This window comes from Janthinobacterium kochi, assembly GCF_051380715.1.
Taxonomy (GTDB): Bacteria; Pseudomonadota; Gammaproteobacteria; order Burkholderiales; family Burkholderiaceae_D; genus Janthinobacterium.
Window position 1 is genome coordinate 1 of the sequence record NZ_JBNYXO010000019.1, and the last position, 55,343, is coordinate 55,343.

General features: G+C 61.4%; 55 protein-coding genes and 2 pseudogenes. 28 read left to right on the plus strand and 29 right to left on the minus strand.

What is annotated here, in order from left to right; all coding sequences use genetic code 11:
* Positions 1-358 precede the first annotated feature (358 nt).
* From ACQ4WL_RS25650 to alkB, 5 genes are all read right to left on the minus strand, one after another.
* Positions 359-757: a hypothetical protein gene (locus ACQ4WL_RS25650; RefSeq protein WP_436512307.1), complete on the minus strand. Its 399-nt coding sequence runs from the start codon at positions 755-757 to the stop codon at positions 359-361.
* Complete coding sequence (gene blaOXA / locus ACQ4WL_RS25655; RefSeq protein ID WP_436512309.1) at positions 754-1,572, minus strand: class D beta-lactamase; 819 nt, start codon at positions 1,570-1,572, stop codon at positions 754-756. The genes ACQ4WL_RS25650 and blaOXA overlap by 4 nt, the downstream gene beginning before the upstream one ends.
* Positions 1,573-1,818: 246 nt before the next feature.
* Complete coding sequence (locus ACQ4WL_RS25660; RefSeq protein ID WP_436512311.1) at positions 1,819-1,986, minus strand: hypothetical protein; 168 nt, start codon at positions 1,984-1,986, stop codon at positions 1,819-1,821.
* A 33-nt stretch (positions 1,987-2,019) separates the two neighbouring features.
* A complete protein-coding gene (folE2, locus tag ACQ4WL_RS25665; protein WP_436512313.1) occupies positions 2,020-2,940 on the minus strand; it encodes a GTP cyclohydrolase FolE2 in 921 nt (306 codons plus the stop codon).
* A gap of 92 nt (positions 2,941-3,032) precedes the next feature.
* Positions 3,033-3,695, minus strand: coding sequence for a DNA oxidative demethylase AlkB (gene alkB / locus ACQ4WL_RS25670; RefSeq protein WP_436512315.1), 663 nt, complete (start codon positions 3,693-3,695; stop codon positions 3,033-3,035).
* Positions 3,696-3,789: 94 nt separating this feature from the next.
* Between alkB and ACQ4WL_RS25675 the strand changes: the two genes are divergently transcribed.
* Positions 3,790-4,272, plus strand: coding sequence for a heme-degrading domain-containing protein (locus ACQ4WL_RS25675; protein ID WP_436512317.1), 483 nt, complete (start codon positions 3,790-3,792; stop codon positions 4,270-4,272).
* Here the strand turns inward: ACQ4WL_RS25675 and ACQ4WL_RS25680 are convergent, their stop codons facing one another.
* The 3 genes from ACQ4WL_RS25680 to ACQ4WL_RS25690 are packed head-to-tail and all read right to left on the minus strand — an operon-like array spanning position 4,273 to position 6,438.
* A complete protein-coding gene (locus ACQ4WL_RS25680; protein ID WP_436512319.1) occupies positions 4,273-4,965 on the minus strand; it encodes an aspartate/glutamate racemase family protein in 693 nt (230 codons plus the stop codon).
* Positions 4,966-4,982: 17 nt separating this feature from the next.
* Positions 4,983-5,720: an SDR family NAD(P)-dependent oxidoreductase gene (locus ACQ4WL_RS25685; protein ID WP_436512321.1), complete on the minus strand. Its 738-nt coding sequence runs from the start codon at positions 5,718-5,720 to the stop codon at positions 4,983-4,985.
* Positions 5,713-6,438, minus strand: a complete 726-nt coding sequence (locus tag ACQ4WL_RS25690; RefSeq protein ID WP_436512323.1) for a GntR family transcriptional regulator — start codon at positions 6,436-6,438, stop codon at positions 5,713-5,715. Before ACQ4WL_RS25690 ends, ACQ4WL_RS25685 begins: the two co-directional genes overlap by 8 nt.
* Positions 6,439-6,599: 161 nt before the next feature.
* Here ACQ4WL_RS25690 and ACQ4WL_RS25695 point away from each other — a divergent pair, with 161 nt between their 5' ends.
* On the plus strand, positions 6,600-7,139 hold the full coding sequence (locus tag ACQ4WL_RS25695) for an acyl-CoA thioesterase (RefSeq protein WP_436512325.1): 540 nt from the start codon (positions 6,600-6,602) through the stop codon (positions 7,137-7,139).
* Here the strand turns inward: ACQ4WL_RS25695 and ACQ4WL_RS25700 are convergent.
* Positions 7,049-7,732, minus strand: coding sequence for a YoaK family protein (locus ACQ4WL_RS25700; RefSeq protein WP_436512326.1), 684 nt, complete (start codon positions 7,730-7,732; stop codon positions 7,049-7,051). The genes ACQ4WL_RS25695 and ACQ4WL_RS25700 overlap by 91 nt on opposite strands.
* 190 nt (positions 7,733-7,922) lie before the next feature.
* Between ACQ4WL_RS25700 and ACQ4WL_RS25705 the strand changes: the two genes are divergently transcribed.
* The gene (locus ACQ4WL_RS25705) at positions 7,923-9,287 is read left to right on the plus strand and encodes an amino acid permease (RefSeq protein ID WP_436512328.1); all 1,365 of its coding nucleotides are present in this window, start codon (positions 7,923-7,925) and stop codon (positions 9,285-9,287) included.
* Positions 9,288-9,369: 82 nt separating this feature from the next.
* Here the strand turns inward: ACQ4WL_RS25705 and ACQ4WL_RS25710 are convergent, their stop codons facing one another.
* Complete coding sequence (locus tag ACQ4WL_RS25710; protein ID WP_436512329.1) at positions 9,370-10,980, minus strand: hypothetical protein; 1,611 nt, start codon at positions 10,978-10,980, stop codon at positions 9,370-9,372.
* Between the two features lie 422 nt (positions 10,981-11,402).
* On the opposite strand from ACQ4WL_RS25710, the gene ACQ4WL_RS25715 reads away from it, so the two are divergent.
* Genes ACQ4WL_RS25715 through ACQ4WL_RS25725 form a run of 3 tightly spaced genes read left to right on the plus strand, consistent with a single transcriptional unit; the run spans position 11,403 to position 14,917 of the window.
* A complete protein-coding gene (locus tag ACQ4WL_RS25715; RefSeq protein WP_436512330.1) occupies positions 11,403-13,106 on the plus strand; it encodes a methyl-accepting chemotaxis protein in 1,704 nt (567 codons plus the stop codon).
* A 28-nt stretch (positions 13,107-13,134) separates the two neighbouring features.
* The gene (gene cysC, locus ACQ4WL_RS25720; RefSeq protein ID WP_436512332.1) at positions 13,135-13,764 is read left to right on the plus strand and encodes an adenylyl-sulfate kinase; all 630 of its coding nucleotides are present in this window, start codon (positions 13,135-13,137) and stop codon (positions 13,762-13,764) included.
* 34 nt (positions 13,765-13,798) lie between these two features.
* Positions 13,799-14,917: a sulfotransferase family protein gene (locus tag ACQ4WL_RS25725; protein ID WP_436512334.1), complete on the plus strand. Its 1,119-nt coding sequence runs from the start codon at positions 13,799-13,801 to the stop codon at positions 14,915-14,917.
* 10 nt (positions 14,918-14,927) lie between these two features.
* On the opposite strand, the gene ACQ4WL_RS25730 is transcribed toward ACQ4WL_RS25725, so the two are convergent.
* A complete protein-coding gene (locus ACQ4WL_RS25730) occupies positions 14,928-16,517 on the minus strand; it encodes a methyl-accepting chemotaxis protein (protein ID WP_436512336.1) in 1,590 nt (529 codons plus the stop codon).
* A 317-nt stretch (positions 16,518-16,834) separates the two neighbouring features.
* On the opposite strand from ACQ4WL_RS25730, the gene ACQ4WL_RS25735 reads away from it, so the two are divergent.
* The 4 genes from ACQ4WL_RS25735 to ACQ4WL_RS25750 all read left to right on the plus strand — a co-directional run bounded on the left by ACQ4WL_RS25735 (position 16,835) and on the right by ACQ4WL_RS25750 (position 19,594).
* Positions 16,835-18,193 carry a sensor domain-containing protein gene (locus tag ACQ4WL_RS25735; RefSeq protein WP_436512338.1) on the plus strand — a complete coding sequence of 453 codons (1,359 nt, stop codon included), beginning with the start codon at positions 16,835-16,837 and terminating at the stop codon, positions 18,191-18,193.
* 205 nt (positions 18,194-18,398) lie between these two features.
* On the plus strand, positions 18,399-18,629 hold the full coding sequence (locus ACQ4WL_RS25740) for a hypothetical protein (RefSeq protein WP_436512340.1): 231 nt from the start codon (positions 18,399-18,401) through the stop codon (positions 18,627-18,629).
* A gap of 128 nt (positions 18,630-18,757) precedes the next feature.
* Complete coding sequence (locus ACQ4WL_RS25745; protein ID WP_436512342.1) at positions 18,758-19,054, plus strand: hypothetical protein; 297 nt, start codon at positions 18,758-18,760, stop codon at positions 19,052-19,054.
* A 99-nt stretch (positions 19,055-19,153) separates the two neighbouring features.
* Entirely contained in the window at positions 19,154-19,594 is a 441-nt protein-coding gene (locus ACQ4WL_RS25750) for a DUF411 domain-containing protein (protein ID WP_436512343.1), read from the plus strand.
* A gap of 90 nt (positions 19,595-19,684) precedes the next feature.
* Here ACQ4WL_RS25750 and ACQ4WL_RS25755 read toward each other — a convergent pair whose 3' ends face one another.
* Positions 19,685-21,916, minus strand: a complete 2,232-nt coding sequence (locus ACQ4WL_RS25755; RefSeq protein WP_436512345.1) for an NADP-dependent isocitrate dehydrogenase — start codon at positions 21,914-21,916, stop codon at positions 19,685-19,687.
* A gap of 708 nt (positions 21,917-22,624) precedes the next feature.
* On the opposite strand from ACQ4WL_RS25755, the gene ACQ4WL_RS25760 reads away from it, so the two are divergent.
* Complete coding sequence (locus ACQ4WL_RS25760; RefSeq protein ID WP_436512346.1) at positions 22,625-23,944, plus strand: dockerin type I repeat-containing protein; 1,320 nt, start codon at positions 22,625-22,627, stop codon at positions 23,942-23,944.
* Between the two features lie 59 nt (positions 23,945-24,003).
* Entirely contained in the window at positions 24,004-24,702 is a 699-nt protein-coding gene (locus ACQ4WL_RS25765; RefSeq protein ID WP_436512348.1) for a hypothetical protein, read from the plus strand.
* Here ACQ4WL_RS25765 and ACQ4WL_RS25770 read toward each other — a convergent pair.
* On the minus strand, positions 24,621-25,142 hold the full coding sequence (locus ACQ4WL_RS25770; protein ID WP_436512350.1) for a hypothetical protein: 522 nt from the start codon (positions 25,140-25,142) through the stop codon (positions 24,621-24,623). The two genes, ACQ4WL_RS25765 and ACQ4WL_RS25770, sit on opposite strands and share 82 nt — an antisense overlap.
* Positions 25,121-27,403, minus strand: a complete 2,283-nt coding sequence (locus ACQ4WL_RS25775; protein WP_436512352.1) for an AAA family ATPase — start codon at positions 27,401-27,403, stop codon at positions 25,121-25,123. The genes ACQ4WL_RS25770 and ACQ4WL_RS25775 overlap by 22 nt, the downstream gene beginning before the upstream one ends.
* Before the next feature lie 231 nt (positions 27,404-27,634).
* Here ACQ4WL_RS25775 and ACQ4WL_RS25780 point away from each other — a divergent pair, with 231 nt between their 5' ends.
* The 4 genes from ACQ4WL_RS25780 to ACQ4WL_RS25795 all read left to right on the plus strand — a co-directional run bounded on the left by ACQ4WL_RS25780 (position 27,635) and on the right by ACQ4WL_RS25795 (position 30,415).
* Positions 27,635-28,474, plus strand: coding sequence for a universal stress protein (locus tag ACQ4WL_RS25780; protein WP_436512354.1), 840 nt, complete (start codon positions 27,635-27,637; stop codon positions 28,472-28,474).
* Between the two features lie 81 nt (positions 28,475-28,555).
* A complete protein-coding gene (locus ACQ4WL_RS25785) occupies positions 28,556-29,200 on the plus strand; it encodes a BON domain-containing protein (protein ID WP_436512355.1) in 645 nt (214 codons plus the stop codon).
* A 217-nt stretch (positions 29,201-29,417) separates the two neighbouring features.
* Complete coding sequence (locus tag ACQ4WL_RS25790; RefSeq protein ID WP_436512357.1) at positions 29,418-29,888, plus strand: pyridoxamine 5'-phosphate oxidase family protein; 471 nt, start codon at positions 29,418-29,420, stop codon at positions 29,886-29,888.
* 158 nt (positions 29,889-30,046) lie between these two features.
* Complete coding sequence (locus ACQ4WL_RS25795; RefSeq protein ID WP_436512358.1) at positions 30,047-30,415, plus strand: hypothetical protein; 369 nt, start codon at positions 30,047-30,049, stop codon at positions 30,413-30,415.
* 36 nt (positions 30,416-30,451) lie between these two features.
* Here ACQ4WL_RS25795 and ACQ4WL_RS25800 read toward each other — a convergent pair whose 3' ends face one another.
* Positions 30,452-31,096: a SagB/ThcOx family dehydrogenase gene (locus tag ACQ4WL_RS25800; RefSeq protein WP_436512360.1), complete on the minus strand. Its 645-nt coding sequence runs from the start codon at positions 31,094-31,096 to the stop codon at positions 30,452-30,454.
* Positions 31,097-31,136: 40 nt separating this feature from the next.
* Positions 31,137-31,574 carry an Hsp20/alpha crystallin family protein gene (locus tag ACQ4WL_RS25805; RefSeq protein WP_436512362.1) on the minus strand — a complete coding sequence of 146 codons (438 nt, stop codon included), beginning with the start codon at positions 31,572-31,574 and terminating at the stop codon, positions 31,137-31,139.
* 369 nt (positions 31,575-31,943) lie between these two features.
* On the opposite strand from ACQ4WL_RS25805, the gene ACQ4WL_RS25810 reads away from it, so the two are divergent.
* The 3 genes from ACQ4WL_RS25810 to ACQ4WL_RS25820 all read left to right on the plus strand — a co-directional run bounded on the left by ACQ4WL_RS25810 (position 31,944) and on the right by ACQ4WL_RS25820 (position 34,010).
* A complete protein-coding gene (locus ACQ4WL_RS25810; RefSeq protein WP_436512363.1) occupies positions 31,944-32,660 on the plus strand; it encodes a Crp/Fnr family transcriptional regulator in 717 nt (238 codons plus the stop codon).
* Positions 32,661-32,662: 2 nt separating this feature from the next.
* The gene (locus ACQ4WL_RS25815; protein ID WP_436512365.1) at positions 32,663-33,496 is read left to right on the plus strand and encodes a Crp/Fnr family transcriptional regulator; all 834 of its coding nucleotides are present in this window, start codon (positions 32,663-32,665) and stop codon (positions 33,494-33,496) included.
* Between the two features lie 70 nt (positions 33,497-33,566).
* A complete protein-coding gene (locus tag ACQ4WL_RS25820) occupies positions 33,567-34,010 on the plus strand; it encodes a universal stress protein (protein ID WP_436512367.1) in 444 nt (147 codons plus the stop codon).
* Positions 34,011-34,499: 489 nt separating this feature from the next.
* Here the strand turns inward: ACQ4WL_RS25820 and ACQ4WL_RS25825 are convergent, their stop codons facing one another.
* The 3 genes from ACQ4WL_RS25825 to ACQ4WL_RS25835 all read right to left on the minus strand — a co-directional run bounded on the left by ACQ4WL_RS25825 (position 34,500) and on the right by ACQ4WL_RS25835 (position 36,961).
* Positions 34,500-34,712, minus strand: a complete 213-nt coding sequence (locus ACQ4WL_RS25825) for a hypothetical protein (RefSeq protein ID WP_436512369.1) — start codon at positions 34,710-34,712, stop codon at positions 34,500-34,502.
* A gap of 148 nt (positions 34,713-34,860) precedes the next feature.
* Positions 34,861-36,219: an MBL fold metallo-hydrolase RNA specificity domain-containing protein gene (locus ACQ4WL_RS25830; protein ID WP_436512414.1), complete on the minus strand. Its 1,359-nt coding sequence runs from the start codon at positions 36,217-36,219 to the stop codon at positions 34,861-34,863.
* A 103-nt stretch (positions 36,220-36,322) separates the two neighbouring features.
* On the minus strand, positions 36,323-36,961 hold the full coding sequence (locus ACQ4WL_RS25835; RefSeq protein WP_436512371.1) for a response regulator: 639 nt from the start codon (positions 36,959-36,961) through the stop codon (positions 36,323-36,325).
* Between the two features lie 305 nt (positions 36,962-37,266).
* Between ACQ4WL_RS25835 and ACQ4WL_RS25840 the strand changes: the two genes are divergently transcribed.
* Positions 37,267-38,097: a helix-turn-helix domain-containing protein gene (locus tag ACQ4WL_RS25840; protein ID WP_436512373.1), complete on the plus strand. Its 831-nt coding sequence runs from the start codon at positions 37,267-37,269 to the stop codon at positions 38,095-38,097.
* A 60-nt stretch (positions 38,098-38,157) separates the two neighbouring features.
* On the opposite strand, the gene ACQ4WL_RS25845 is transcribed toward ACQ4WL_RS25840, so the two are convergent.
* The 5 genes from ACQ4WL_RS25845 to ACQ4WL_RS25865 all read right to left on the minus strand — a co-directional run bounded on the left by ACQ4WL_RS25845 (position 38,158) and on the right by ACQ4WL_RS25865 (position 43,476).
* Positions 38,158-38,793, minus strand: coding sequence for a response regulator (locus ACQ4WL_RS25845; RefSeq protein WP_436512374.1), 636 nt, complete (start codon positions 38,791-38,793; stop codon positions 38,158-38,160).
* A gap of 17 nt (positions 38,794-38,810) precedes the next feature.
* Positions 38,811-40,469: a PAS domain-containing sensor histidine kinase gene (locus tag ACQ4WL_RS25850; RefSeq protein ID WP_436512375.1), complete on the minus strand. Its 1,659-nt coding sequence runs from the start codon at positions 40,467-40,469 to the stop codon at positions 38,811-38,813.
* Between the two features lie 233 nt (positions 40,470-40,702).
* Complete coding sequence (locus ACQ4WL_RS25855; protein ID WP_436512377.1) at positions 40,703-40,948, minus strand: hypothetical protein; 246 nt, start codon at positions 40,946-40,948, stop codon at positions 40,703-40,705.
* A 252-nt stretch (positions 40,949-41,200) separates the two neighbouring features.
* Positions 41,201-42,856, minus strand: coding sequence for a sensor domain-containing diguanylate cyclase (locus ACQ4WL_RS25860; protein WP_436512379.1), 1,656 nt, complete (start codon positions 42,854-42,856; stop codon positions 41,201-41,203).
* 173 nt (positions 42,857-43,029) lie between these two features.
* Positions 43,030-43,476 (minus strand): Hsp20/alpha crystallin family protein, encoded by a 447-nt coding sequence (locus ACQ4WL_RS25865; protein WP_436512380.1) that lies wholly within the window; start codon positions 43,474-43,476, stop codon positions 43,030-43,032.
* Between the two features lie 241 nt (positions 43,477-43,717).
* Here ACQ4WL_RS25865 and ACQ4WL_RS25870 point away from each other — a divergent pair.
* Positions 43,718-44,317, plus strand: a pseudogene (locus ACQ4WL_RS25870) (putative glycoside hydrolase).
* Positions 44,318-44,332: 15 nt separating this feature from the next.
* Here ACQ4WL_RS25870 and ACQ4WL_RS25875 read toward each other — a convergent pair.
* A complete protein-coding gene (locus tag ACQ4WL_RS25875; RefSeq protein WP_436512382.1) occupies positions 44,333-46,405 on the minus strand; it encodes a [FeFe] hydrogenase, group A in 2,073 nt (690 codons plus the stop codon).
* Between the two features lie 72 nt (positions 46,406-46,477).
* Positions 46,478-47,200 (minus strand): acetoacetyl-CoA reductase, encoded by a 723-nt coding sequence (phbB, locus tag ACQ4WL_RS25880; RefSeq protein ID WP_436512384.1) that lies wholly within the window; start codon positions 47,198-47,200, stop codon positions 46,478-46,480.
* A gap of 523 nt (positions 47,201-47,723) precedes the next feature.
* Here phbB and ACQ4WL_RS25885 point away from each other — a divergent pair.
* From ACQ4WL_RS25885 to ACQ4WL_RS25900, 4 genes and pseudogenes are all read left to right on the plus strand, one after another.
* Positions 47,724-48,452 carry a lipid-binding SYLF domain-containing protein gene (locus ACQ4WL_RS25885; RefSeq protein ID WP_436512385.1) on the plus strand — a complete coding sequence of 243 codons (729 nt, stop codon included), beginning with the start codon at positions 47,724-47,726 and terminating at the stop codon, positions 48,450-48,452.
* Between the two features lie 35 nt (positions 48,453-48,487).
* Positions 48,488-49,489 (plus strand): zinc-dependent alcohol dehydrogenase family protein, encoded by a 1,002-nt coding sequence (locus ACQ4WL_RS25890; protein WP_436512386.1) that lies wholly within the window; start codon positions 48,488-48,490, stop codon positions 49,487-49,489.
* A 153-nt stretch (positions 49,490-49,642) separates the two neighbouring features.
* Complete coding sequence (locus tag ACQ4WL_RS25895; RefSeq protein WP_436512388.1) at positions 49,643-50,080, plus strand: helix-turn-helix domain-containing protein; 438 nt, start codon at positions 49,643-49,645, stop codon at positions 50,078-50,080.
* Positions 50,081-50,121: 41 nt separating this feature from the next.
* Positions 50,122-50,425: pseudogene (locus ACQ4WL_RS25900) on the plus strand (hypothetical protein); the annotation flags it as partial.
* 36 nt (positions 50,426-50,461) lie between these two features.
* Here ACQ4WL_RS25900 and ACQ4WL_RS25905 read toward each other — a convergent pair.
* Entirely contained in the window at positions 50,462-51,757 is a 1,296-nt protein-coding gene (locus ACQ4WL_RS25905; RefSeq protein ID WP_436512390.1) for a hypothetical protein, read from the minus strand.
* A gap of 30 nt (positions 51,758-51,787) precedes the next feature.
* Here ACQ4WL_RS25905 and ACQ4WL_RS25910 point away from each other — a divergent pair, with 30 nt between their 5' ends.
* A complete protein-coding gene (locus ACQ4WL_RS25910) occupies positions 51,788-52,249 on the plus strand; it encodes a helix-turn-helix domain-containing protein (RefSeq protein WP_436512392.1) in 462 nt (153 codons plus the stop codon).
* 549 nt (positions 52,250-52,798) lie between these two features.
* Here ACQ4WL_RS25910 and ACQ4WL_RS25915 read toward each other — a convergent pair.
* Entirely contained in the window at positions 52,799-53,677 is an 879-nt protein-coding gene (locus ACQ4WL_RS25915; RefSeq protein WP_436512394.1) for a helix-turn-helix domain-containing protein, read from the minus strand.
* 51 nt (positions 53,678-53,728) lie between these two features.
* Here ACQ4WL_RS25915 and ACQ4WL_RS25920 point away from each other — a divergent pair, with 51 nt between their 5' ends.
* Complete coding sequence (locus ACQ4WL_RS25920; protein WP_436512395.1) at positions 53,729-53,956, plus strand: hypothetical protein; 228 nt, start codon at positions 53,729-53,731, stop codon at positions 53,954-53,956.
* Positions 53,957-54,103: 147 nt separating this feature from the next.
* On the opposite strand, the gene ACQ4WL_RS25925 is transcribed toward ACQ4WL_RS25920, so the two are convergent.
* Complete coding sequence (locus ACQ4WL_RS25925; RefSeq protein ID WP_436512396.1) at positions 54,104-54,370, minus strand: hypothetical protein; 267 nt, start codon at positions 54,368-54,370, stop codon at positions 54,104-54,106.
* Between ACQ4WL_RS25925 and ACQ4WL_RS25930 the strand changes: the two genes are divergently transcribed.
* On the plus strand, positions 54,369-54,704 hold the full coding sequence (locus ACQ4WL_RS25930; RefSeq protein ID WP_436512398.1) for a hypothetical protein: 336 nt from the start codon (positions 54,369-54,371) through the stop codon (positions 54,702-54,704). The two genes, ACQ4WL_RS25925 and ACQ4WL_RS25930, sit on opposite strands and share 2 nt — an antisense overlap.
* Positions 54,705-55,343 lie beyond the last annotated feature (639 nt).

The following is a 55,343-nucleotide window of genomic DNA, read 5'->3' on the forward strand; positions in this document are numbered from 1 at the left end:
TCGAAAAAAGAGAGGTCAGCAAGGCGGCGGCCGCGCAAAGCCAGTGCCACGTCAAGCACTATTTCATTGATTTGCCAGCAATTGCGCGGGCTTGCTCCTTAACTTGGGTGGATTGGGGGGGAAGCCGAGCCTGCCATATCCCTACACGGCGACGGCCCGTCCATACGATGAATAATTGGCCTGGTTCCTCTCAGGCAATCTCATGACTGGCGCAACTTCGCGCCAGTCATCCACAAGTAACGTGGATGCCGCCGGCGGCAGTTTGTCACTGCCTGGCGACCTGCGGCAGGGACACTCAAAGCGTAGACTGCCGCACATCGGTCCGCGCTGCCCGCACGCCCAAGCCGCCTACGACCATCTATCTGCTTCGGCACGCATCCAGGCGGGCCAATGTCACGCCGACATACGCGCCCACGCAGCGCGCATCGCGCGTGTGAAACGCGTCTTCCACTTGCAGCAAGCCGCAGTCGCAGATGACGGGGTCCACCTGGGTCACGACACCCAGCGCCAGGTAGCGCCAGCCGTCAAGCCGGCGCAGCCCCTGCTCCCGGCCCGGATTGGCGTGGAAGATGACGTCCCAGTCGTCACGCTCGCTGGGCATGGGCGACAGTTCCGCCTTGAAAAGCGTGCCGGCAGCCATCTGCGCGCCACCGAACTCGTCCATCACGTGCAGGCGCTGGCCATCGACCTCGATGACGGCTTCCAGATACTCTCCCTCGGAAGCGATGAAGGTAGCGGCAACGATGCTGGCCGTCACTTCTGCGCCTGCTCCAGCAGGGCCGGCAATTCTTTCAGCAAGGCGTCGCGCGTGCGCAGGCCCGCCGATGGCAGGCCTTTCTGCTCGTCCTGCACCAGGCGCGCGAAGACGATGCTGCGCTCGCCCTTGCTGGCCCAGCCCACGAACCAGCCATAGCCATGCGCTTCGTCAAAGCTGCCGTCGGCCTTGCGCGGGAAGGCCGCGCCCGTCTTGCCATGCACTTGCCAGCCATCCACGTCCGCCAGGCGTGTCAGGCGACGCGTTTCCTGCATCGCCTGCTTGCTCACGGGCAGCTGATAATTGACCAGTTTGCGCAAGAAGCCAAGTTGTTCCAGCGGAGAGATCTTCAGCGAAGAACTGATCCACGAGCGCTCCAGGCTGTTGTCCTTGCCCGGGTCGCCCGACACATCCGCATTGCCATAGCGCAAAGCCTTGGCGTACTTCTGGAAGCGCTCGGCGCCCAGCGCCTGCGTGATCTGTTGCGAATACCAGACCACGGAATACTGCATCCAGCGCGACGGGTCCGTATCCTGGCGCCAGGCGTCGCCGCCCCAGTCCGCATAGCCCTGGCGGTATGGCAGGGTCGGCTTGTGCTCATCGTTGAGGAAACCGGCGTCGTAGCCCATCAGACTGAGCGCGATCTTGAAGGTGGATGCAGGGGTGACGCGGTCGATGCAATTACCCTCTTGCAACAAGACGGCGCCCGTTCTGGCGTCGGCCATGGCGGTGCAGATAGTGGCGGCCTGGACTTGCGAGGCGGCCAGCGTGGCGCCTGTCAAGCCGAGGATGAACTGGAAGAATGCGCAATATTTCATGGGCCTCCGGGGCTGGGGGAGAGTAGGAAAGCGAAATTGTACCGGGCAGCGCGGCGCGATGCCAGCGCTGATGCAGTACATGCGTGCTAAGTAACCCCCAATAAATTATTGTGTTTTCTGACTTCCATAACCGGCGCTCTGCGGCGTTGCCCGCTACTAGCAGTGCTCGCACTGCGTCGCAGCGGGCGCCTTGCATAGCATCCGGTTCTGTTCGTCATAAATTTACAATAATTTCCTGACGATTACTTAACGCCCCGCCGGTGCGCCCGGCTGGCGTTGCCGCTTCAAATGCTCTTCTTCCAGCTCGTCCATGCCCAGCTTTTCCTCGTCGATCAGCGCACGTTCGCGCCGTTCGCGTTCCAGTTCCTGTTCCAGGGCGCCTTCGCCAGGCTCCTGCGCGATGTTCTCCGGCATGCTGTCTTCCTCCACGGTGGTTGAGTGAAAAGCTCAGGCACGCTGGCCCGCCTGCGCCACGGCATCGTGCGGATGCAGGCTTTCCATATGCCGTACGGTAACACGCGCCTGCGCATAATGTGACGCCGGTGACGCCAGCGCCGCCTGCACGCGGCGGGCCGCGTCTTCCACATACATCAGATTAGCACCATTCAAGCGCGCGAACGCCTGCTCGTCGGCCCGTTTCACGGCCGTTTGCAGCGGCGTCGCCAGCGCCGCTTCGACCAGGTCGATCAGGGGAAACAGGTCCAGCTCCGCCTGTTCCGTCAATGACACGCTGACCGTCGCCGTACTGCGCTGGCTGTGCGGCGTGGCCAGGCTCGCATGCTCCTGCAGCCAGTCGCGGGCGGCGGCGGCATCAAAGCCTCCGTTGCCGAATTTCGCCGCAAAGGCGTCGGCGAGCACTTGCCGCGCCAGCGCCGCCGAGCACGGACAGGTCGAGGAATAGCCGATTTCTACCGTCAGGGACAGGGCAAAGCCCTGCGGAGAAACGTTCGCCTGCAGGCGCACGGGATACGACTTCCAGCCAGACAGCCCCGCCGTCAGCAGCGCCGGCTGGCGCCGCAGCACGGGGAACGCCAGCGTCAGGCGCGCCTGCGTACTGCCGCAATCGGCGTGGCTGGCCACCATGCGCCGCAGCACGGCGGCCAGCGGGCCCGCATCGAGCGGCTGCGCGATGGCAAACGCATCGAGCAGCAGATACAAACGCGACATATGGATGCCCTTGACGTGCGGCGCGGGCAAATCGACCTGCACGTCGGCCCAGGCATGGACCTGCTGCGCCTGCCCGCCCTCTTCCAGCCACAAGGGCAAGGCGACGCCCTGCATGCCGACCCACTTCAGCGGCAAGGGGTAGCCCAGATGGGGTCCGGCCGCCACGTCGGGCAGGGGCGAAGAAAGGGAATCGCGCTTCATGGTGATGGTTCCATATGCAAACAAGTTGCATATGATGGAGAAAAACCATCGCATTTGCAAGTTTCTTGCATTATTGGTGGCATATTGACAGATCAGCTGGCCTTGCGAAACGTCAGATTGATGCGCTGCGCGCCCAGCACCGCGTGTTCGCCCTCTTTCAGGGGCGCCACGCCGTGGAAGCGCAGGCGGTCGGCGCCGCCCCACACCACCACGTCGCCATGCAGCAGGGCGATGCGCGCCGCCTTGTCGGCCCGCTCGGCGCCGCCGAACAGGAAAGTGGCGGGCAGCCCCAGCGAGACGGAGACGATGGGCGCGGTGAAATCGCATTCATCGCGGTCCTGGTGCAGGGCCATGCGCGCTCCAGGCGCATAGCGGTTGACAAGGCAGGCGTCGGGCGTGAAGCCCGGATAGCCGGCCGCCAGCGCCGCTTGCTGCGCCAGGCGCAGGAACACGGGCGGCATGGGCGGCCACGGAAGGCCGCTGGCCGGATCGTGGCGCGCGTAGCGGTAGCCGCGTCCATCCGTGATCCAGCCCAGGGGGCCGCAATTGCTCATGGCAACGGACATGCGCAAGCCGCCCGGCGTGGCCATGTGGCGCAGGGGCGCCGCCAGCACGATGGCGTCCAGCGCCGGCAGCACCTCGCCCAGATATGGCAGCGCAAAGCCGCGCAGCAGGACCGACGCGCACGAGCCGGGCACCAGCGGCGCCGGGCCGGCCGGAGCCTGGTCTTCATCGGCAAACAGGGACAGGTTCATGCCGCCTATTTTAGCCGCGCCACGGAAAAAGCGCGCGCGACAGCCCCATGCTGCGCTACAGTGGCGTTTCCAGCCACTACTTGACTCCCTGACGATGGATCATTACGCCGATTTGCTGCACACCCTAGCGCAACAGGAAGAATCCCTGCAATTCGAACGCTTCGACAACGACGCCGCGCTGGCCGTGGGCCTGTGGATCGTCGAAGAAGTGCGCAAGCGGGGCAAGGCCGTCACCGTCAACATCACGCGCAACGGTCAAATCCTGTTCCACCACGCCATGACGGGCGCCACGGCGGACCAGGCGGACTGGATACGTCGCAAGAACAATACGGTGCAGCGCTTTTGCCGCAGCTCCTACTACATGGGCATCTCGTATAAAAGCCGCGGCAGCACCTTCGAAGACGTGAAATACCTCGATGACATCGAGTATGCGGGCCATGGCGGCGCGTTCCCTCTGCTGATACGCGGCGTGGGACTGGTCGGCACGGTGAGCGTTTCCGGCCTGGCGCAGGCCGACGACCACGCGCTGGTGGTGGCCGCGCTGCAGGCGCAGCTGGACACCCAGCGGGACAAATAATCAGGCGGCCAGCGCCCGGCGCAAGGCGGCGCGCGCCAGCAGGCGCGTGGAATCGAGCGTCGGCAGCGGCGAATTGGCGTCGCTGATGATCAGCGGGATTTCCGTGCAGCCGAGAATCACGGCGTCGCAGCCCTGCTCTTGCAAGCCGCCGATGATGGCCTGGAAGCGCGCCACGCTGTCCGCTTTGACCACGCCTGGCACCAGCTCCTCCATGATGATGCGGTTGATCTCGCTGCGCGCGTCCTCGCCGGGCCGCACGCAATCGATGCCGCGCGCGGCCAGCATGTCCGGATACACGGCACTGTCGACCAGCCAGCGCGTGCCCGTCAGGCCGACTCGTTGGTAACCCTGCTCGGCCGCTTCGCCGGCGACGACGTCGGCGATATGCAGCCAGGGCAGCGGCGAACGGGGCGCCATCAGGGCAAACGCCTGGTGGATGGTGTTGTCGGGGCAGATCAGGAAATCGGCGCCGGCAGCGGCCAGCTTGTGCGCCGACGCCAGCATCAGTTCGGCCACGCCGGCCAGGTCGCCCGCCTTCAGACAGTCCACATAGCGCGCCAGCGACGGCGTGTGCAGCGTGATTTCCGGGTGCGCATACGGCCCCAGTGCGTGCGCGCCCTCTTCGCAGATGGTGCGGTAGCACAGGGCCGCGCCTTCGGCCGAACAGCCGACGATGCCGATATGTTGTGTCATGTGATCTTCCCTTTCAATTAAATGCGCTGGCCGCCGTCGATGGGAATTTCCGCGCCCGTGATGTACGAGGCGCGCTCGCTGCATAAAAACTCCACCAGGTCGGCCACTTCGGCCGTCGTGCCCAGGCGGCGCAGCGGGATTTGCGTGTCGACGATATGCGAGGTGCCGGGCGACAAAATCGCCGTATCGATCTCGCCCGGCGCGATGGCGTTGACGCGCACGTTCAGCGGCGCCATGTCGTTGGCCATTTCGCGCGTCAGCGACGCCAGCGCCGCCTTCGAACTGGCGTAGGCCGAGCCGGCGAACGGGTGCACGCGGTAGCCGGCGATCGAGCACAGGTTCACGACGGAGCCGTGCGCATTCGACAATTCCTGCGCAAAGCCGCGCGTCAGCGCCAGCGGCGCAAAGAAATTCGTGTTGTACATTTCTTGCCAGGTCTGCATGTCGGTGGTCAGCGAATTGACGCGCGAACCGCCCGGCCCCTTCGGCGACACGCCCGCATTGTTCACCAGCGCATGCAGCTTCGAGTCGCCCAGCATGGGGCGCAGGGTCTCGACCATCTGCCCGATCTGGCTTAAATCCGACAGATCCATGCACACATGCGTATTGTGCTCCTGGCTGCGCGGACAGCCGCCGGGAATCGGGCTGCGCGAGACGGTGATGACGCGCCAGCCCAGGCTGCGGAAGCGTTCCGCCACGGCGTGGCCGATGCCGCGGCTGGCGCCCGTGACGATGGCGGTTTTTTGTTCAGTCATGTTCTTCCTTGTCCTGTTCTGCGTTTTTTTCTGCAATACCTGCAGCGTGACTGCGCTCCTGGCGCATGACATAGGCCAGCATCTGCGTGCCGCCGTCGAGAATGTCCTGTTCGATGGCGCGTCGCGCGGCCGCGCTGTCGCGCTGGCGCAGCGCGCTGATGATGGCGTGGTGGTGGCCCACCCGCATGTCGGGCGAAAAGCTGGCGTAGCCGGCGGCGATCAGGGGCGCCGTCTGCATCCACAAGTGGTCGACGAAGCGTTTCAATGTCGGCATGCCGGCAGCCTGCGCCAGCCCCAGGTGAAACGCCTGGTTGCATTGCAGGGCCGCCGCCAGGTCGTGCCGTGCAATGGCCTCTTCATTCGCTTGCAGCAGGCGTTCCAGGTCGGCCAGGGTGGCGTCGTCGATGCGCTGCGCCGCCTCGAACGCGCCCAGCCCTTCCAGTTCCAGGCGCAGCGCGCGGATTTCCAGGTAGCGCGCCACGCTCAGCACGGGCACGCGGAAGTCGCGCGGCGAGCGCAGCACCAGCGCCTCTTCCTGCACCAGTTGCAGCATGGCGTCGCGCACGGGCGTGACGCTGGTGCCCAGCTGCAGCGCCAGCTCGCGGATGCGCAGCCGGTCATTCGGCTGGAAGCGCCCCGCCGCCAGCGCTTCGCGCAGCATCGCATACACGGATTTGCCCAGGTTGACGTGTACCAGGCTGTCCAGGGGATGGTTCATCGGCGGTTTGAGAAGTTGGTTTGAAAAGTTGGTTTGAAAGTCGGCAAATTATGATGCATCATACATCAACATGAAAAACAAGGTTTTTCCCCGTGTGCGCCGCAGACAAAAAACACGGCAAGAACGTACAATCAGCCGCCACCGCATTGAAAGGATCGCACTTGAACTGGGACTATCCGCACGCCTGCACCCTGCCCGTCACGCCAGAAGCGGGCGACATCGACGGCTTGCAGCATACGAACAACGCCGTGTATGTGCGCTGGTGCGAGCATGTCGCCTGGCACCACTCGGCCACCCTGGGGCTGGACCTGGACGATTACCGGCGCCTGGACCGGGCCATGGCGATCCGCCGCAGCGAATATGATTATTTGCTGCCCACGCGCGAAAACGAGGCCTTGACCCTGGCCACCTGGCTGTGCGCCAGCGATGGCCGCTCCAGCATGGAACGGCGCTTCCAGCTGATCCGCGACAGCGACGGCGCCACCGTTGTGCGCGGACGCTGGGACTTGATCTGCATCGAATTGAGCAGCGGTCGCGCGCGCCGCCTGCCGCCCGAGTTTTTGGCCGTGTACGAACCGGCCATCGTCACGGCGCGCCAGAGCGCGCAGGATCAAGCGGCCAGGCGCGCCGGTTCCAGCGCAATCAGCACCAGCAAAATGGCCAGCGGCACGGCCACCGCGGCAAAGCCCACGGCCAGGTAGGCAAAGGCGGCCAGGATGGCGCCCACGGCAAAGCCCAGCAGCGGCCAGAAGCATTTGACGCAGCGCTCGCGCGTGGCGCCGTCGGCCGCGCCGCGCAGCACGTCGACCGTGTCGATCACCAATTGTGTCACATTGCCCGTCATCATGGACGTGGGCGCCAGGTGCGCCAGCAGCAGGCGGCTGATGCCGCTATGCGTGCCCATGGCCGCCGCGCCGAACAGGCCGGCCGTCATGGCCAGCGCACCCGGCTCTGGCCCCAGCGGTTCGGCCAGCACGCCAGACACCATGAAACCGAGCAGCAAAGCCAGCTCCAGCAGCAGCGCCAGGCGCAGTGCCGGTCCGCCGCGGCGTTCGACCGCCACGCTCAAGAGCCGCGCCGCCGCCACGCCCAGGATAAACGCGGGAAACGCCAGCAGCTTGAGGGCGATCGAGGCATGTGTGGCGTTGGCCAGCGCCGCGCCGATCAGCACGAAGTTGCCCGTCACATGGGCCGTGAACAGGCCAAACAGGGCGACAAAGCCCAGGGTATCGACATAGCCGGCCAAAAAGCCCAGGCTGATGCCCTGCAAACGGCTGCGCTGCGCAAGATTCATACACGCTCCTCAAAAATTTGCCATCATGATACCGTGCGCCCGTCGCCGGGGGCAGCGGTTTTGCGCGCCGTTCGGCGAAGATGCGCGGCTTTTCTTGCGCCCCCGCAGTGCAACATGCATTTCGCTCCTGCTTTGCGCGCCCATGCTTTAGAATCAGCGACCTCAGCCCCGTAAAAACAGGATAAAACATATGACGGCAGTCGGGAATACCGAACCACAAGAGCTCAAGCGCGGCCTGAAAAGCCGCCACATCCAGCTCATTGCCCTGGGCGGCGCCATCGGCACCGGCCTGTTTCTGGGCATCGCGCAAACCATCAAGATGGCCGGCCCTTCCGTGCTGCTGGGCTATGGCATCGCCGGCGTGATCGCCTTCCTGATCATGCGCCAGCTGGGCGAGATGGTGGTCGACGAACCCGTCGCCGGCTCCTTCAGCTATTTCGCCGACAAATACTGCGGCCACCTGCCCGGCTTCCTGTCGGGCTGGAATTACTGGGTACTGTACGTGCTGGTCAGCATGGCCGAGCTGACGGCCGTCGGCATCTATGTACAGTACTGGTGGCCGGGCGTGCCTACCTGGGTCTCGGCGCTCATCTTCTTTTGCGCCATCAACGCCATCAGTTTGTTGAATGTCAAAGCGTTTGGCGAAATGGAATTCTGGTTCGCCCTCATCAAGGTGGTTGCCATCATCGGCATGATCGTCTTCGGCGCCTACCTGCTCGCTTCCGGCGAGGCGGGCCCGCAGGCGTCGGTGGCCAATCTGTGGCAGCACGGCGGCTTCTTCCCGAATGGCTGGCAGGGCCTGGTGATGGCCATGGCCGTCATCATGTTCTCGTTCGGCGGCCTGGAACTGGTGGGCATCACGGCGGCCGAGGCGGATGACCCGAGCACGACGATTCCACGCGCCACCAACCAGGCCATCTACCGCATCCTGATTTTCTATATCGGCGCACTCGGCATTTTGCTGTCGCTGTACCCGTGGCAAAACGTCGTCACCGGCGGCAGCCCGTTCGTGCTGATCTTCCATGCGCTCGACAGCAACCTGGTGGCCACCGCCCTCAACGTGGTGGTGCTGACGGCCGCCCTGTCCGTCTACAACAGCGGCGTGTACTGCAACACGCGCATGCTGTTCGGCCTGGCCAAGCAAGGCAATGCGCCGCGCGCCCTGCTGCACCTGAACCGCCGCGGCGTGCCGCTGGCGGCGCTGGGCGTATCGGCCCTGGCCACGGGCGCCTGCGTGGTGGTCAATTACTTCATGCCAGGCGAAGCCTTCGAAGTGCTGATGGGCCTGGTGGTCTCGGCACTGATCATCAACTGGGCCATGATCAGCTGGATCCACCTGCGCTTCCGCGCACAGAAAAAAATCGAAGGCAAGACGACGCTGTTCCAGAGCCTGGGCTACCCGTTCACCAACTACCTGTGCCTGGTCTTCCTGGCCGGCATCCTGGTGATCATGTATCTGACGCCGGGCCTGCGCATCTCCGTCTACCTGATTCCCGTGTGGCTCGCTGCGCTGGGCGTCGGTTACTGGATCAAGCAAAGCAAGGCCAAGGCATAGGCTGCTTTACGCCATGTCGGGCACAAACAAAAAGCCCGTCTTCGCAGGAAGGCGGGCTTTTGGCATTGCGCGCTGTCTATTCCTAAGCGGCGGGGGCCTCGCCCTCCTCCGGCAGCACATCAGCTTGCCACAGGCTGATTGTCTGGCCCGGATATGACTGCAGCAGCACCTCGTCACCCAGCGTTTGCAGCAACTGCGCACGCTGCTCCGCTTTTTTCTCGGGCGTCATGCCCAGCTCGTCCGTCTTGTACGGCCCCAGCACACCCACCAGGTCGCGCAGCAGCGTATGGTTGGTCGGCGTGGTGACATCCGATTCCACCTTGGCCAGCACATATTTCATGATGTGCGTGGACTGGCTCGCTTCCTGCTGCAGGCTGGCCTTGACCAGCTTGCCATCCTTGTAGGCCATTTTCGCATCGCTGCTGGCCGTATCCTCGATCTGATGATACGTGTAGTTTTGCGACTCCACCTGGTCAGTCAGGCGCAGGGGCACGCCGGGGATCAAAGTCTGATGGAAACTGGCACTCAGTTTCGATTGCTGCTGCTGGCGCAGCGTGCGGTCATCCTGGCTGGCGCCGGCCACGCTCGTCTTTTGCGACAGCTCATACTGGAAGCCATCCCGTTCCGATGAACGCATGGGGTTGCTGAATTTCACCGTTTGCGACACGGACGCGGCGAAGTCCGGCAAGCCCGTCAGCATGGCCCGGTCTTCGGCGGCCAGCCGCCATTTGCCGTCTTCCGGCAGACTGGTACCGGCTGGCGGCAGCGGGGCATTGCTGTGCATGGCCGTAAACGCATCCTTGAACATGGACATCAGTCCGGCATCGCCGTGGCCGCGCGAAGCGGCCTGGTCAATCTGCTTGATGTAGCTGTTCATGGCCTTCGCTTGCCGCTCCTTGCTACCCATAGCATGCAGCTGGCTGGCGTCGACTTTCACGTCCAGCGATCCGGCCACGCCGCTGAAGCTGACCTTGCGCTGCGCGCTGTCGGCCTGAAAGTCGAGCGTCTGCATGCTTTGCGGCTCGGTGCGCACTTTCACTTCCGCATGCAAATTCACCGATGCCAGCACCTCCTGGTCGAATTGCATCAGGCCGCTCAACTTGATCTTCGGCTGCCCTTTCGCCATGCCATTGATGGCTTCCTGGAACGCGTCGGCCAGGCCGCCCAGCGCGTCGGCCTCGGCCTCGCTGAGTTCGCCGCTCGTGCTCATGCGCACGGCCAGGCCATCGTCCTGGCTGTCGAGCGACAACTTGACCTCCACGCCGCTCTTGGTGGTGATGCTGAGAGTGACCCTGTCTTCGCCATTGCCGTGCAGGCTGGCCGGCGGCAAGGCCCCGATTTCGCTGTAGGTATTGGGCTCCATGCGCGGCGGCGATTGCTGCACCGCCTGCGACACATTGCGCACGCCACCCTTGATCTGCTCAAGCAAGGCCGCGCCCAAGCCGCCGAAACGGCCGCCAAACGTGCGCGAAGAAAAGTTTTTCGTCATTTGCTCGCTGACACCATCGCGCGACGGGCTTTCCCATATCTTCGGCGAAGGCACGAGATACGATACGGCCGGCGGGCCGCCGAAGGCGACGATGGTGGAAGGGGTCGGCGCCGGGGATGAGGGCGTATCGGCCCTGCTTGCCGTAGCGGCAGACGAACGGGACGGGCTTGGATTCCAGCTCGGGATCGAGGAGACGGAGGTCATGGTCGTTATGCTTTGCTAAACGAGTAGTGGTGTATGGGTAAGATATTCATAACTTTCAGTTTTTGATAACAATCAACCGTCAAGCTAACCCCGTTGCAGCCAGACGTGGGATACACGCCGCTTCAGTGGCAGGCAGACACGGCTATAACGACGTGAAATGTAAAATCATGAGCACAATGTGGCATGAAATTTTTTCATTCTTGACGTAAATCACGCTCCGCCCCAGTGGCGGCGCCAGCGCGGGCGCGCCATCTAACTCAAATTGGAACTGTTGCCGCAAGTAAATTTATACTGTTGCTCAAATGATGAAAGTGACTATGTGTGACTTTTCATCTACCAGCAATCACTATGATCGCTGAATGCTTCGTGATAAATCCGCATCTGCTTATGCGGAACAGGAAGCGCGGCCTTAAGGAGGCAGTATGAAATTTATGAACTTAACAATCGCCAAGCGGCTCAGTCTGGGCTTTGGCCTGGTCGCCATGTTCCTGTTGCTGGTCATCACGCTGGGGTTGACCAGCATGCGCCAAATCCAGGACCGCATGGATGAAACCACCAAGGTCAACAACGTCGAAACCAGCCTGGCCCAAACCATGGATTTGACGGTCACCGAACGGGCGCTGGCAATGCGCAATCTGATTTTGCTGAAAGAGGACAAGGAAATCCAGATCGAAGTCACGCGCATCGCGGCGCAGGAAAAGAAATACGCTGCCGCCCAGCAAAAGCTGAGCAAAATGTTCGCCCAACGGGAAGGCACTTCTAACGAAGAAAGAAACCTGCTTGAACAAATCCGCAGGCAAAGCGAGCTGGCCGCCCCGTTTATTCAAAGGGCCGCCACGCTGGCGCTGAACCAGAAGCAGGACGATGCCTACAAGCTGCTACGCTATGAATTCCGCCCCGTGCAAAAGCAATGGTGGGAATTGCTGCGCACCTTGATCGCCGTCGAAGAAAAGCAGAATAACGAAGCGTCTATCAATGCCGAGGCTGCCTACAGCCAGGCGCGCATGGTGATGCTGATCATCGGCTCGCTGGCGCTGGTCACCAGCCTGTTGGCCGCGGTGCTGATCACGCGCGGGGTGACGCGTCAGCTCGGTTGCGAGCCCGGCGAAGCGGCGGCGATCGCCGGCCAGATCGCCAGCGGCAACCTGGCCGTCCCCATTCACACCCGCGCCGGCGACACGCACAGCCTGCTGTTCGCCATGCAATCGATGCGCGACAGCCTGGCGCAAATCGTCCAGCAAGTGCATACCAGCACCGAGACCATCGCCACGGCGGCGGGGCAAATCGCCATGGGCAACCTGGACTTGTCTTCGCGCACGGAGCAGCAGGCCAGCACGCTGGAAGAAACCGCTTCCTCGATGGAAGAATTGACCAGCACCGTACGCATCAACACCGACCATGCGCGCCAGGCCAACGGGCTGGCCGAATCGGCTTCCGATGTCGCCACCAAGGGCGGCGCCGTGGTAGCGCAGGTGGTCGACACCATGGCGGCCATCGATGTCTCGGCGCGCAAGATCGTCGACATCATCGCCGTCATCGACGGCATCGCCTTCCAGACGAATATCCTGGCGCTGAACGCGGCGGTCGAAGCGGCGCGCGCCGGAGAACAGGGGCGCGGCTTCGCCGTGGTGGCCACCGAGGTGCGCAATCTGGCGCAGCGCTCGGCCGCGGCGGCCAAGGAAATCAAGGACTTGATCGGCGACTCGGTCGACAAAGTCCAGGCCGGCAACCGCCTGGTCGAACAAGCCGGATCGACCATGCACGAGGTGGTCGCCAGCGTCAGGCGCGTCACCGGCATCATGTCTGAAATGATGTCCGCCAGCCAGGAGCAATCGGCCGGCATCGAGCAAATCAATATGGCCGTGACGCAAATGGACAATGTGACGCAGCAAAACGCGGCCTTGGTCGAGGAAGCCGCCGCCGCCGCGCAAGCCATGCAGGAACAGGTCAACAGCCTGAACGATGTGGTCAGCGTCTTCCGCGTGGGAAATATGGCCGGCGGCCGCGATGCGGAACTGCGCTTGGCAAGCCGTCCGCCAACTCCCCTGGCTGTGCGGCGCGCGCCCGCCACGGCGAAGCCGGCGCGTTCCGCAGCGGCCAAACCCCGCGAAATCGAGTGGCAATAGTTCTAAGCCGGCAACGGGGGAGTAGCACATGGGTAAGCTGGAACAGATAGACGCGGCGGGCGGCGTGGCGGTAGCGCACATCTTCCCGCATGGGGGCCATATCAACAAGGAACAGCGCGGCCCGCTGGCCGGCCAGCGGGCCGCGACGCTATGGCTGACCGGCCTGAGCGGAGCGGGTAAATCGACGCTGGCGTACGCGCTGGAAAGGCGGCTGCTGGCGGTGGGCCACCTGAGCTGCGTGCTCGACGGCGACAATATGCGGCATCACCTGAATGGCGACCTGGGTTTTTCTCCCCGCGACCGCCAGGAAAACATCCGCCGTAGCGCCGTCGTGGCCAGGCTGATGAACGACGCCGGCATGATGGTCATCTGCGCCTTCATCTCGCCGCTGCGCAGCGACCGCGAGATGGCGCGCCAGATCATCGGCAGCGACAATTTTATCGAAACCTACGTGAGCACGCCGTCCGCGCTGTGCGAGGAACGCGATCCCAAGGGACTGTACAAAAAAGCGCGGGCCGGTCTGATCCCGTCATTTACGGGCGTCTCCGCGCCTTACGAGACACCGCTGGCGCCGGCGCTGACGCTGGACACGGCCACGCTGTCGCTGGAACAGTCCTGCGAGCGGCTGTTCCAGCAACTGTGCCTGCGCTTTATCTGATGCCACACGAATGCCTATTTCAAGGAATGATGAGATGAGTTCCACGCACCATCCCGGCGACGGCGCGCGCCCGCGCCCTGTCATGATGATCGCGCTGCGCCGCTGCGGCAGCCATGCCCTGCGCCTGCGCCTGAACCTGTCGCCGCAGTTTTATTCACCCTATCCGCTGCACCTGGTCGATATGATGCCGCTGCTGCCCCTGTACGGCGACTTGCGCGACGACCGCGCCTACTTTCGCCTGGTGGTCGATGTGGTGGGCCTGGCGGCGGCCAGCATGGTCAAGTGGCCAGGGGTCGTCTTCGATCCGGTGGAAATCTTCGAGACGCTGCGCGGGCAGCCGCGCAGCATCCACCGCGTGGCATGGGAGCTGTTGCTGCGCGCCGGCGAACGCCGCCACGCGCAGGTGGTCATGGACAAGTCGCTCGACAGCGTGCACTACGCCGACGACATCGTGCAGCTGTATCCGGACATGCTGTTCCTGAACGTGGTGCGCGATCCGCGCGCGCAAGTGGCGTCGATGAACCGCGCCATCATCCACGATTTCGACACGCTGCTCAATGCCAGGACCTGGCTGGCCGCGCATATGGCAGCCGACCATGTCATGCAACGCTATCCGCAGCGCGTGCTGACGATACGCTATGAAGACTTCCTGGCGCGGCAACAAGAGACGCTGGAAACCGTATGCAATTTCCTTGGCATCGCCTTCCTGCCGCAAATGCTGGACGTGGCCGCTTCGTCGGAAGCGCGGCAGATTGCGCAGTTGTCGTCCCTCTGGTCGGCCAACTGCTATGCGCCGATTGCAGCCAACATCGACAAATTCAAGCAGCAACTGTCGGACGATGACATCAACCTCATCGAAACGCTCACCGGCCCGTATATGGACCGCTACGGCTACACGCGCCTCAGCCGCGGCGACGCCAGCATCACGCCCGCGCTGATCGAGATGGCGGGCATGCGCTCGGCGCAAGGACGCGAACGCGCCTGGCGCGCCCTGGAACAGGACAATTTCCGCGACTACGTGCTGCGCCGCTGCCGCGCCGACTATCTGGCCCAGCTGCATGCACGCCTCAGCGAGAGCAGCTTCGCCCCTGGCAGCGGCGCTATCGTCGCACTGGACGAACTCGACCCGGCCGCGTTTGTCGTCAGCGATTGATCCCGGCCGCTCAACGTGCCGCCAACGCCTGACGCCGCTCCAGCTTGAACAAGGCCATCGCCTGCTCCAGGTGCGAGGCTTGCTCCTGCAGCGCGGCCGAGGCGGACGCCGACTGTTCCACCAGCGCCGCGTTCTGCTGCGTCACCGCGTCCATTTGCGTGACGGCTTGCTGCACCTGGCCGATGCCATGGCTCTGTTCGCGCGATGCCGTGGCGATCTCGTGCATCAACTGGTGCACGCGCTCCACGGCCACCAGCATCTCGCCGCTGCTGGAACCGGCCTGGGCGGCCAGTTCGGCACCCTGCGCCACCTGCCGCAAGGATTCCGCGATCAATTGCTTGATTTCGCTGGCCGCCGCCGAACTGCGCTGGGCCAGGCTGCGCACCTCGCTGGCCACCACGGCAAAGCCGCGCCCCTGCTCGCCCGCGCGCGCCGCCTCGACGGCAGCGTTCAGGGCCAGGATATTCGTCTGGAAGGCGATCGCCTCGATAATGCCCGTGATATCGCCGATCTTCCTGGACGAAACGCTGATGGCGCCCATCATGGCCACCATCTGGCCGACGATATCGCCGCCCTTGTCGGCCAGGCCATGCGCCTTGCCCGCCATGTCGCTGGCCTGCGCCGCATTGCTGCTGTTTTGCCGCACCGTGGCCGCCAGTTCCTCCATACTGGAAGCGGTCTGCTGCAGCGACGATGCCTGCGCTTCGGTGCGGCCCGACAGGTCCTGATTGCCGGCAGCGATTTCGCGGGTGGCCACGCTGATGTGCAGAAAGTTGCCGCGCACATCGCCGACGATGGAATGCAGGTTCACGCGCAGTTGCCGTAGCGAACGCAGCAACTGCCCCACCTCGTCGCGTCGCGACGTGCCCATGTCCTGTGTCAAGTCGCCGCCGGCCATCACGTCGCAGGCCATGCGCGCCTGTTGCAGCGGACGCAGCACGGCGCCATGCAGCGAATGCCAGAACAGGCCGATGGCGCACAGCGACAGCAACGACAGCGCCGTGATCCAGGCGCCTGCCGCCACTGGCAGCAGTCCCGCATTCCAGCCCAATTGAAGCAACAGGACGGCGCTCAGCAAGCCGAGGTTCCAGGCGATGCGCTTGCCCAGCGCTATGTCGCGCAGACGCAACACTCTGGCCAGCCAGCCCATGCCCACGACAGCACCCTGGCTCAGCGCAATGTCGTCGGCCTGCCCCGCCTTGATGCGCGCGTACAATGCCGCCGCCTGCGCCACTTGCTGGCGGCTGGGCTTGGTGCGCACCGACATGTAGCCGACGGCCACGCCATCCTCGATCACGGGCGTCACGTTCGCCAGCACCCAGTAATAGTCGCCATTCTTGCAGCGGTTCTTGACCATCCCGCTCCAGGAACGACCGGAGCGGATGGTGGCCCAGAAATCGGCAAAGGCCTGCACCGGCATGTCGGGATGGCGCAGGATATTTTGTGGCGCACCCATCAATTCTTGCGCCGTGTAACCACTGATCGCTATGAAATATGGATTTGCGTAGGTAATATTACCTTGCAAGTCAGTGGTCGACACAATGGTCTCGGTATCGCTCAGGGTGATCTCGCGGTCGCTTACTGGCAGGTTCAATCGCATGCTTGGTTTCTCGCTTGTAGCCCGTATACCGAATGGTAGACGAACAGGTTGGCCGCATGCCGTCACCATGCACTGGCGACATGGATGGCATGCACAGATACCTTTATCTTAAAGTTTGACCATGCCTAAAAGCAACTTTTTGGCCGACAAACTCTTACAAAACATGTTAAGTGTGACAATAATGGCGAATCGATTCTCATTCAGTCGATAACCGGCATGGCAGTGCGCCGGTGATACCGGATCGGCAGGCCGCCAACGGAGGGAAACATTTCCCAGAACGAACATGCCATAGACAATCTCAACTAGAATACGAGCATATGGAACACAAGATTAGCGCGCCGATTGCCAGCTTCACCGATTTGCTGCTCGACGCCGTGTGCATGGTCGATGTGCACGGCCGCTTTGTCTACGTCAGCGCCGCCTGCGAACGTATTTTCGGTTACACGCAGGAAGAAATGATAGGCATGGCCATGCTCGACCTGGTCGCGCCGGCCGACCGCCAGCGCACCATCGCCGCGGCCCAGGCCATCATGAACGGCCATGCCCAGGTCCACTTTGAAAACCGCTACACGAGGAAGGACGGGCGGCTCGTGCACATCATGTGGTCGGCCCGCTGGTCAGCCACAGACCAGCTGCGTGTGGCCGTGGCGCGCGATATCACGGTACTCAAACAGGCGCAGGCGAAGCAAGCCGCGCTGTATGCCATTTCCGAGGCAGCGCATGCGACCGAGGAGCTGCCGGCCCTGCTGCAGCACATCCACCAGATCGTCTGCGAGCTGCTGCCCGCCTGCGGCTTGATCGTGTCCCTGCAGGACGAGCATGGCCAGCACTTTCACCACGCGCATCATGAACAGGAGGACACGCCGGCAACCCATGCGGCGCTGGCCAGCCTGCTGTGCGAGGAAGTGCAACGCAATGGCAGCGCGCTACTGATCGAGCCTGGCCGCCTGGCAAGCTTGCCGCCCGCGCTGCAAGCATTGGCTGGCAAGCTGCTGGAGTACTGGCTCGCCGTCCCCCTGCAAGCGTCGCGCGGCATCATCGGCGCGCTGGCATTGCAAGGCGGCCAGGGCGGCACCGCCTATACCGAGCAAGAGCAGGATTTGCTGCAATTCGTCGCCAAGCAGCTCGCCATCGCCATCGAGCGCAAGCAATTGCACAGCCGCATGCGCTTCATGGCCATGCACGATGAACTAACCCGCCTGCCGAATCGGCGCCTGTTCCATGACCGCCTTCAGACGGCGTTTGCGCGTGCCCACCGCCAGGATGGCAGGCTGTCGCTGCTGTTTATTGACCTGAACCGATTCAAATTAATCAATGACCACTACGGCCATGCCTGCGGCGACCTGCTGCTGCAAGCCGTGGCGGGCAGGATCCGGGATTGCCTGCGCGAGACCGATACCCTGGCCCGCCTGGGCGGCGACGAATTCGTCGTGCTAGTGGAAAACAATCCACTGCCGGTGGATGCCATGCTGATCGAGCAAAAAATCCACGCGGCGCTGGCCACCCCGCTGCAGCTCGGCGATGGCCGCCGCCTGCACATCAGCGTCAGCATCGGCGTCGCGCACTATCCGGAACACGGCGAGAGCATGCAGCAACTGCTGCGCCACGCCGACCGCGCCATGTACGTCGCCAAGTCCCGATCACTGACGCCGGACTATCTGCACGCGCCGGAATAAGGCGCGCGGACAGAAACACCGACGCCAACGCGCATGCCGACTATCATCATGCAACACTTCTTTTTGACTTGCCCGCTTGTTCAAGCGCTTGCCGCCCGGAGCAATACCGGCAATAGGTGGCCACGCTCCTTGATTCGCGATCCGCCTGCCCGTCGACGATGCGCTCAGCCTGGAACCGGGCGCCAGCGTCAAGCTGTACCTGAACGTGGCGCCGCTGGGCACCGTCGCCGGCGTGCTGACCCAGTCCAGCTACGAACCGACGCTGAGCGGCGAAGGCGTCGTCGCCTATCATTTGAAGGCCGACCTGGCGCCCGGCGAGCCGGTGCAGCGCATCGGCTTGAAAGGCACGGCCAAGCTGTACGGCGGCTGGGCGCCGCTGATCTGCCACGTGCTGCGCAAGCCGCTGGCCGTGGCCCGCCGCACGCTGGACGTTTGATCTGGGACGCAGACCGGCGCGCCTGCCCCGTGGTATACTTTTCAGCGATGATGCGACTCTTCAAGACATGGCTGATCCTGATATTGATGACGCTGCTGCCGCTGCAAGCGGCCGCTGCAGGCATACGCATGTCCTGTGCAAATGGCGCGCAGGACGTAGCGCACAAGGTGCCGGCGCGCGCCAGCGCGCAGTCTTGCCACCAGGCCCAGGCAACGCCCAACATGGACGGCGCGGACAGTGCGCCCGGCGAGCGGCATACCGTTTGCAGCGCCTGTTCCGCCTTGTGCATGGGCGCACTCATGTCCCCGGCCATCGCCCCTGCTCTTCCCGCCTGCAGCGGCGCGGAAAGCGTGACCATGACAGATACCCCGCTGCTGGCGGGTTTCGTGCCCGGCGGCCCGCGCCGGCCACCCCGGCACACCTGATTTCCCGCTACGCCATCCACCGGCACCAGACATCAGCCTGCCCTGGACCCTCGCGTCCACGGCCATCGTCCATTGATTCAGCACTTGAAAGATAACACCATGATCCTAAAATTTCTCCTGCGCGGCGTCTGCGCCGCCATGCTGGGCGTACCCCTGCTCGCCACGGCCGCCGCCCCCGTCATCGACGTCTATAAAAGCGCGTCGTGCGGCTGCTGCACCGCCTGGATCGAGCACCTGGAAGCGAACGGTTTTACCGTGCGCGCAAAGAACGTCGAGATGCCGGCGCAATATCGCCAGCGCGCCGGCATCCCCGACCAGTTCGGCTCGTGCCACACGGGCATCGTCAATGGCTATGCCATCGAGGGCCACGTGCCCGCCAGCGACATCAAGCGCCTGCTGCGTGAAAAGCCGCAGGCGAAGGGCCTGGCCGTGCCGGCCATGCCCATGGGCTCGCCAGGCATGGAAGGACCGCGCAAGGACCCCTACGACGTGTTCCTGGTGAAAGCCAATGGCGCTACGGTCTACCAGCACTACAAATAAGACTGAGCGGAAATGAAAAACGCCGCCGGGATTGCTCCCGGCGGCGTTTTTTATCAGGCAGTAAAGAGCTTACTGCCTGTCAAGACTGCATCAAATGCTGTCCAGCACCGCATTCAGGCTGGCGCTCGGACGCATGACCGCTTCCGTCTTCGCCGGATCGGGCAGGTAGTAGCCGCCGATATCGGTTTCCTTACCTTGTACTGCTTTCAGCTCGGCAACGATCTTTTCTTCGTTGTCGGCCAGGGCTTTGGCCACTGGCGCGAAGTGCGCCGCCAGTTCCGCATCGTCCTTCTGCGCTGCCAGGGCTTGCGCCCAGTACATGGCCAGGTAGAAATGGCTGCCGCGGTTGTCGAGTTCGCCGGTACGTGGCGATGGCGACTTGTTGTTGTCCAGCAGCTTGCCGGTGGCTTCGTCCAGGGTTTTCGCGAGGATTTTGGCCTTCGCATTGCCCGTCTTGATGCCCATGTCTTCCAGCGACACGGCGAGGGCCAGGAATTCACCCAGCGAATCCCAGCGCAAATGGTTCTCTTCCACCAGCTGCTTGACGTGTTTCGGTGCCGAACCGCCGGCGCCCGTTTCGTACATGCCGCCACCGGCCATCAACGGCACGATCGACAGCATCTTGGCGCTGGTGCCCAGTTCCAGGATCGGGAACAGGTCGGTCAGGTAATCGCGCAGGATGTTGCCGGTCACCGAGATGGTGTCCAGTCCACGGAAGGCGCGCTCCAGGGTGTAGCGCATGGCGCGCGTCTGCGACATGATCTGGATTTCCAGGCCGCTCGTGTCGTGCTCCTTCAGGTATACCTGCACCTTCTTGATGACTTCGTTCTCGTGCGGACGGTAGGAATCGAGCCAGAATACGGCCGGCATGCCCGAGTTGCGCGCGCGCGTGACGGCCAGCTTGACCCAGTCGCGGATCGGTGCGTCCTTGACCTGGCACATGCGCCAGATATCGCCCTCTTCGACCGTTTGCGTCAGCAGCACTTCGCCCGTTTCCAGGTCGGTGATGTTGGCGGTGCCACCTTCCGGCACTTCAAAGGTCTTGTCGTGCGAACCGTATTCTTCCGCTTGCTGCGCCATCAGGCCCACGTTCGGCACGGTGCCCATGGTCTTCGGATCGAAGTTGCCATGCCACTTGCAGAAACCGATCATTTCCTGGTAGATGCGCGCGAAAGTCGATTCCGGCATGACTGCCTTGACGTCTTTCGGACGGCCATCGGCGCCCCACATCTTGCCGCCGATACGGATCATGGCGGGCATCGACGCGTCGACGATGATGTCGTTCGGCGAATGGAAGTTGGTGATGCCCTTGGCCGAATCGACCATGGCCAGTTCCGGACGATTCGCGTGGCAGGCGTGCAAATCTTTCAGCACTTCATCTTTTTGCGACGCTGGCAGGGTCTCGATCTTGTCGTACAGGTTGCTCATGCCATTGTTGACATTCACGCCCAGCTTGTCGAACAGCTCGGCGTGCTTGGCGAACGCGTCCTTGTAGAAAATGCGCACGCAGTGGCCGAAGACGATCGGGTGCGAGACCTTCATCATGGTCGCCTTGACGTGCAGCGAGAACATCACGCCCGTCTTGAAGGCGTCGTCGATTTCCTTCTCGTAGAACTCCAGCAGCGCCTTCTTGCTCATGAACATGCTGTCGATGATTTCGCCCGCTTTCAGCGCAACCTTCGGTTTCAGCACGATGGTCTTGCCCGAGGCGGTGACCAGTTCCATCTTGACATCACGGGCCTTTTCCAGGGTCAGCGATTTTTCGCCATGGTAGAAGTCGCCATGATGCATATGCGAGACGTGGGTTTGCGACGCCTGGCTCCACTCGCCCATCGAATGCGGGTGCTTGCGTGCATACTCTTTGACAGCCTTCGGTGCGCGGCGGTCGGAATTGCCTTCACGCAGGACCGGATTGACCGAGCTGCCGATGCACTTGCCGTAACGGGCCTTCAAGGCTTTTTCTTCTTCCGTCTTCGCATCTTCCGGGTAATCCGGCAGCTTGTAGCCACGGCCTTGCAATTCGCGCACGCAAGCGATCAATTGACCTTGGGAAGCGCTGACGTTCGGCAATTTGATGATGTTGGTGTCTGGATTCTGGGTCAATTTGCCCAGTTCAGCCAGGGTATTCGGGACTTTTTGCGCGTCCGTCAGGAATTCGGGAAATTCGGCCAGTACACGCGACGCCACCGAAATATCAGTGGCGACGACATCCACGCCAGCCGGCGCGGTGAATTTTTTGATAATCGGCAGCAGGGAATACGTCGCGAGCAGCGGCGCCTCGTCAGTCAGCGTGTAGATGATTTTGGATTTTTGTGTTGCCATGTTCATTCCCTTGTATGCGGTGATGCCTGGTGGTTAACTTTCTTCATTCCAAACACAGGACGGTTAGCCTTGCTTTGGACGGCTAGTGTGCCGGCGGTGACGCCGTGCTTGCCCACCACGTATTTTAGACTGTCCTGCCGCTGTTTGTGTATCCGATGGCGACGAATCTTATATAAGACAGCAAATATCTGATGGTGACAGGCCAGGATGGCCATTTTTCGCGTTGAAATGCGCGCAGGGCAGGCTGCGGGGCATGTATTTATCAATGCAAAACCAATTCAATAAAGACAACTTCCTGGCACAAGCCGTGCCGCCACGGCGATCCATTCTCAGCGCCGCCCCAATTTGAACAGGGCCATGGCCTGCGCCAATTTCTCTTTATGCAAACAGACACTTGCAAACGCCACGGGATGTGATAGTTCGGTCGGATCAATTCTCATTCGTACCGGCTAACACCGGTACGCCGGCAATTTGGCATTCCCGCCAGTTGCCATCCGGGCGCCATCACGCCGCATCAGGAATAGGCGGCCTGGACTGTCGACGGATTTGACAGCCATCACGTTAGCCACCGATTTCCCACAATCATCTTCGATATGAATCAAGAACTTGCGCGTGATGGCCCTGTTCTTGCTCCGGCACGTGCTGCAGGCGTGACCTGCCTGCGATTCCGCCTTGCCCTTCACTCGCAGCACTTCAGGAGAGGACATCATGAATATCTTCGTACGAACCATCGCGCTGGCCGCCGCCAGCTTGCTGATGGTGGCGCAGAGCGCTGACGCCGCCGGCCCCCGGACCGAGCTCTTGAGCGGCGCCGGCCGCGGCTGGCTAGCCAGCCCCAATGGCGTCGATGGCTGGATTCCCGCCTATGGGCCCTACCCCAATCCGCTCACGATGCCGAATCCTTTCCTGAATGAACTGGGGATACACGCCAACCTGATGTGGTACTGGCCCGGCCCCGGCGCACCCGGCGCCAGCAGCCCGCCGACCACCGCGCATTTCCGCCGCCAGTTCCACCTGGAGCCGGAGAATGGCATGAAACCGCAAATCGTCGCGCTGATGGCGGCGGACGACGACATGACCCTGACGATCAACGGCACGCCCTTCGCCAGCTACCGCCTGGCTGACCATATGATGCCCAACGGCCAGCCAGAAGCCGTGGCGGTCGACATGACGCCGGCACTACGGCTCGGCGACAACCAGATCGACATCCGCGCGACCGATAACGGGGTGTATCACTGGGTGTTTTTCGACAGCTACAATATCCTTCACTCGAAGCAAGTGCTGGTGCAGCGGGCGCCGGCCCAGATCAGCCTGATCGGCGACAAGGATGAATTCCATTCCGACGACCTGGCCGACACGACGTCCAAGTCGCAGCACGTGCTCGACCTGCAGGACAAGCTCTTGCCGACGCCCGCCATCGACATGGACCAGCCCGCGCATAACCAGTCAGTGGGACTGACGCATGACATCAGCGTGCCGCAAGGCGCCACCATCACCTCGGCCAGCATCAAATTGCACATCAGGATGACGGGCGACATCGTCGACAACGACGTCATCCTGTTTAACCAGAGCATTATCACCGACCAGGGGCTGTCCACCAGGGTGATTGCCCTGCATGACCTGCTGGGCTTTCCGCCGCAAGCGGGCGCCACCTACGACCTGATCTGGAACCTGGCGAAGACGCCGCTGCGCAATGTTGCCTCCCCTACCGTGACCGGACAGCCCGACCAGGTGGTCAATGTCTTGCCCATGCTGGTCAGCGACAAGCGCCTGGACGTGCTGCTGGCTGACGGCACCATGGTCGATTACTCAGAGCTGAGCGTCACCTACACCAGCGTCAGCGCCGCGCCGGGCGACTTGAACAACGATGGCGCGGTCGACCGCGCCGACGTGAACATTCTGCTGCTGGGCCTGAACACCCTGGCGGCAGACGCAAACGACCCGCGCGACCTCGACCGTGATGGCCGGATCACCGCGCTCGACGTGCGCAAGCTGGTGGCCAACTGCAGCCACCCTTTGTGCAACTAGGCAAGCACTTTCATGCCGGCCGTACGCGACCGGCTTCCTCGATTCGCGGGAGACTCATCATGAAGAAGCTATGTATTGCAGCAATGTTATGGCTGGCGTGCCTGAGCTGGGCGCCACTGGCCCAGGCCCTGCAGATGTCTCTGGTGCCACGCGGCGGCTACCAGATCGCGCCGGGCGGCCTGCTGGTGGTTGACTTGAACATCGCCGGCCTGCAGTCCGGTGGCCTGAACACGGAACTGGGCGTCTTTCACCTCGACCTGTATTACGATCCGACCCTGCTGTCCTTCCTCCCCGGCGCGCCATCGGGCTGGGGCACGGCGCTGGGGCAGACGGCTGGTGGCGCCGAGGCCCTGGCGTTCGCCGACGCCAGCACGCCTGGCCTGTTGCGCCTGGACGAAGTATCGCTGCTCGACGGCCTGACCCTCGGCCAGCTGCAAGGCGATGGCTTCCGGCTCGCCACGCTGGCCTTCCACGTGATGATGCCGCCCGGGCCGGCGCCGGCCAATACCATCCTGTTCGCCGATGACATCCTGCTGGCCGATGCGGGAGGCAATCTGATTCCGGTGGTGCCGGACCAGATTCCAATCCTGATACTGCAGGTCGACGCACCGGGCACGCTGGCGCTGCTGGGCCTGGGGATGGCGGCGCTGGCCCGGCAACGGCGCAGCAAGGCGCACTACGCCAGGATCGCCGCTGCCACCAGGCAGCACAACAGCAGCGACACGGCCGCGGCGGCGCCCCAGCCCACATACGGATAGGCGGGCATGGATCCAGGCCAGCGTGGATAGGGCAAGACCATGAAAACGGCGGCGCGTGCCGCCTCGTCGGACTGGCCCGATAGCCGCGCATGCCACAACAGAGCCAGCAGCACAGGCAGGAACGACGGGCCCGCAATCGGCACGCGCACGACGACGATCCAGACGATGACCTTGCGCAGGCTGGCAAACAGGCGGCGTCCATGGCGCGCGCACCCATGGCCATGCCAACGTGCGCCGCTTTCAGCGCAGGAGCGTCGTTCACGCCATCGCCCGTCATGGCGACGATGTCGCCATGCGGTCTGGCGCGCGATCGACAAGGCTGTGGCGGGATGGTCGCCCAGCAGCATATAGCTGGCGCCGCAAGCGAGCAGGAAGAACACCGGTTCGCAGATGATGTCTTGCAAGCAGCACCACTGGCTCAGTGCGGGCGAGGACGGCATCTCGTTGGGTCCAGCTTCGGCAAGGCGCGCCGCTGCAAGGCCTGGCGCACCTGCTGCTCCACCGCTGCCAACGCCTCGGCGCCGAAATCGGCGCCATTGGCGATCTCGATGACGTCAGCCGCTTCGCCCGGACGCAAGCCTTGCGCAGCGCAGCGCTCCATCTGGCTGGCGAGAACGGCCATGTCCGCATCGGAAGGGTCGGTGCCCGCACGCGCCCGCGCTGCCAGACGCGATGCCAGCACCGGCAACGGCGCATCGATGTGCAGCAGCAGGAACGGCACCTGGCTGCGGCGCGCCAAGGCGCGAAAGGCCAGGCGCCGCCGGCGTTCCAGGAAAGTGGCGTCCACCGCCATCACGAAACCGGCAGCCAGCCCCTGTTGCGCGAGCCGCGCCAGGCGCCGGTAAGTCGCGGCATTGGCGGCCTGGTCATACATCCGCTGCGCCGGCAAGGCCGTGGTGCCGGTGGCGGCAGGGCTGGAAAACAGGCGCTTGCGCTCGACATCCGAGCGCAGCCGCACCACCTCCAGTGGTTCGACCAGCGCATTGCACAGCCATGACTTGCCGCTACCGGCCAGTCCGAAGGCGATCAGCAATGCCGGCGAGGCGGCTCCGATGCACGCATGGGCGAAGGCCAGATAGCGCTGCGCCTGCAGCAATGCCGCAGATCGTCCGCGACCGCCCCCCAGGGAGCGCAACAGGAGCACCTTGCAGCGTACCAGCGCCCGCTGCACCCGGTAATACGGTAGCAGCGCCAGGCTGCCGTAGTCGCCGCAACGCTCGAGATAATCGTTCAGCAAGCGGGCTGCCAGGCCGCGGCGCCCCTGACATTGCAGGTCCATCCAGGCAAAGGCCAGATCCTGCGCCACGTCGATCCAGCGCAATGCAGTGTTAAATTCTATGCCGTCAAACACGCGAACCTGGCCGGCCAAGGTCAGGATGTTGCCGCAATGCAAATCACCATGACATTCGCGCACCCAGCCGTCAGCCTTGCGCTGGGTAAATACCGGCGCCAGGGCTTGCTCCTGTCGCGTCAACCAGGCCGCAATCTCGTCGAGCATGGCGCGCTGGCGCGTGTCTTCCAGCACGGCGGCAATGCCGACCACATCCTCATGGGTGCGGGCAACGATCAATGCGCCATTGCCCCAGGGCGACTGGCGTGTCGCCCGCGCAGCACCCGCATGAAAATCGGCCAGCAACAGCGCCAGCGCGCTGACTTCATCCGCGCCAAGCTGGCCGGCATTCAAGCGCGCCTGCCACAGGGCGGACTGATCAAAGCGGCGCATGCGCACGGCATACTCGAGTACGGGACCACCACCGTCGATGGTGGGACATGCCCGCGTGCCAGTGATGCTCGCCAGTCCCAGGTACAACTCCGGCGCCATGCGCCGATTCAAGCGCAGCTCTTCCTCGCACGCATACCGCCGTGCCGACAGGGTACTGTAATCGAGCACGTCGCGATGCACGGCCGTCTTGAACTTGTAGGCCAGGTCGCCCACCAGCATGATGCGCGAAATATCGGTGACGATGAGCCGCACCCGCGCATCCTCGCTGTCGAGGCGATGTGCCAGGCGGTGCAATAGTCTGGTCTGCCGCGAGACCTCGTGCTTCTCGATGCCTTGCTTGGTATCAGGCCACTGCTGCTCGCTTTGCGGCGCAGGCATCGGCCCCTGGGCACCCAGCGGCAACGCCCCCTTCCGCTCTGCCGCGCAGCCACCGACACGCACCGGGGCAGGCTGCGCGGCCGCGTTCTGCCGGACAGCACGGATGGTGCCATTCACGTGGGAAGGCAGCCGTCTTTTCCAGCGCACTTCAGCGGCGGAGCCTGCTGGCGCCAGGGCAATGCGGTTCTCGATGCCGCGCACCCCGCGCAGGCCATACACCGCTTCCTCGGCCCGCTTGCGCTGATAGTTCCAGCCCAGCGTCCCTTCCAGCCGCAGCACGCCGTCCTGCGCCGCCACCGTGATGGCATCGGCGGAGCTGGGCAATTGCGCCTTGACGGCCGCCACCGCCGCGCACGCAAGGTCCGCATCCGAGCGCCGCTGCCCCAGGGGCGCCACTTCGATCTTGTTGAGCACGCCAGACACCCCGGCCACTCCCGTGGCACAACTCCCGGCCCTTATCTTGCCGACGAAATCATGCACGCACCCCGACAAGGTAACGACGCCGTGATGTACGGACACCGCGATGGAAGGTGGTCCCATCCGGGCAACACAGCTGAGCTCATGCTCCACGTTCAGCCTTACTTCAGCGTCTTTCAACATGCTTTCCTCCGCAGTCCGGCCGCAGCGCGCACACGGCCTCTTCCTGCTGTGCACCGCCTGTCCGGCCATGATCCTAGCACGGCCACGCCGCAAGAAAATATGATCTGGATCAATGCTTGCCCGGCGCCAGTTCCCTGAGCCACGAATTGAAGGCAGGCTTGACCTAGATCAGTCGGCGCTCCTTACAAACGACGCTGAAACAGGTATCGTGAGTCTTTTCTGGAGCCCACCATGTACAAGACCATCCTGATGTATGCCGACCAGTTTTCCGGTTTCGAACGGCGCCTGCAAGTGGCAGCGGCGCTCGCCAGCGAAGCCGACTCCCATCTGATAGGAACGGTGGCCAGCGGCGGGCCGCAACTCGATTACCTGGTCTACGGGGCGGTCACGCTGGCGCCGCCACCGCCGATCGATTACGAGCCCTTGCGCGACGCGGCGCGGGAACAACTGGTCCGCTTCGACGAGCGCTGCCGCCAGCTGGGTGTCGCCTCATACGAAACCCGTTTTCAGGATAGCAGCGCCGTCGATGCGCTGATACTGCAATCGCTGTACTGCGATCTGGTCATCACCGGCCAGAGCGACCTGAGCGACCGGTCGCTCATCTGGTCGACCCGCCTGCCCGCGTATCTCGCCCTGCACAGCGCGCGGCCCTTGCTGGTCATACCCGATGGCGATGGTCCGGTCACCATCCCCGGCCGTTCCATCGTCATCGGCTGGAACGCCACTGCCGAAGCCAGCCGCGCCGTCGCTGGCGCGCTGCCGCTGCTGGTGCGGGCGCAGCGCGTGCAGATCATCGTGCTCAATGCGCGCCAGCATTATGGGCAGCACGGACAGGAACCCGGAGCCGACCTGGCCACCTACCTGGCGCGCCATGGCGTGCGCGCGGAAGTCAGTAGCAGCGAAACGACCGAAGAATGCGGTACGGCACTGTGTCAACTGGCTCAGGACAGCGGCGCGGACCTGATCGTGGCAGGAGCATTCGGTCGCAGCCGCTTCCAGGAATGGGTGCTCGGCGGGACGACGCGCAGCCTGCTGAGCCAGTCACGCCTGCCGCTTTTGCTGGGCCATTGAGCGGCATCGCCGGCCACTTGGGCGCGGCTGAAGCCGTGGTGCAGGCGGCAAGCGCTTTCTTATCCTACCAGGAGCACGTTCATGATCACCGACAACGACATCAAGATGCAAGTCGAGCAGGAATTGCTGTGGGATGCACGCATTAATCCCAGCCATATCGGCGTCTCGGTCAACGACCGTGTCGTCACGCTATCGGGCTTTGTGCATGCCTACAGCCACAAGCTGCACGCCGAGCGCGATGCACAATGTCTCGCCGGCGTGCTCGGCGTGGCCAACGACATCGAGGTGCGTCCCCACTCGCGGCTGGACGCGGAAATCGCCCACGATGCCATTGCCGCCATCGCGCTGCAACTGCCCGTGTCGTCAAAAACGATCAAGGTCATCGTCGAGCACGGCCATGTCAGGCTGGAAGGCACGGTGGACTGGAATTACCAGCGCGAGCACGCCCAACTGGCACTGCGCCATGTGCATGGCATACGCAGCATCGAAAGCGCCATCGAGATCAGCCACAAGGCCATCCCGGCGGACATCAAGGCGCGCATCCAGGCGGCCCTGAAGCGCAGCGCCCTGATCGAGGCCAGCGGCATCAAGGTCGAGGCGGATGGCAATGCAGTGACTTTGAGCGGCAAGGTGCGTTCCTGGACTGAGCGCGACGAGGTCGAGCGCGCGGCCTGGATGGCACCAGGCATCACCGCCGTCACGAACGAGCTTCAGGTTGGCAGCTGAAACGTGCGCGCCCATGGCGTGCTTGATCGGACACCAGTATTGCTCGGTGCCCCCTAACGCTTCGCGGGCATAGGAGAGCAATCCGGTGACACAGGCGCAGTACCGGTAATGGAATTTCTCCAGCACATAGAGATTAGCCAGCCTGCCGCGGTCATGCACGATCAATATTGAAATCCGGGTGCCACGCGCCCCTCGTCCATTGCGTGAAGGAGTTACCATGATGCCGCTGGACTCATCCCACCGCCAGTTCATTGCCGAGGTCCTCGCTGCCACGCCGGACATGGCCCTGGCCACCGTGCGTCCGGATGGCTATCCTCAGACGACGGTGGTCAGTTACGTGCACGACGACCTCACGCTGTACTGCTGCATCGGCCTGAACAGCCAGAAAGCGCACAATATCCGCCAGCACGACAAGGTCTCGCTGGCCATTACGCCCGCGTACCAGGACTGGCAGCATATCCGCGGCCTGTCGATGGCCGGCACGGCTGCCCTGGTCGACAATGCCAGCGAAAACGAGCAGGTGGTCGACCTGATGCTGTTTCGCTTTCCGCAGCTGCGCGACGCCATGGGCGCCATCACCGCCGCGCCGTGGCCGGGCCTCGTCTTCGTGCGCATCAAGCCGCACGTCATTTCCTTGCTGAACTATGAACTGGGCTTCGGCCACACCGAATTATTTGCCGTCAGCTGACACATGGTGCGTCACCAGGCCCTCCCGATTATTGCTGCGCTTGATACGCATCAATTCCCTGCCTTCCGCTGCGGATGCCGGGCGCTACACTGAGGTCGTGACTGGGTTTCCTGCTGCAGAACCTGCGTGCCGCCACACGCCAACGCTGGACAGCCAACATGCCCGACATCAACCTCAAATTTGCCAAGCTGCTCACTTCCGGCAGCAGCAGCTTGCTCGATCACTACAATGCGATGGCCCAGCATACGCTCGACAATGGCGCCGACGCCACCCGCCTGACCCTGCATTACCTGCAGGACTTGTCACAGGCCAACATGAACACGCTGCTCCAGCGCGTACAACAGAAAGGCGTCGCCCATCTGTACGCGTTTGATCCGGCCGGTGTAAAAGCGCAATGTGCGCTGGGCAACGATTACCACGCCAATCTGTTCGCCATCCTGCTGGACATGCAACGGAGCATGGTGGAAGGCGTCAGTTCATCGCTCTATGACGGCTACAAACAGTGGCAGAAAATCGGTTCGCCCTAGACAGGTGCGGCAGGCACATCCCTGCCGCCCCGCTATTCAGGAGTAGCGCGGCGGCGCAGCGGCCGCCAGCGGATAGCCAAGCGATTGCGCCAGCATCACGTGGTGTCCATCCGCCAAGCCCATGGCAGCGGCCAGCGCCCCCTGATCGAACCAGCCACGCGACACCACCGCCAGGCCCTCGGCGGCGCAAAACAGGTAGACGTTCTGGCTGATATGGCCCGCATCGAGGGCGGCAAACAGCAATTGCCTGGCCTGCTCCTCGGGCGGCATGCGCGACAAATTGGCGACGTACAGCAAGTTGACGGGCGCCGTCGCCACGAAATCCTGCTTCCCCGTCACGGCCCGGATATCGACGGCGCTCAGTTGCCGCAATGACGGTGCAAGCGGATCATATCGGTACAGGCCGCTGGACATGGCGACATAAATGTCAATTTCCTGCGCATTACAGACCGATGGCGCCGTCCGATGGCCCGTGCTGGGGCGGTTGCAGCCATCGGCGGCCCACAGCAGGCGAGACAGCCGATACCAGGACAGCTCGCGCTCGCTGAATTCGCGCTGCGACTGGCGCAACTTCAATACCTCGATGAGGGCCATGCCCAAGGCACTGATGTCGGCATCGAGTTCGAACGTACCCGGCCCCATCAACGGCAAGGGTTCGCTTGTCAGTACATTTTTTTTCACTTCCCCTCCATCACCCGAAAATCGGCTGGCCATTGTTCCCTCAACTGATCTGCAGGCGCTTCGCACTGCCACCGACCAGCTTGGGCAGCTCCAGATCCAGCACGCCGTCACGGTATCTGGCGGTGGACTTGTCGGTATCGATGTCCTGTCCCAGCGAAAAGCTGCGGAAATACTGTCCCGTATAGCGCTCACGGCGCACGACCTTCTGACCATTGCCCTCTTCGTGTTCCTGCCTCGATTCGGCCAAAATCGAAACGCGGTTGCCATCGATATCGACCGAGATGTCTTCCACCTTGAAGCCGGGCAATTCAGCCTTGATCAGGTAGGCTTGCTCGCTTTCCGTGACGTCGAGCCGGATCGGCGACGGACGGGTGAAATCCTTGAGCGCATCCTTGAAACCCATATCCTTGAAGAAATCATCCATGCTGCGCAAGGGATCGAATCTTGCGATGTCGCTGAGCGGATCAAAATGCATCATGTGGTGTGCCATCTCTTTGCCTCCTGAAAAAGTCGATGCCGCGAGTGCAAGCCGGGCAGCGGCAACCGTGTACCCGAACTCACTATAAAGGGCCAGCTTGCGCCTGTCTGCTTGAAAAATGATCGATATCAAGAGCGGCGGTAATCGCAAGACATGCGCCTCATGACTGGACAACAGCCATCGCGGATGGCACAGCAGCTGCGTAACACTATTCGGGCACGCTATTGATACAGATCATGGCAAGCGATGGCGGCTTGCATGTAGTGTGAAAAGCAGTTCCCCCTAAAACAGGGGCATGAGGCGATGGTTTCCCCTGACTATCTTGGTGCACCGGCGACTGGTTTGCGCGCCATGGCATGCGAGGATGTGATGCATAACGACACGACAACTGCTGCTCGCGGGACTCCCCAAGCGCGCCTGCTGCTCGATGACGCCGCCGGTGGGCAGCGCCAGTGGATCAGGCGCAATGCCAGCCTGTATCGTTCTGGCGATCCCGTCCTTGACTGTGTGTTTTTCATACACGCCGGCAGTTTCAAGTACTATCGCACGGATGAGACGGGAGCAAGAAAAATTACCTGTTTCCCTGCGCGCGGGGATTTCCTTGCGCTCGACAGCATCGGCCTTGCCAGGCATTGCTGTACCGCCGTGGCGCTGGAAGACAGTGAAGTGTATGCGATCAGCTGCGCCATCTTGCGCCAGCAGCTGACCATTTTGCACCGCCTGCTCGCCGTAAGCATTCGGGAAATGCGCGCAAGCACAGTGCAATTGCATAATGCCACGGCCGAGCAACGGCTGGCCGCCTTTCTGCTCGACCGGGCAAAACAGCACAGCGGGCTGGCGGGCACGCCGCCACGCTATCGCTTGCCCATGTCCCGTTGCGACATCGGCAACCACTTGCACCTGTCGCCGGAAAGCGTCAGCAGGGTCATGCATCAATTCAAGCAGGGCGGCCTCATTTTGCTGGAAAAACGCTACATCGCGCTCCTCGACGCAAGCGCATTGGAAATGATCGCCACTGCCGCGCACCCCGCATCAGCGCATGCTGGCCAGCATCCCCTTGCCACCAGCCACACTTCGAAGAGCTAACCATGTACGACACCTCCAGTTCCGCCGCCGATGCGGCCTCTCCTCTTCCCTGCTGCGAATGCGGCGCGCGCGGCGTATGCTTGCCAGCAGGCATGAGCGACGCGGATTGCGCCAAGGTCAGCGGCCTGGTGCTGCAGCAGCATCACCTGATGCGGGGAGATGCCTTGCAAGGTGTCAATGAACCGGTGCACGGTCGCTGGTACGCCATTCGCAGTGGCCAGTTCAAGTCCTTTCAGGCAGACCCGCATGGAAAACCGTGCATTACCAGGTTCGCCAGTGAAGGCGACCTGCTGGGACTTGACAGCCTCGACCTTGATCGCTACACCGACTCAACGACGGCGCTGTGCGATAGCACAGTGTGCGAGTTTTCCTATCCGCAACTCGTTGAGGCGGCGCGGCACTTTCCTGACCTGGCGCGTTCGCTGGAATGCCGGCTCAGCAAGCAACTGGGGCAACAGCAGGCGCTGGCCCTGCTGGTCCGGTGTGATTATGCGGAACAGAAATTCGCGCAGTTCCTGTCGCACCAGGCCTGGAAAGGCAGCTACCAGGACGACCACGTGCTTGAATTGCACCTTGCCTTGTCGCGCAAGGAAATTGCCGACTACCTGGACCTGACGCATGCCACCGTCACGCGCATGATCTCGCGCCTGCAGGGACTCGGCATCATCCGCGTCCGATATCGTCAGCTTCGCCTGCTCGACCGCCCTGGCCTGCATCAGATTGCCGCAGGGCAGCATCCTGCATCGAAAGGAGGCGCGAGCACGGCCAGCGACAATGCCGCGCATCAGCCGGCCTGGCAGAGCATGCCAGGCGTACATTTGCTATCGCCAGAATGATCTGGATCATGGTTACTGTGCAGTATCAACGGCACACTGGACGTTCCACAACAAGTTCGAGGAGAGCACCATGTTCAAGCACATACTGGTTCCAACGGATGGTTCACCCGCCTCGAGGCCTGCGCTGCTGTCGGCCATCGCGCTGGCGCGCTCGTGCGGCGCGCGCATTACCGCGCTGCATGTGGTGCCGGATTTTCACGTCCTCAGCCATGATACGGAGATGCTGGAGGCGACCCGCGCAACCTATCTGGAAGAAAGCATGGACAACGGCAAGAAAGTGCTCGATTTCGTCTGCGGGCAGGCGCGTGAAGCCGGCGTCGAATGCAGCACCTTCCTGACGCGCTCCGACCACCCCCACGAAAAAATACTCGAGACGGCCGAGGCAAATGGCTGCGACCTGATCGCCATGGGAACGCATAGCAAATTCGGTCTGAAAGGCGTGCTGCTGGGCAGCGAAACACACAAGGTCCTCGTGCACAGCCCGCTACCGGTACTGGTCTTTCGCGCCGCCTGAGCGCCGGCGCAAGCCTTGTCCAGTTCCGGCCAGGCCGGCGCTTGCCCCGACTCGCCGAGCATGACGAGATGCTCTTGCGCCTATGCACAGGCAAGCGCATACGCGAGTTCGCCGGGGTAGCCTGCATGCAAGGTGAACAGCGGTTGCCCCACCGCCACCCGCGTGCCCAGTGGCGCATGAAACACCATACCTCCCGCCGGCGCAAGTCATCCGGCGCACCGTTATGATTTTGCAACACGGCCAGCGCGTCGAGCGCCGGACCGATGCCGCGGCCAACGGGCTGCGCGCCATCGCTCATCTGCCCGCGCAGCGTCAAGCCCAGGCTGCGGGCAACCTCCACCAGGCGCGCGGCCAGCAAGCCGTCGCTGTCGAGACCCAACGGTCGCTCCACGCGGATGAGCAAGTCATACACCGGGCTCAGCGATACCGCCCCGCCCCAGGCGATGCAGCCGCCCTCCTGCTCCACCACGCGACGCAGCTGCTGCGCCGTCAATTCGACGGGCGCCAGGGTTTCCATCGGGTCGGCCGCCCTACCGGGAATGTGATGGCGCACGAGGACGTCTTGGGTATCAGCAAGCCACAGGCGGCAATGATCGGCACCACCAGCAGTGTGGTGCGGTTGCCCGGCAAGGCGCCGATGCAATGCTTGTGCGCCACGACAGGGGCATCCCACTGCAGGCGCTGCCCGGCATGGACGGCCATAGATCTTGCCGCGTACGGCCGAGAACGCGCTTCGAATCCCTCCGCCTTGCAGACGGGGCTATCGCGGCGGATATAGGCGATGGCTTCCTGGCAGGTATCGATGCCGGGGCGGCGACCGCCGTGCGCTGCGGGGACGGCGCACGGCGTATCAGGTCAACGTCACTTCATCGCCATACGCCGGGACACTGCATTCCCAGCCAAGTTGCTCGCCGATGCGCCGCCGCAGCGCTTCGGCGGCATCGGGCTCGCCATGGGTAATGAAAGTATGGCGCGGCGCCTGGCGCAATGGCGCCATCCAGGCGATCAATTCATCGCCATCGGCATGCGCGGAGAGGTTGTTGATTTGTCGCACGGTGGCACGTACCGGCACATACGCGCCATGGATCTTGACGGCGTCAGCGCCTGCGACCAGCGTGGCGCCGCGCGTGCCGCCAGCCTGAAAACCCGCAAACAGGATGCTGTTGCGGCGATCCGGCGCGAACGCCTTCAAATGGTGCAGCACGCGCCCGCCCGTCGCCATGCCGCTGGCGGCGATGATCACCATCGGCATGCGGCGCTGGTTCAGCTCGATCGACTCCTGCGCACTGTTGACGATCGTGGCCGCATGCGACATGGCCTCGCATTGCGCCGGCGTCAGGCGGTGATCGTGCGGATAGCGGCGATACAGCATGGTCGCATCCACCGCCATGGGGCTGTTCAGGTAAACGGGCAGCGCAGGGATGACGCCACGCTGCTTGAGCAGATGCACGTCATACAGTATCGTCTGCGCGCGTCCGACGGCAAAGGCGGGGATGATCGTGACGCCGCCGCGTGCGGCAGTCTCGCTGATGGTCTTGCCCAGCAGTTCGATGGCGTCGCTGGCATCATGGCGCCGGTCGCCATAGGTCGATTCCACGACCAGGTAGTCGGCCGGCGGCAAGGGTTCGGGCGGCGCCATGAGCACATCGTTCGGACGCCCGAGGTCACCGGAAAAGACCACCCGGATGCCCTCCCCCTGCAGCAGCACGCTGGCCGCGCCAAGGATATGCCCGGCACGCTGCAGTGCCACGCGCAAGGATGAACCGATGCCGAAGGGTTGACCGAAGGCCACGGGCGAGAGCTGTTCCAGCGCCCGCATGGCATCGGCCTCGGTGTACAGCGGCAAGGCCGGATGATGTTTGCTGAAGCTGTGACGATTCGCGTACTCGGCCTCCTCCTCGAGCAGGCGGCCGCTATCGGGCAAAATGATACGGCACAGGTCGCACGTCGCGGCACTCGCATAGATCTTGCCACGAAAGCCAGCGCGCACCAGCAGCGGCAGATAGCCGCTATGGTCCAGGTGGGCATGCGTGAGCACGACCGCACTGATCTTGGCCGGCGCCAGCGGCAAGCCCGCCCAGTTGCGCAAGCGCAACTGCTTATACCCCTGGAACAGGCCGCAATCGACCAGAATCCGTTCATTGCCGCTGGTAAGTAAATATTTCGAACCAGTGACCGTCCCCGTTGCGCCCAAAAACGTCAGTTTCATCATCGTCCCCAAGTAAGCAGCACAACGTTCAGTCACTACTGAACATCCGGTCCCAAGGCGTCCGTGTCACGCGGCTGCTTCTCCCGCCAGAGCCCTGGGCAGCCTACAGCATGCCAAGTTCCAGCGCATAGCGGATCAACTCGGCGTTACATGCCATTTTCATCTTTTTCAGGATGCGCGCACGATAGCTCGTGACGGTATTCGGGCGCAAATGCAATGCGGCGCCGATCTGCACCAGCGACTGGCCAGAGGCGATGCGCTGAAACACTTGCAGTTCGCGCTCGGACAGGTTCTCGTGCGCACGCACAGGCCCCTGTGCAATTACCATTGCCAGACGGTCGCTCATCGCCGGGCTGACATATTTTCCTCCCGATGCCACCTTGCGCACGGCCTGCACAAGAACATCGGCCGACACATCCTTGGTCAGGTAGCCAGCTGCCCCCAGGCTGAGGGCGCGCAAGCCATAGATTTCTTCCGAATAATGGCTCAGTATCATCAGCCCCATGTGCGGCCTGGCCAAGCGCAAGGCTTGCAAAAGTTGCAAGCCGCTTTTTCCCGGCATGGCAATGTCAATGAGGGCCACATCGAATTGCTCGGACGCAATACGTTCGGTCGCCTCGTCAAAGGACGTCGCCTGGGCGCCAACGCAAATGTCCGCTGCCGTGCCCAGCATCATCGACACGCCATTGCGCGCGATGGCATGGTCGTCAACCAATAGCACCCGAATGATTCCCGCTTCCATGGTCGACGTCCTGAGCATGCTTTGCCTAGCGTGATTCGGTGATTTTCATGCATTTGATTCTGCGCCGAACGGCTAGCGGCGTCAACGCTTGGCTGCACCAGCCGTGGCTGCGAGGCAGACAAAGCCCATGCGTACTGGCAAAGGATGAGTGTAGGGAATCCCCTACCCAAAAGTGTGATGAATTTGCTACGCAAGACCAAGGGTTAGTCTTATATGCACCGTGCCTGGTCGCGCACATACTATCAAGCATGTAGTCAGAAACACAAAAGATTGATGCAAACCATGAACAACAATCAGGGGAAGCCATGAACACCCAACTCTCGACCAGTCAATCGTTGCCAGCGAAAAACTACATTAGTAGCAACACCTGCGCGAAATGCAGTTCAAGGCTACGCTGCCTGCCATTCGGCCTGGACGAGCGTAGCGTCGCCCAGGTCGATAGAATCATCGGCAAACGGCACTGGGTGGAGCGCAATGAGTTGCTGCTGAGGGTGGGCGAGCCTTTTCGTTGTCTGTACATTATTCACGGCGGCCAGTTCAAAACGTTCCGCGATAACGCACATGGCAAACAGCATGTGATGGGCTTTCACATGGCAGGCGAAATTCTGGGCATGAACGCCATCAGTACCGGCATTCATGACAGCAATGCGATGGCGTTCGAGGATAGCGAGGTCTGTGAAGTGCCCTTTGCCCAGCTGCAGATACTATGCGCCAACATTCCAGCGCTACAACAACATTTCCACCGCCTGTTGAGCGAGGAAATCAATCGCGACCAGCGCGTCATGCGCTTCCTGGGCAACTCGGCCGAGCAGCGCTTTGCCACATTCCTGCTCGATCTGTCGAGCCGTTTCGCTGTCAGGGGATACTCGCGCCATGCCTTCACGGTGCTGATGTCGCGTGAAGACATCGGCAACTATATAGGCTTGACGATGGAAAGCGTCAGCCGCCTGATGTCGAAGTTCCGCCGCCAGGGCTGGATCAGCACGTACGGCAAAGACCTGCGTATCCTCAATCATGGCGCCATCGAGGCGCTGGCCAACGGGGAGACCATGGCAACAGTGGCAAGCATCAATACACTCACGGAGCGGACCACGGCGCTACTGTCCTCCATCTCAAAGACGGCAAGCCATGCCTGAACAGCGACAAACCCGTGCAGCGCCGAAAACAGCGGCGTTGCATCGGTGGCTATCGGCCAGCTAGCCGCCAAGAATCGGCGGACCGACGCCATGTTCTATGGCGAACCGCGTCAGCTGCACATTGTTCTTGGCGCGCGTCTTTTCCAACAGGCGCGCCCGGTAAGTGCTCACGGTATTAATACTCAAATGCAAGATTTGCGCGATATCTGCCAGGTCTTCACCGGCGGCAAGCAGCCGCAGGACTTCCAGTTCGCGGTCCGACAGTTTCTCGTGCCAGGCCATCCTGCTGCCACTGATCATGTCAGCAAGATCTTCCGTCACCGCCGAGCTGATGTATTTCCCTCCCGCTGCAGCCTTGTATACCGCCGCAACCAGTATGGAAGCATTACAGTTCTTGGTCAGATAGCCGGCGGCGCCGTACTGCAAGGCCCGCACCGCGTACACCGTCTCGGCATACATGGACAACATCAGCACGGCAAGGCGTGGCTGCTCGCGGCGCATTTGCTTGAGCAACTGCAAGCCGTTCTGATCGGGCAGGCCGATGTCGACAATGGCAACATCAAATGGCTGTCCCTGCAGCAGATACAATGCCGCGCGGGCAGTTTCGGCCTCGGCCACGACTTCGATGCCGTCGTCCGTGCCCAGCATCAGCCGCATGCCGTTGCGGGCGACAACATGGTCGTCCACCAGCAGCACCCTGATTTTTCCGCATCTCATGCGCGCCCCCGTATCGGCAACTGCAAGACCAGCAAGGTGCCATGCGCAACGGCAATGAAACGGATTCCTCCACCAAAATGCTGGGCGCGCTCGCGCATGCCCGCCAGGCCCCAGGAGTTGGCCGTCAACAGGCTCTCGCAATCCATGCCCTTGCCATCGTCTTCCACTTCCATCCGGATTGCCGAGTCGGCATGACTGACGCGCACGTCGACCCGCGTAGCCCCGGCATGGCGGACGACATTGGTAAGCGCTTCCTGCAAGATACGGAACAAGGCGGTACTGCGCTCGGGGTCGATCTCCAGCAGAACAGTCTCGGGAGGAATGCGAGTGTGGCAGATGAGCCCCGCTCTGGCACAGACCTCTTCCGCGTGCCACTCCAGCGCCGCCCAGACACCAAGCTGATCAAGCACGCTGGGCCGCAGTTCGGTGATCACCCTGCGTACGGCCGCGGTAGCGGTATCGAGCAAAGAACAGGCATCCTCAAGCCGAGCTTGCAAGGCACCGCCATTGCGCTGGTCATGTATCAGGGCAACGGAAAGGTGGGCCTTGACCCCAGTTAATACGCTACCGAGTTCGTCGTGCATTTCCCTGGCAATGCGAATACGCTCCCCTTCCTTCACACGCTCCTGATGGGCAATGAACTGGCGCAGTTGCTCATGCGACTTTTCCAGCGTTTCCAATGCCAGCTTGCGCACGCTGATATCTTCCACCATGCCCACATACTGCCGGGTGAGTCCGGCGGCACCGCACACCGTCGTGGCACTGAGTATGGCCCAGATGGCATGGCCATCCTTGTGCAGGTAGCGCTTTTCGAGGCGATAGCTGCTGATCTCGCCGCTATACAGGCGCCGCCCGAACTGCACGCTATTGTCAACGTCGTCGGGATGCGTCAGTGTCAGGCATCCCATCGCCAGCAGTTCCGGCCCCGTATAGCCCAACATCTCGCACAGCGCACGGTTTACGTTCACCCAGCTGCCATGCATGTCAGCAATGATCATGCCAAGTGTGGCGTTTTCAAACACCCCGCGAAATCGCTCCTCGCTGGCATGCAGCTGCGCCGCCGCCACGGTCCGCTCGGTAATATCATTGAGTATCAACAACACGACACCTGGCCCAAAATGCTCCTGGCCAAGTTTAGCTTCCACCATGGCTGAGAATACGTGATCGACGCCCTTTTTCATGCGCAGTACGGCCGAACACGATGCGTCGCGGTCGAGCAGGCGCTGGCGCAGGAAATAAAAAATATCCTGGTCATCTGGAAGAATGAAACGCGTGAACGGCTGCCCGGGCAGCATCTCTGGCGGCGTGTCCAGCAAGGCCGATGCGGTGAGATTCGACTGGATGATGACGCCGCGGGCATCCATGCTGATGTAGCCGACCGGCGCCTGATCGTACAGGCGGTTATACAATTCGCCAGTATTCTTCAATGCAGCCTGGGCAGCGCGCAACTCATCGTTCTGCATTTCCAGCTCGATCTCGCGCACGCTCATCTCGCGCTGCGTTGCTTGCAGCGACGCGGGATAGCGCTCGTGAGAGCGGCGCCTGGACGATTCCAGTCTCAGCTTGAGCCGCAGTTCCGCATGCTGACGCAATGATTTCCAATATTGCTCAGTCTGAAAAGGAACGGCAAAATACTTTCTTCGCTTCGCGCACATAATTAGTTGAGCATACCCATGGTTAGCAAGTTACCCCCGCCCCTGCAGCATCACATCTTGGCAAGGTTCGTAGATGGTGTGTACTAACCAACAATCATAATTTATATTAGCGCAATAGCGAGCTCAGTCATAGTCGCGAAAAAAAAATCCGTATTTTTGTACAACAGGCAGCCAGAAAGAGCAGCGTGGATCGACCGATCACCCATAGCTGCGGCTCGCCAGGCGCTCGCCCGTCACCAAGCGTCAGGCAGGTTTTCGCCGAATGCTTTAACTGTTGCCTGCCGAAAACAAAGAGGTGACAGCGCATTGCCAGAATCGACCTGAAGACAGCCCGATACGCGTGTGATCCTGACGACGCCTTCGTGCGCCACCTCGACAAAGGCAGCGCCAGCTCCGTTCAAGGTGGAATGCAGGCGCAAATGGCCATGCAACAAGAGATAATCACTACCGTTCCGAACTATCCAGATATCTGCATGCATGGATGACCTTCCTGTCGTTGTGCATTTGCCCGGTGCGCAGGGCAGCGCCTGGATCGCCCCACGCGCTTGCCGGCGAGGGGGAATGTGCTGCCTGCTGATGGAGACTGTATCGTTTCAAGTCCGCACGGTCACGAACGAGGAATGATCTACATCAATGAGGTGGATAACATTAGTCTTCAGGGCAACATTGTTGCCAAAAACACTCAAAATGGATGGTGCATGACCCCATACGGATTGGCCTGGCGGCCGTCGTCAACTCCCTGAACTTGATATGTCTGCCTGCCCCACATACTCCTGGCACCAGTTCTCATTGATTTCAACGGCATTTGTGCGGGAGAACTTTTTTTCGCGCGAATCGCAGGTACAGACGTTGTTGCGCCCCGATGCCTTGGCCTTGTACAGGGCATGGTCGGCGGCATTGAGCAGGGTAATGGCCATCGTTTCCATTTTAATCAGGGGGAACACCGCCACCCCGATACTTACCGTCACCTTGCACAGGGGACTGCCAATATGGGGAATGCCTAGACTCTCTATGCCATGACGAATGGTTTCTGCAAGCGACACGGCTCCGTCGATATCCGATCCTGGCAATAGCAACACCATTTCCTCGCCGCCATAGCGTGCCGCCATATCGCCCGCCCTGCGCATGCCCGTGGCGACCACGCCGGCAATTCTCTTCAAGCATTCATCGCCAGCCACATGGCCATAAATGTCGTTATATTGCTTGAAAAAATCAACATCAATCATCATCAGTCCCAGGGAATTTCCTGCCCGCTGGGCCCGACTGAACTCCACAATCAATGCCTCATCAAAACTGCGTCGATTTGCCAGACCCGTCAAGCCATCCTGCAAGGCCAGGTGCATCAAGCGCTGGTTGGATACTTTTAATTCATCGCTCGATTCCTTGAATTCCTCCTCGATGATCAAGCGTGAGGTCAGCTGGCTGAGCAAGCGGCAGCCAAAAAATCCGATGAGCAGGATCAAGGCGCTCAACGCTGCAATTTGCAGGCAGGCATCATTGCGCCAGCCACTCAGGACTTCATCCTGCGACAAGGCAGTCAAGACCACCAACGGATAGTCGGTGATTTTACGATAGCTGATGATCGCTGATGTCCCGCCCGCCCCCTCACTGGCGTGCGTTTCCTTGATCATCACCATCGACGAGGATTCAGAGAGCAGTTTGAATGGCAACGCCGGAACTTCGGGCAACCCGCCATCATAGGGAATTTTCAATACGAGCTTGGCATCATCATGTGTCAGCAGAATCGTGCCTTGCTCGCCGATGGAAAAGCCCTCATAGAATTTTCTAAAATAATCGAGGCCGATAGTGGCAAGCACAACGCCGCCAAAGCTCCCATCGGGATGATTAATTCTGCGTGACACCGCCAAGATCCATTCACTATGGACCGACCGTCCCGCGCCCATCCCAAGATAAGGCTGCAATTCATTATGCAAACGATGGTAATGAAGATATTCATTGTCCGGATTGTCGAGATTGCCTGGCATCATCGTGCCGGAATTGATCAATGGCCTGCCATCATCGGCAAAGACGATGATGGCATGCAATTGGGGAAGTTCCGCGACACGGCTCCTCAACAACGCTTGCATACGGGAATGGTCGAAGCCTGACGCTCCCAGCATGTCGCCACGCTCGACCAGTCCAAGCAACAGCGTATCAACCTCCCTGAGCGTATCGTAGGCATGCTGCGCGACAGCCTGGCTGACATTCGCAGCCGCGTCGCGCGCTTCGTGCAGCCGCACTTCGCGCGCGCGCCATATCGTCGAGAGCTGGATCGTCAGGATAGACAGGCATACCAGCACAACACATCCCGTCGCCAAAGTGACCACGGAAAAATGCCGGAAAAGAAACCCGCGTGGGTAGTCAGCAAAACGCCCCGTAGCAGACATAGACTCGCCCTTTTCATTCGGTAGGAAGATGCAGCAACACGGCGACGATACGCAGCGAAGGCGAGTCCCGGCGTCACCCGCGATGCCCGGTGGCTAGCCGCGGCCACATCGGCCACAGGACTGCGGGCACTGGCATGCATGCCAGGATACCCGGCACCAGCCGGACAACACTCCTAGCTGATCGGGATGTGCTTGCTTGCCTTGCCACTCTTTTTCGGCAAACTGAGGGTCAGCACGCCCTCGGCATAACTGGCGACCACCTTGGCATCGTCGATATCATGTGCCAGCGTAAAACTGCGTCGCTGTTCTCCATACGTACGCTCTGTACGCAGCAGCTTGCCGGTTTTCACTTCGCTCTCGTGTTTCAATTCGGCCGTGATCGACACGACACCGCCCTCGACGTCTACCTTGATGTCCTCCTTTTTTACGCCAGGAATCTCCGCCTTCACGGTATACGCCACATCCGTTTCCGACACATCGATTTTGATGCGCGGCTCGACATTCCAGTCGCGCAGGGCGGGCCGAAGGTGAAAATCGCGAAACCAGTCCTCGATGCCATTCAAGGGTTCGAAGCGCGCGATGTCAGAAAATGGATCGAATCGAGTCAGATGATTAGCCATGATAATGTCCCTTCCGCTGGTTAGCGGCACCCGGATAGATGCATGAACTGATGATATTGATTTGCCACAGGAAAATGAATGATGCACATCAAACCGCGCGTGGATCGTTGTGCAGCGCAGGAACAGTGCCCCTCCCGAGCAATGCCGTGAGGAAATAGCTGCGCCGGTGTCTGGCACTGCGCCGCCAGTGTCATGACATGAGTGCCCTGGTGACGCAGCTGAAAGAACGGGGGGCTATCTGATCGCCCGCAGCTGGACCTATCTCATCGACCTTGCGGAAGTAGCGGCGGACATGGGTTTTGATGAAGTGCCATGTGACTACGTCAGTTTCCCGGATACGGGAAAACGGCATTTTTCCAGGCCGAACACGGAAGCGGCGCGGGTCGACGCCATCACGGGCTTTCTCGGGGCGGTCCGCAAGCGTCTGGCGCGCTACAATGTCTTCCTCTCGGCCGACATCTTTGGCTAGGTCGCGTGGAACAGGAACGACACCAATACAGGCCAGGAATTGACGAGCCTGGCCAGTGTCGTCGACTACCTCGCACCGATGCTGTACCCCTCCGGCTATCAGTTCGGCATTCCCGGCTATCCCAACCCGGTCGCGCATCCGGGTGAGATCGTCTACCTGACCTTGCGCCATGCCATCGCGCGCACCCACATTTCTCCCTTGCGATTCCGCCCATGGCTGCAGGCCTTCCGCGACTATGCGTTTGACAAGCGCGTCTTCGGCGCGGCGGAAATCAGGGCACAGATCGACGCAGCCGAACCGGCCGGCAGCGATGGGTGGATGCTCTGGAACCCGCGCAATACCTATACCGCCGAGGGCCTGCACCCGCGCTAGCAACACAATCTTTTCTTAGAGTATCGTGCGCACCAGCCTGCTGATCACCATCGGTGAGCGGCGATGATCGACCTCCACGCTGAAGCTGCACAGCTCGCCCGTCGGGGTGATGACGGCCAGGTCGTCCACATCGGCAGCCGATACCATCCGGTGACGCGCGAACGCCGGTCCATACTTGCGTGCAGGCAACTGGGTATCGATCAGCGCCTGAATCGCGCTGGCGCCATGCACGTCGCCGAACGGGGATGCCGTCGACCACGAGGCAGCGGGATGCAGCAGGGCCGCCGCCAGCGCGCCATCGCGCCGGTCCACGCAATCGAGAAATTGCATCAGCAGCAGGCGCCTGGAATTGCGCGCAGCGTAGCTCGTATGCAACAGTGAGCGCGCCTCGACGGCATGGGGTTCCTGCATTTGCGTGGCGTACCAGGTTTGCACGGCCCTGTTTTCATGCGCACTGCGCCGCATCGCCTGCTTGTCGAGCTCGTAAGTCGCCCGCATGCGCTTGTCCAGCACCAGGGGATCCAGCGATTTTGGCTCGCCACCGCCACCCAGGCAGCCGCCGACACAGGCCATGACCTCGATGGCGACGAATTGATCGCGCCAGGCCTCCGTCTCCAGCAGATGCTGTGCCGCAGCGATGCCATTGCAAATGGCGACCGTGCCCAAGCCAGCGATCTGCGTTGTCTTGATCCCCTGGTCGATGCCGCGCAGTGGCTGCCACTCCAGCGCCGGTGCGTCCTGCCTGCCAAGGAAGTGGGCGGCGGTGCGCAGCATCGCCTCCATCACGCCGCCCGAAGCGGCGAAGATCTGCGCGGCGCCCGTGCTTTCCCCCAGGGGGTCATCGAATGCGCCATCGTCGGCCAACGCATGAAACGCGATGCCGCGCGACTTGATCATCCGGGCCAACTCCCGCGTGGTCAGGACATGGTCGACGTCGCCGGACAAGCCTGGCCGAACCGCCTCGTCCTTCTTGGCCGTGCAGGGCATGACGCTGACCACGTAAGGTTCCTCCCTGCCCTCGGCAAAGGCGGGGCCAAGCGCCCGCGCGAAGGCGCTGCGCTTCGTCAGGGCGCCATGCATTTGTTGCGGCGACTTGGTCGTGCTCAGGTGCGCTAGCAGGTCCGGCCGGTTGATTTCCACCCAATTCACCCATCCCGGGCAACAGGAAGTGAACAGGGGCAATGGCTGCGCGTTTCCTGCCTGCCCTCTGATGCGCGCCAGCAACTCGCTTGCTTCTTCCATGACCGTCAGGTCGGCGCCGAAATTGGTGTCGAACACGTAGTCAAAACCAAGTAGCCGCAAGGCATTGATCATTTTTCCCGTACTGACCGCGCCAGCCTTCATGCCGAATTCTTCGCCGATGGCAACGCGCGTTGCCGGCGCAACTTGCACCACGCAGACGCGCTTGTGCTCATCCAAGGCGTGCAGCACCGCGTGCCAATGCGGCGTCTCGACGAGCGCACCAACAGGGCAGACCAAGGTACATTGACCGCAAGAAATACATTGAGTATTGGCCAGGGTATGGTCAAATACCGTGACCGGCAAGCGCCCAAAGCCGCGTTCGGCAAAGCCGATCACGTATTGCTGCTGTCCCGACGCGCCGCACGCTTCCACGCACAGGCCGCATTCGATGCATTTGGACAGGTCACGCCAGATACTCGGCGAGGTATGGTCCGTCAAGCGGTGCTCGGGGTGCGCCGCCGAGCCGCGCGGCACCTTTTCCCAGCGCTCTTCCCATTGATTTTCACTGATCAGGCTTTGCAAGCGGCAAGACCCGTTGACCTCGCAGTACAAACAATCGTTCGGATGGCGCGCGAGCAGCCATTGCGCATCCATTGCGCGAAATGCTTGCAAGTCGTTCGATGCTGTCTCGACCACGTCCCCTGCGTTTGCCAGCGTGATGCAGGCAGGCTGCAGTTGGGGCTGGCCGGCCACATGCACCAGGCACATGCGGCAGACGGCATGGGTAGGCAAGCGCGGATAATAGCAAAGCGTGGGAATATGCACCCCGGCCTGCCTCGCTGCATCAAGGCAGGTAGAGCCTTCCTCGACGTCAACAGCTCGTCCATTGACCTTCAGCGTGATCATGTGAACCACTCCCGGAGCACCGCAAAGACGCAGCGGCACCGCGTCCAGGCGCTTGCACGGCGGCGGCTGGCGCTAGCCCATGTACTGGCCTCCATTGACATCAAAGGTTGCCCCCGTGATGAAGCCACTGGCATCGTCAGCCAGAAATACCACCAGGCGCGCGATGTCCGCAGGCGTGCCGAGCCGGCCAACGGGGATGCCGGCGATGATTTTTTGCAAGACATCGGGGGCGACCTCGGCCACCATCTCGGTATCGCAATAGCCGGGAGCGACCGCGTTGACCGTGATCTGCTTGCGCGCCCCTTCCAGCGCCAGCGCCCTGGTAAAGCCGAGAATTCCGGCCTTGGCGGCGGCGTAGTTGGCCTGCCCAAGCTGGCCCTTCTCGCCATTGACGGAACTGATGTTGACGATACGGCCGAACTCGCGCGCCCGCATGCCTTCCATCACATGACGGCACATATTGAACATCGAGCCGAGATTGGTATTGATGACCTGCCACCACTGATCCGTGTCCATGCGGTGCAATAGCGCATCGCTGGTGATGCCGGCATTGTTGATCAAGATATCGATGGGGCCCAGTTGTTGTTCCACAGCGGCAATGCCCTCGCGGCAGGCGTTGAAGTCGCTGACATCCCATCGGAATGTGGGAATCGCTGTCGCTTCGGAAAATGTGCTGGCAGCGTCCGCATTGCAGTGGTAGACGGCGGCGACCCGGTGGCCGCCCCCTTGCAATGCGAGGGAGATGGCTTTGCCCAAGCCTCGGGTGCCACCAGTGACGAGTGCGGTTCGTTGCATGAAAATTGCTCCCATGGTGGCAATCCGGCCAATATTGCGGCAGCTTCTGTCGACACGCCCATGGCGGCGAGCGGGGCGACCAGCGTCCACTGTACGCCACTGCAGGCAGTCACGTCACTGGCACGGTATGACATAGATCAATCCCTCTCAGACTAATTGGACTGGTCGCGGCCTGACGGCACAGGCAATGCGCGGCGGCATGGGGCAATCTTCAAGCCCCTGATCACAAGGGGCATCGCCACGATGCGAGATGCGGCAGCCCTTGTGACCGGTCTCCGACTGGCAATGCGAGGACGGCCACAATCAGGATGACACCGCGTGACAAGCCTATCCGGAACGCTCGAATATCGAACGAATCTGAAGACCTTGCACTATAGAGAAATGCCCCCGGCGCATGCGGTGCGCTGCCTGGCACGACCGGGAACAGTGATGTAGATCATGGTCAATGGCGGGCAGGCGGCGCTAACATGAGACTTGGACACATCGTGAACACAGACCTGCACTCATTATGGAAGGAATTGCCATGTCTATCGGGAATCAAATTCGCCAGGCAGGCGCTGCCTGCTGGTTCATGCTGCTGGCGTCAGGGGTGGCTGTGGCGCAAGGCGATGGCCGCCAGAGCAGCGCGCCCGATCTCGCCAGCAAGGCGATGGAGAGCGCCAACAAGCGCGTTGAAGCCGCCATTCCTGTGGTACGCCAGTTGCAGGCCGATGCACGCATGCAGCCATTGCTGCCACAAGCCAAGGGCATGTTGATCGTTCCCTCGTACGGCCGCGCTGCGCTGGGGGTGGGCGCTCAAGGGGGAGGCGCGCTGCTGCTCGTCAGGCGTCCCGATGGCAGCTGGAGCGGGCCCGCCTTCTATAACCTGGGCGGCTTGACGCTGGGCTTGCAGGCCGGTGCCGAAGGCGGCCCCATCGTGATGGTCTTGAACAATGAAAAGGCCATCAACGCGGTCATGAAGAAAAATAACTTTTCCCTCAACGCGGCAGCGGGGCTGACCGTGATCAATTGGTCGAAAATAGCGCAGGGCACGGTCGGTATCGGCGACGTCGTGGCCTGGAGCGGAACAAAAGGCCTGTTCGGCAATGTCGTGGCGGTGGGACTGAGCGACATCCGATTCAACCAGCATTTGACCGATGCCTTTTACGGACGCACTTTGTCGCCAAAGGATTTTGCCGCAGCAAACACTGACGATCCGCACGCCCTGCCCTTGCAACAAGCGCTGGGCGAAGCGTCGGCCATGCCGAAATAGCTCACCACGCCTGAAATTGAACGAAAGGAGTTGCCATGCGGGCAATGGTGCTTGAGCACGGCGGGCCTGGCGCACAGTTGCACCTACTGGAGCGTCCCGTGCCGGCACCCATGGGGCAGGATGTGCTTCTGCGCGTGCTCGCTTGCGGCGTCTGCCGTACGGATCTGCACCAGCTCGATGGCGAACTGCCGGCACGCCGTATGCCAGTCGTACCAGGACACGAAATTGTCGGCACGGTGGTTGCCATCGGTGCCCAGGTAAACAATCTGCAGATCGGCGCGCGCGTAGGCGTACCCTGGTTGGCAGGCAGTTGTGGCGCCTGCGTATATTGTTGCTCCGGCCGCGAAAATCTGTGCGATGCCGCCCGCTTTACCGGCTACGACCGCGATGGCGGCTATGCCGAGTACGCGTTGGCCGACGCCCGCTACTGCCTGCCGCTGCCCAATGGCCATGATGATGTGCACGCAGCACCGCTGCTGTGCGCAGGACTCATAGGCTACCGTGCCTATGTCATGACGGGCGAGGCGCGCCGGCTCGGCATCTACGGCTTCGGTGCTGCCGGACACATCGTGGCGCAACTGGCGGTGGCCCAAGGGCGCAAGGTCTACGCTTTCACGCGCGAAGGTGACATGCGCACGCAGCACTTCGCCCGTTCTATGGGGGCCGCCTGGGCGGGCCCATCGACAGGGCCGGCCCCGGTAGCGCTGGATGCGGCCATCCTGTTCGCCCCGGATGGCGCTTTGGTGCCACTGGCACTGGCCGCCTGCGCCAAAGGAGCCACGGTGGTCTGCGCTGGCATCCACATGAGCGACTTGCCCGCCATGCCCTATTCCCTGCTGTGGGGAGAACGCAGCGTGCGCTCGGTAGCCAACCTGACCCGCGCCGACGGCTTGGCGTTCATGGCGCTGGCGGAGCGTTTCAACCTCAAGACGACGCCATTGGTCTACCCGCTGCTTCAGGCCAACGAGGCGCAGGCGGACCTGCGCGCCGGGCGTTTTGACGGCGCCGCCGTGCTGGTACCCGGCCTCAGGTCCTGAGCATGGGATGCCGCACTGTCCCGCCAGGGCGGTAGAATCAATGCTGGTGACCAGGCTATGGCTGGCAAAACGCTCTCGTTCCTTTCATCATTACGGTGACAGGTGCGTCACAGCCGGTCATTCACGAACGTTGTATATTGAAAGGCAAAATGTATGTCTGGCGACACCCATGTTTCTGAGCGGATCAAAAGCTGCCGCGAAAATCTTCGTATCTCGCAAGTGCTGCTTGCCGAACTGGCAGGCATCAATCCCACGCAACTGTATCGCTACGAATCAGGAAAGGCCAAACCGCGCCCTGAAGCGGCAGAGAAAATTGCCGCAGCCCTCGGCGTCAGCACCGCCTGGCTTGTGCACGGGGCGTTGCCTGTTGCCAGAGGGACGCAAATCGACCCGCCAGTGCCGGCCGGACGGGGGCTGATCCTGAAATTCCTGGAGCTTCCCCCCGCGCTTGCTTTCGCCGTGAAGCGCCTTGCCATGCAAAATGGCAGTACCATAGAAATAGAGCTGCTGGACCTCGTGCATCAAGGCCTCGAAGCCATGCACAAAAATGCCTTGGTTAACGCCGAGTCCGCAGGCAAGAGCGAGAAATAGCCAGATCACTGCCTTGCTGCAAAGACTTTCAGGTAGGTGGGGCGGTCAACAGTAGTGATCGCAATTTCCCTCAAGCCAAACTCAAGCGTAGGATGGCAGAGCTTGAGGCCAGCATCGGTCGCTATCTCGCAGAACTTGACACAGCAGACAGGCAGCGACCGCCATCAACTGTCGGCAATGGCGAAGAAGGCCCGCACTGCTATTGGGGCACACTCGCTGACTGCGATTGCTGATCGCGGCTCCTTCAAAGACGAGGAAATCGTGGCGTGCACGCAAGCGTGTATTGCGGTGCTGCTGCCGGCGACTAAAATCTCAACCGCCAAGGCCGACGGTCGATTCGCCAAGGCGCTCGAACCGATCAGCGCCTTGGCCAGTGCCTTGCTATCGAGCAAGGATCTCAATGCGATCGATCCAGGTTGTAATTTGCGCCTTCGAATAGCCAACCATGAGCTGGAAGCGGCGCTTGCGGAGCTGCGAGCGCTCAAACTCGTCATCCTTCACGACTATTCCCAGTGCAAAGGTAGGCGCGGCGCCGTCGGTTTTTGCGGGAATTTCATCCAGGCTCGCCGTCGCGCAAGCTTCTTTGAGTGAACCGATCCACACGTCGCCGTTCAATTCAATGACGGCGCGGCCGCTCTTGTCTGCGGCAATGGTCCACGCTAGCGAGCCGTTGTCATATAGGGCATTTTCTGAAAATGCCTCGCCAAGACCAGCAAGCCGGTTGAGCTCGCTCACGCGCGCCATGCTGATTTCGCGTTCAGCCTTCCATGCAGCGCGTGCGTTAAGCCTCACCGCAGCCAAGCTATCCTGATGCTCGTTGAGATAGGCATCCGCTCTCGCGTGTCCCATTGAAAATATTCTTTTTTCAATCGGCATCCAGTAACGATGGAAGTCGCTCGCCAGCACCGGGCCGATCTCATGGAAGGATGCGTCGAAGTCAGGCGTGGAATGCCATTTTCGTTCAAGGCGGGCAGAGCCCTCTCTGACAAGCTCGTCGCCTCGCCATCTCACGCTGATAGGTGTTCCAACCACAACCTCTTGAGAGAATGCAAAAAAGTAAATGCTAATGCTATTTTCCTTAACGGCACAAGCCAAGTCTGACAACCGGAAAGTGCGATCAAAACGCGTCGAAATGTCGTCTTTAATACCCAGGATAGTTACACCGACATTGTCGACATGGGATACCAGCCTTGCCTCGTCGCGCTCGAAATTGATCATCAAATCGAACCGAGAACAGGAGTAGCCCCACTCCGCTCCGTTCACGTCGCCACTGGCGACGCCGGCCTTGTCTGCGTAGGTAGGCGGGGCGGCGGCGCGAACCGCAGCCATTTGCCTGCTGAGAAATACCCAATCAACAATCCAGAAAATAATCACCGCGGGTATTCCAAGCATTGGGAAGACCACCGCTGCAATGATTGAGACCAAGAATTTCTGCTTGAGTTTTCCGGCCCACACCATCCTGGGATTAATACGTTCCCCCCGCTTCAATGCCGCTTTGAACTCTATGAGGCCGCGCCGGTAGTGTGCGACCAATTGCCAAATCCAGAAAACAAACACCGCCCCCATCATCGGTATCACCGCCGGCTTGGGAGCAGTCACTACCACGACAACCGAACACAAAACTTTAATCCCAAAATATGTGATCCTTGTGAGCAAACTTTTCGGAGAATGGGACATTTTTAAACCTTTCTATTTGCTGCTTGTTGCATGTCATTAACTAGCTGTTCTATCCGCCTGCGTCGTTACAGGCAGGGCAAAAAAATTTCCCAAACAGTGGGCGCCGCCATCGCGAGCCACGGAGTCCGAGTCGGCCTCACGCAAGAGGATGTTGCCGAGCGCTTGCGGATCGGCAACGAGGCCATCTCGCGACTTGAGCGCGGCATCGTCTTGCCATCGATCCCGCGCCTGTCAGAGCTTGCGGAGCTCTTTGATTACAGAATGGATGAATTGCTGCTGACATCCAGCGATCGCAAAACCGACCAGGCCGCGGCCATTGAAGCCCCTCTCAGCGGCCTTTCCCCAGAGGACCGAGCATTCGTCGTCGATCAGGCGCGCGCCACTGCCGTCTACCTGCGGGAAAGGGCTAACAACGGCTTTCGCTCAACCATTTCTGCCCCCGACACTTCCTCAACGGGGCAGCAGAAGAAAAATACAAAAATCTTGAAATAGAGAGCGCAAATTCCTGCGCCGGTGATTAAGCATTCCATTGCTTTTCGACAACCAGAAAAATAACGCAACGACTGTCGAAAAGATTGAATCTATGCGACACCAGCAAACAGATTGGCCATATTGACGATATTGAAATTGACGCTGTTGAAATCAGATCGGCCTCAGAGCGAGATGCCATCCCAAGCGAGGGACTGCGAAATGGGATGTCTGCGTAGCGCGAGGCGTGGCGTGGCGCAAGAGGAGCAAGGAATGCTCGCGAGTTGAATCCGCGGCAGATATGGGCGGACGTAGATGGCAAACCCGCGAGCAAACGCGGAACCCGCGCATGCGGAGTCACCGCTCGCGACCGAACGTTGGCGCGCGCCCTACACGCCATCAGATAGAACTATGTCGGCAGCAAGAAGAAGTGGAATTGGAAGTGGAAGTGGAAATAGAAGGGAATAAAGAAGGATGTGGCCTTTAACGCCTGTCAAAGCCCACGTTAAGAGCGATCAAAGCCTAAGGCTGTGGAAACCCTCAGCACTAAAGGGCTTATGACAAGACGGGCAGTTAAAGGCTGGGGCTTAGCGCTGGCAAGGGATTTTGGCTAAGGCGCATCAACTTGCGTATGAGGCTAGGAGGCATTCCCGATGCGGTTTGAAATGCCCTGGTCATGTGGGGCAAATCAGAAAAACCTTCGTCAAAGGCAATCACGGTAAGGCTGTCGATGGATGAGAGGCGATGCAATGCGCGAACCAAACGTGACGCTTGTCTAAGCGCTTCGGCCGTTATATTTGACTCCTGCAGCCGGCGCTCCAAAGTCCGCTGATGGCAACCCAGCTTGCGGGCGACACTAGCGATGGGAAGGTGTCCCTCGCTTTCAAACACCAGAGCCACTTCTCCGGCAGCGGACGATTCCACGCCCAAGATCTTTGCAATGCTGGTCAAGCTACGCCTTTCTGCACCGCTCAGCAACTGCGCATTGCGCCGAGTCGTCGCCATCATAGTATCCACAATCGCCAGCGTGCCCTGACGGCAGCTATCGGGATCATCGCCATCCGCCGCAAGCGTTCCATCTACGCCATTGCGGGAGGCGCTGTTGGGTCGGCGCGCGTAGCCACTGGCGCCAAGACTTGTCTGCACTCCGAGTTTGACTGACTGGTTATAGACGTTGAACGCGATCAACACATCAGATTCGCGCTGGAATGACGAGAGAAGCAGATAGAGTGGATTGATGTCCGTGGCGAGGAAGTCGTTGACCATACGCTCGACCACACTGGCCCCAGCTCCCTCAGCCGCTCTGGCGCGGCCGGCGGCATGGTAGCGCTGATATGGCAGGTGGCCACTGATGACGTGCGACACCGCGGAGACGAACCTGCTGATCGGCGTCCAGCCAGCCTTGCCCTCGAGCGCATTTACGACAACGTGATAGGCAAGCGAGTTCGGCATTCCTGATCCTCAGTTTGATATTTTGACGATGCTTCGGCAAGCGCTGGATCTATGCAAAGCAAGCAAGGATTGCCCGTAAACGAAAAAGGCCGCGAAGGTCGCAGCCATGGAATCATGCTTACAACAGGGAAATTCCCTGAATGCCTGAATCGCCAATCGCTCGTTACGAATTGCCATACTACAACATGGCTGGCGAAAAATGGCGTTTATATAAACATTATTATGTTCTATATCTTAAGAAAATCAGGAACCAATGCCTCCATGCATGCGCATCAATAAGCGCCTACGCAGCAGCCCATGGGCGATTCCTGCTCATTTACGCCGACGCCAAGCATCTTGAATGTCGTGCTAGCTCTGACATCGCAGGATGCATGGAATAGAAGAGCGCACTGGGCATCATCGAGGTGGCGCCGTCGGCAAGCGATCCTATTTCTCTACGGAGCCCTTCTTCTCCGGCGCCATATTCGCGTAACGCGCGGTCGTCTGCCCGTCCTTGTGCCCAACGACTGAACGCAGCTCCTCCTCCGTTTGAATGAAGCCAGCGTCGATCATATTGCCTTGCCGGATGCGCTCGATGGTCCGCTTCTGCAAATTCGCCACGCTGCGGGCGCCAATCATATCTGCAATGGCCACGGGCGATGAGGTGATGTCCTTGAGCACTCTTGAAATGAAGGAGCGACGAGTGTCATGCATGAATGCCATCAAGCTTCGCCCGCTCCAGCACCCGGCGAAAGACCGTCTTGAAGCCCTCGATCATGTCATGGAAGACTCGATCATCCACTCGCGGAATAACCTTGAAGGCTGCCACAGCCTCTGGCAGCAAGATGACCAGGCGCTCCTCGTCTGCTTTCGTCTGATCCGCGTCGAGATTGATGACGCCGCGCTCGACATCGATTTGCGACAATACACCATCAGCAAAATTCTCGGCCATGCCAATGTGCAAACAACACAGCGCTACGCACACCTGCAGGTCGGTGCTGAGCGCCTGGCGCTGGATAAGCTGTCCGCTCTGGTGGTGGCAAAGTAAATTACAACCGAAAATTACACCCAATAAAAAAGCCGACTACATAAATGTGTCGGCTTTAATATAAGTACTTGATTGTATTGCGAATTCTTGGTGGGAAGTGCAAGTTTCGAACTTGCGACCCCTGCAGTGTGAATGCCATTGGCAGCACGTTTTTGCAGTGCTCTCATAGGGGGAATTTTCTCCTGGCCATCACTAAATGGCGCTGGATTGCACCCGATTACACCCGGAATTACACCCACTTTGCCGACCTCGCCAGAAACATCGAAGGCCCAACTATGCGTTTGCGCAGCACCGCGCTCGCGATAAAAGTGTATGTTGCCTTTAAGTCACTACGTACGAGGCGAGGCATTGCATATGAATCTTCTGCCGAAGGGGATTATAGTTTTGGCATTGTGCTCATGCACTACACCGAGCCCAAGCGAGCGCGTTGATGTGGTCGGCATGAACAGCTTCGCCCTCGAAACGCGCTACGGCACGCCGGCCAGCTACCAACACCGGGGCGAGTACCTGTAGCTGAACTACGGCATCGTGGCCGCCGATGGCAAAGTCGTCGTGCTGGTCGGACGAACGGCACGCTTGGCACTGGCCGTAATCCACCAACGGCTGCCCGAACTGGCGGCGCAGAAAATGCCGCGCCCC

What these genes read in the sequence shown, in the direction of transcription:
- ACQ4WL_RS25850 (WP_436512375.1), bottom strand. Translation starts at nt 40,469, where the DNA reads ATGTGCGCGAAGCGAAGAAAGTATTTTGCCGTTCCTTTTCAGACTGAG.
- ACQ4WL_RS25710 (WP_436512329.1), bottom strand. Translation starts at nt 10,980, where the DNA reads ATGACCTCCGTCTCCTCGATCCCGAGCTGGAATCCAAGCCCGTCCCGT.
- ACQ4WL_RS25815 (WP_436512365.1), top strand. Translation starts at nt 32,663, where the DNA reads ATGTACGACACCTCCAGTTCCGCCGCCGATGCGGCCTCTCCTCTTCCC.
- ACQ4WL_RS25715 (WP_436512330.1), top strand. Translation starts at nt 11,403, where the DNA reads ATGAAATTTATGAACTTAACAATCGCCAAGCGGCTCAGTCTGGGCTTT.
- ACQ4WL_RS25660 (WP_436512311.1), bottom strand. Translation starts at nt 1,986, where the DNA reads ATGCCGGAGAACATCGCGCAGGAGCCTGGCGAAGGCGCCCTGGAACAG.
- ACQ4WL_RS25875 (WP_436512382.1), bottom strand. Translation starts at nt 46,405, where the DNA reads ATGATCACGCTGAAGGTCAATGGACGAGCTGTTGACGTCGAGGAAGGC.
- ACQ4WL_RS25755 (WP_436512345.1), bottom strand. Translation starts at nt 21,916, where the DNA reads ATGGCAACACAAAAATCCAAAATCATCTACACGCTGACTGACGAGGCG.
- cysC (WP_436512332.1), top strand. Translation starts at nt 13,135, where the DNA reads ATGGGTAAGCTGGAACAGATAGACGCGGCGGGCGGCGTGGCGGTAGCG.
- ACQ4WL_RS25705 (WP_436512328.1), top strand. Translation starts at nt 7,923, where the DNA reads ATGACGGCAGTCGGGAATACCGAACCACAAGAGCTCAAGCGCGGCCTG.
- folE2 (WP_436512313.1), bottom strand. Translation starts at nt 2,940, where the DNA reads ATGAAGCGCGATTCCCTTTCTTCGCCCCTGCCCGACGTGGCGGCCGGA.
- ACQ4WL_RS25895 (WP_436512388.1), top strand. Translation starts at nt 49,643, where the DNA reads ATGTCTGGCGACACCCATGTTTCTGAGCGGATCAAAAGCTGCCGCGAA.
- ACQ4WL_RS25905 (WP_436512390.1), bottom strand. Translation starts at nt 51,757, where the DNA reads ATGTCCCATTCTCCGAAAAGTTTGCTCACAAGGATCACATATTTTGGG.
- ACQ4WL_RS25865 (WP_436512380.1), bottom strand. Translation starts at nt 43,476, where the DNA reads ATGGCTAATCATCTGACTCGATTCGATCCATTTTCTGACATCGCGCGC.
- ACQ4WL_RS25855 (WP_436512377.1), bottom strand. Translation starts at nt 40,948, where the DNA reads ATGCATGCAGATATCTGGATAGTTCGGAACGGTAGTGATTATCTCTTG.
- ACQ4WL_RS25920 (WP_436512395.1), top strand. Translation starts at nt 53,729, where the DNA reads ATGCAAAGCAAGCAAGGATTGCCCGTAAACGAAAAAGGCCGCGAAGGT.
- alkB (WP_436512315.1), bottom strand. Translation starts at nt 3,695, where the DNA reads ATGAACCTGTCCCTGTTTGCCGATGAAGACCAGGCTCCGGCCGGCCCG.
- ACQ4WL_RS25780 (WP_436512354.1), top strand. Translation starts at nt 27,635, where the DNA reads ATGTACAAGACCATCCTGATGTATGCCGACCAGTTTTCCGGTTTCGAA.
- ACQ4WL_RS25775 (WP_436512352.1), bottom strand. Translation starts at nt 27,403, where the DNA reads ATGTTGAAAGACGCTGAAGTAAGGCTGAACGTGGAGCATGAGCTCAGC.
- ACQ4WL_RS25795 (WP_436512358.1), top strand. Translation starts at nt 30,047, where the DNA reads ATGCCCGACATCAACCTCAAATTTGCCAAGCTGCTCACTTCCGGCAGC.
- blaOXA (WP_436512309.1), bottom strand. Translation starts at nt 1,572, where the DNA reads ATGAAATATTGCGCATTCTTCCAGTTCATCCTCGGCTTGACAGGCGCC.
- ACQ4WL_RS25860 (WP_436512379.1), bottom strand. Translation starts at nt 42,856, where the DNA reads ATGTCTGCTACGGGGCGTTTTGCTGACTACCCACGCGGGTTTCTTTTC.
- ACQ4WL_RS25690 (WP_436512323.1), bottom strand. Translation starts at nt 6,438, where the DNA reads ATGAACCATCCCCTGGACAGCCTGGTACACGTCAACCTGGGCAAATCC.
- ACQ4WL_RS25680 (WP_436512319.1), bottom strand. Translation starts at nt 4,965, where the DNA reads ATGACACAACATATCGGCATCGTCGGCTGTTCGGCCGAAGGCGCGGCC.
- ACQ4WL_RS25885 (WP_436512385.1), top strand. Translation starts at nt 47,724, where the DNA reads ATGTCTATCGGGAATCAAATTCGCCAGGCAGGCGCTGCCTGCTGGTTC.
- ACQ4WL_RS25765 (WP_436512348.1), top strand. Translation starts at nt 24,004, where the DNA reads ATGAAGAAGCTATGTATTGCAGCAATGTTATGGCTGGCGTGCCTGAGC.
- ACQ4WL_RS25725 (WP_436512334.1), top strand. Translation starts at nt 13,799, where the DNA reads ATGAGTTCCACGCACCATCCCGGCGACGGCGCGCGCCCGCGCCCTGTC.
- ACQ4WL_RS25760 (WP_436512346.1), top strand. Translation starts at nt 22,625, where the DNA reads ATGAATATCTTCGTACGAACCATCGCGCTGGCCGCCGCCAGCTTGCTG.
- ACQ4WL_RS25730 (WP_436512336.1), bottom strand. Translation starts at nt 16,517, where the DNA reads ATGCGATTGAACCTGCCAGTAAGCGACCGCGAGATCACCCTGAGCGAT.
- ACQ4WL_RS25930 (WP_436512398.1), top strand. Translation starts at nt 54,369, where the DNA reads ATGAATGCCATCAAGCTTCGCCCGCTCCAGCACCCGGCGAAAGACCGT.
- ACQ4WL_RS25805 (WP_436512362.1), bottom strand. Translation starts at nt 31,574, where the DNA reads ATGATGCATTTTGATCCGCTCAGCGACATCGCAAGATTCGATCCCTTG.
- ACQ4WL_RS25735 (WP_436512338.1), top strand. Translation starts at nt 16,835, where the DNA reads ATGGAACACAAGATTAGCGCGCCGATTGCCAGCTTCACCGATTTGCTG.
- ACQ4WL_RS25890 (WP_436512386.1), top strand. Translation starts at nt 48,488, where the DNA reads ATGCGGGCAATGGTGCTTGAGCACGGCGGGCCTGGCGCACAGTTGCAC.
- ACQ4WL_RS25830 (WP_436512414.1), bottom strand. Translation starts at nt 36,219, where the DNA reads ATGAAACTGACGTTTTTGGGCGCAACGGGGACGGTCACTGGTTCGAAA.
- ACQ4WL_RS25810 (WP_436512363.1), top strand. Translation starts at nt 31,944, where the DNA reads ATGCATAACGACACGACAACTGCTGCTCGCGGGACTCCCCAAGCGCGC.
- ACQ4WL_RS25745 (WP_436512342.1), top strand. Translation starts at nt 18,758, where the DNA reads ATGTCCTGTGCAAATGGCGCGCAGGACGTAGCGCACAAGGTGCCGGCG.
- ACQ4WL_RS25825 (WP_436512369.1), bottom strand. Translation starts at nt 34,712, where the DNA reads ATGGCCGTCCATGCCGGGCAGCGCCTGCAGTGGGATGCCCCTGTCGTG.
- ACQ4WL_RS25770 (WP_436512350.1), bottom strand. Translation starts at nt 25,142, where the DNA reads ATGCCGTCCTCGCCCGCACTGAGCCAGTGGTGCTGCTTGCAAGACATC.
- phbB (WP_436512384.1), bottom strand. Translation starts at nt 47,200, where the DNA reads ATGCAACGAACCGCACTCGTCACTGGTGGCACCCGAGGCTTGGGCAAA.
- ACQ4WL_RS25820 (WP_436512367.1), top strand. Translation starts at nt 33,567, where the DNA reads ATGTTCAAGCACATACTGGTTCCAACGGATGGTTCACCCGCCTCGAGG.
- ACQ4WL_RS25750 (WP_436512343.1), top strand. Translation starts at nt 19,154, where the DNA reads ATGATCCTAAAATTTCTCCTGCGCGGCGTCTGCGCCGCCATGCTGGGC.
- ACQ4WL_RS25675 (WP_436512317.1), top strand. Translation starts at nt 3,790, where the DNA reads ATGGATCATTACGCCGATTTGCTGCACACCCTAGCGCAACAGGAAGAA.
- ACQ4WL_RS25785 (WP_436512355.1), top strand. Translation starts at nt 28,556, where the DNA reads ATGATCACCGACAACGACATCAAGATGCAAGTCGAGCAGGAATTGCTG.
- ACQ4WL_RS25700 (WP_436512326.1), bottom strand. Translation starts at nt 7,732, where the DNA reads ATGAATCTTGCGCAGCGCAGCCGTTTGCAGGGCATCAGCCTGGGCTTT.
- ACQ4WL_RS25840 (WP_436512373.1), top strand. Translation starts at nt 37,267, where the DNA reads ATGAACACCCAACTCTCGACCAGTCAATCGTTGCCAGCGAAAAACTAC.
- ACQ4WL_RS25915 (WP_436512394.1), bottom strand. Translation starts at nt 53,677, where the DNA reads ATGCCGAACTCGCTTGCCTATCACGTTGTCGTAAATGCGCTCGAGGGC.
- ACQ4WL_RS25835 (WP_436512371.1), bottom strand. Translation starts at nt 36,961, where the DNA reads ATGGAAGCGGGAATCATTCGGGTGCTATTGGTTGACGACCATGCCATC.
- ACQ4WL_RS25685 (WP_436512321.1), bottom strand. Translation starts at nt 5,720, where the DNA reads ATGACTGAACAAAAAACCGCCATCGTCACGGGCGCCAGCCGCGGCATC.
- ACQ4WL_RS25790 (WP_436512357.1), top strand. Translation starts at nt 29,418, where the DNA reads ATGATGCCGCTGGACTCATCCCACCGCCAGTTCATTGCCGAGGTCCTC.
- ACQ4WL_RS25925 (WP_436512396.1), bottom strand. Translation starts at nt 54,370, where the DNA reads ATGCATGACACTCGTCGCTCCTTCATTTCAAGAGTGCTCAAGGACATC.
- ACQ4WL_RS25910 (WP_436512392.1), top strand. Translation starts at nt 51,788, where the DNA reads ATGTCATTAACTAGCTGTTCTATCCGCCTGCGTCGTTACAGGCAGGGC.